We start from the raw sequence: 54,748 nt of genomic DNA, 5'->3' as shown, positions 1-54,748 counted from the left end.
TGTGCACGCCGAGCGCGTCGCCGGCCTCGCCGCACGTCATCTCCCCGCACTCGGACAGGCGGATGACGATTTCGAGGCGGACGGGGTCGGACAGCGCCCGCAGGACCTCCGTGAGCTGGATGTCCTCCGTGGCGGGGTGCGGTAGCAGGCGCATGGTTGAACCCTACCTCCGTCTTATTGTTTGACAACGATCCAACTATAGGTCAGTTTGATGGGCATCCAACTTTTCTGCTGGAGGCTTTCCATGAGTTCGCGGCTCTATCCGCTCGCCGCCGGAAATTTCGCCATAGGCACCGGCATGTTCGTGACGGCCGGGCTGCTGCCCCCCATCTCCGCCGACCTGGGGATCTCCGTGTCGGCGGCGGGGCAACTGATGACGGTCTTCGCTTTGGCGTACGCGGTGCTGTCGCCGTTGCTGGCCGCCCTGACCGCGCGGTTGTCCCGTAAGACGCTGTTGTTGCTGGCCTTGGGCGTGTTCGTGGCGGGGAACGTGCTGACCGCGCTGGCTCCGACGTACCCGCTGGTCCTGGCCACGCGGGTGGTCGCGGCGGCGGGGGCGGCCATGTTCACGCCCACGGCGTCGGGCGTGGCCAACGCGTTGACCGCCCCGGAGCGGCGCGGACGGGCGCTGGCGCTGGTGATGGGCGGGCTGACCGTCTCGTCGGCGATCGGCGTGCCGCTGGGCACCTGGCTGGGGTCGGCCGCGAGTTGGCGGGCCACGCTGTGGATGGTGGCGGTGCTCGGCGTGGCCGGGTTCATCGGGGTGGCCGCCGTGGTGCCCCGGGTCACGATCGCCACGTCGGGGCGGTTGCGGGAGCGGTTCGCGCCGCTGGGGGACCGGCGGGTGCTGGCGGTGCTGGGGTCGCAGTTGCTGCTGTTCGGGGCGGCGTTCAGCGCCTATACCTACATCGGGTCGCTGTTCGACCTGCCGCTGGCGGCCGTGCTGTGGGCGTGGGGGGTCGGCGGCATCGTGGGCAACCAGCTCGGCGGGCGGTTCACGGACACGTACGGGCCGCGCAAGGTGGTGCTGATCAGCATGGCGGCGGGCACGGTGTTCATCGCCCTCATCCCCGTCGCGAACCTGGGGCTGCCGATCGCGCTGGTGTGGGGCTTCCTGTGGGGCGCGCTCGGCTGGCTGGCGGGTCCGGCCCAGCAGTTCAGGACCGTCGCGGCGGTGCCCGGCAACGTGCCGATCGGGCTGGGGCTGCTGTCGTCGGCCCAGTACGTCGGGCTGTTCCTGGCCGGGATCGCCGGAGGGGCGGCGCTGGACGCGTACGGGAGGACGGGGGTGGTGGTGCTGTCGGCCGGGACCGGGCTGGTGGCGCTGTTGTTCACCCTGGTCACCTATCGGGAGTCGGCCGTCTCCGCCAAGGTCAGCGTGCCGGTCAGATAGCGCTGCAGCGCGGGCGCGACGGCGGCCGCGACCAGGTGGGCCGGCGTCGAGGCCAGCGGCTCCACCTTGAGGACGTAGCGCATCATCGCCAGGCCGATCATGTGCGAGGCCGCCAGCAGGGTCCGCAGCTCGGCGTGGTCCTGTGACAGGTTCCGCATGAGCGGGCCGAGCAGCTCCGTGCGCATCAGGTCCTTGAGCAGGTCGGCGGCCGCCGGGGTGGCGGCGGCCGCCTGCAGCACGGCCTTGAGCGTGGGGCCGTGCGCCGGGTCCTCCCACAGGCTCAGGTAGCGCGCGGCCAGCCGCTCGGCGATGTGCGCCTCGTCGCCGTCGATGGCCTCGACCATCAGCGTGACCGGCATGCTCTCCTTGATCGCGGCGGCGAACAGGCCGTCCTTGCTGCCGAAGAAGTGCATCACCAGCGCCGGATCGACGCCCGCCGCACGGGCCACGGCCCTGATCGTGGTGCCGCCGTAGCCGTGGGCCACGAACGACTCGATCGCCGCCGTCAGGATCTGCTCCTTGGTCCGCGGGTTGCCCGGACGCCTGCCACGCTCTTCGGCCATGAATCTATTCAACCATGTGGAATTCGGCTGCCCGGGTGGCGGCCTCGTGGCGGCCTGCCGCTCGATCCGCGGGGGCGGCGCTTCGGTGTGCCCGTCCTCGGCGTCCGTCGGCCAGAATGGCGGGCGTGCCAGACGACCGCGACCCGATCGACGAGCCCGTTCCCGGCGCCGAACCGGAGCCCGTCCCGCCGACCGGCGATCCCCGTGCCGAGCCGGCTCCCTTCGGGCTCGTCGTCCTGCTGACGGTGGGCTCGGCGGTGGCGGTCATGGTGCTGGCCGCGCTGCTGTCCCACCCGCCGGGGCTGACGTTCCTGCTGTTCGGGCCGATCGCACTCGTGGTGTTCGAGGTGGTGGCGTACGACGTGTGGTGGCGGCGGTGGTGGGGCGCGGTCCCGGGGGCGGTGGCGGGGCTGGCGGTCTACTTCGAGGGCCGCACGGCGCTGGCCGACGTCGTCGGCGACACCTGGGCCCACCCGGTCGCGTACGTCACCGCCTGGACCCTGTTCGCCGTCGTCTTCGCCCTGTGCAGCCGCTACCCCCGGACGGTGTGACTCCGGGGCGGCGTCCCGATCTTCTCCTCCCGGCAGGGGACGGGCGGTCGCCCCGCAGGCGGACGACGGGCGGCGGGCCGGACACCTACCGTCGGCGCCATGTTGAACAACCAGGTGACCTTCCGGCGGGTCGCGGCCGGAGTCCTGCTCATCGCGGCGCCGCTGCTCCAGGCCGTCGCCGTCGTCGTCGACCCCGGCACCTGGGGCGACGACCGGGAGGCGGTCAGCTTCGGGGAGAACCCCGCCCTCGCCCAGACCCAGTCCGTGCTCTACCACTGGAGCTGGATGCTCATGGCCGTGGCCGTGCTCGGCCTGACGCACCTCACCAGGCGCAAGGCCGTCCGGCTCGGCCACGTGACCGGGGCGCTCACGATGATCGGCTATCTGCAGCTCTCCGGGCTGCTGCTGAGCGACCCCGTGGAGTGGTGGCTGGGTCAGCGCTACTCGCCCGAGGAGGCCCAGCGCATCATGGACGAGATGCTGGGCCTGCCCGGCGTGATCTTCGGCTTCCAGATGCCGTGGATGTTCTTCGGCTTCATCGGCCTGCCGGTGCTGGTCGCGGCTGTGTGGCGGGCCGGGTTCGTGGGCTGGTGGGCGCCCGTGGTCGTGGCCGCCGGCTATCTGGGGTCGTTCGCGGTCCCGTACGGCCCGGCGACCGTGCCCTTCTGGGTCGCGCCCGTCGCCGCCCTGGGCTGGATCGGGCTGAAGATCCTGCGCATGGGCGACGAGGCGTGGGCGGCGTACTACCCGGCGGCGCTCCCGGCCACCGGGCGCCTCAGCCCTGAGCCGGAATCCAGCCCGCGGTGACCGCGAGGATCACGAAGAAGCCGAGGATGATCCGGTAGATGACGAAGCCGGTGAAGCGGTGGGTGCTGATGTAGCGCAGGAACCAGGCCACGGCCGCGTAGCCGACGATGAACGAGATGACCGTGGCCAGGATCGTGGGCCCCCACGCGGGGGCCTGGCCCTCCCCGATCTCGGTCAGCTCCAGCGCCCCCGACGCCAGCACCGCCGGGATGGCCAGCAGGAACGAGTATTTGGCCGCGTCTTCACGCCGGTAGTCGAGCAGCAGGCCCGCGGTCACGGTGCCGCCCGAGCGGGACACGCCGGGGATCAGGGCCAGCGCCTGGGCGAAGCCGTAGACGATGGCGTGGGGGAAGCTGAGGTGCTTCTCCAGCGTGAGCTTGTTGCGGGCGGTGCGGTCGGCGAACCACAGGATGAGCGCGAAGACGATCAGCGTGGTGCCCACCAGGCGCAGGTCGCGGAAGACGGTCTCGATCTGGTCTTTCAGCAGCAGGCCGAGTATGGCGATGGGCAGGGTGCCGACGATGACGTACCAGCCCATGCGGGCCGCCCAGTGGCCGCGCAGGTCCTTGTTGAACAGGGAGCGCGTCCAGGTCGAGATGATCTCCCAGATCTCCTTGCGGAAGTAGATCAGCACGGCCGTCTCGGTGCCGAGCTGGATGACCGCCGTGAACGCCGCCCCCGGGTCCTGCCAGCCGGCGAAAGCGGAGACCACACGGATGTGGGCACTGGAGGAGATCGGCAGGAACTCCGTCAGCCCCTGGACCAACCCCAGAACCACCGCTTCTAGCCAGCCGATCACGACGACACCTCTCAGAACGCGGGACGCTCAGAGGATCGTAGTGGCTCCATGGCGGGCGAACTCCGTGGACGCCGGAGGGGTGAGTGACGAACGCGGCAATTCAGCTGATGTTCATCTGCTGGTCGGGCGGGGGCCGATGAGCTGCTCTCGTAAGGCGCTGAGCTGATGGGAGTGCTCGACGGAACGGGACTCGTCGAGCGAGTCGAGCGCCAGCAGCAGCGCGTCGGCCACGATGATGCCGGTCAGCGGCTCGGCCGTGATGCCCGTGGGGGTGTGCGGGGCCGCCAGGACGGCGTCGACGCGGTCGGCGAGCGGGCCGACGAGCTCGTCGGAGATCAGCACGATGCCGGCCCCCACCGCGTGCGCCCGGTCGATCAGCACGGTGATCTCCTTGAGCCTGCGGGCCGGTTGGAAGATCACCAGCACCTCGCCGTGCGCGAGCGAGAGCAGGTCGTCGGCCAGGGAGAAGCCCGTCGCCGACACGGCGCGCGCCCGGTGGCCGCGCCGGTTGAGCTTGAGCGCCAGGTGACGGGCGGCCGGCTCTGAGGCGCCCGCGCCGTAGACGAACACGCCGGGCGCGTTGACCAGCAGCTCGACTGCCTTCTTGAACGTCTGCGGGTCGAGCAGCCTGCTGCAGTGCTCGACGCGCTCGCGGGCCTCGTCGAAGACCCGCTCCCAGATGCCCGACAGGTCCTGGCCGACGTGGCTGATGCGCTGTTTGAGCCGGACGTCGGGGGCCACCGCCGAGGTGAACTCGGCCGCCAGCGCCCGCTTGAGCCCCGGCAGGCCGCCGAAGCCGAGGCGCTGCATCGTGCGCACCACGGTGGCGTTGCTGGTGCCCGTCGCGCTGCCCAGCTCCTGCGCGCTGGCGAACAGGATCTGCTCGGGCGAGGCGGAGATCAAGTAGTGGCACACCGCCCGCTCGGCCGGCGACAGCTCGTCCCAGAGCTGCCTGACCTGCGCCCTGAGCTGCTCGACTGGGCTGTGTGTATTTTCCATTACAGCTCTTGACTCCCGTGTAGCGCTCATTACTCTTGGCCTTGGAAACGACCGCTACAGACTCGCCGCCCCCTGAAATGAACGTTACAGGGTCCCGGCCGGCCGGTCCAAGGAGCACCATTGAGCCTCACTTCCCTGCCCCTCGTCGAGATCTCGGGCGCTCCACGTGAGCGCGGGCGGCAATACGGCGAGCAGGCGCGCGTGCGCATCGAGCGGGCGCTGACCTACTACGCGGAGGCGTTCGCGCACTCCAGCGGCCTGTCGTGGGGGCAGGTCCTCGAGCGGGCGGCGCGCTGGGCCGAGCCGAGCAGGGCCTTCGCCCCCGAACTGGTCGAGGAGATGGAGGGCATCGCCGAGGGCGCCGGGATCGGCTTCCTCGACGTGCTCGCGCTCAACGCCCGCGGCGAGATCATCTACGACACCACCTTCAGCTCCATGGAGCCCGACGGGTGCACGTCGTTCGCGATGATGGGCGAGGCGTCCGGCGACGGCCACGTCTACGCCGGCCAGAACTGGGACTGGCGCCACGGCGTGCGCGACACGCTGATGGTGCTCAGGGTGGTCCAGCCCGGCAGGCCCACGGTGATCATGCATGTCGAGGCGGGGCAGGTCGGGCGGCAGGGGGCCAACTCGGCGGGCATCGCGCTCAACGCCAACGGGCTCGGCGGGCGCTTCGACGACTCGGTGGGCGTGCCGCAGACGCTGATCAGGCGGCGGGTGCTCGACAGCGGCGACCTCAACGCCGCGCTGGAGGCGCTGACCAAGTCGCGGGCCCACATCGCCAGCAACGCGCTGGTCACGCATCGCGACGGGTTCGCGATCGACCTGGAGACCACGCCGGGCGCGGTCGGCTGGATGTATCCGACCGACGGGCTGCTCGTGCACGGCAACCACTACCAGGCGTTCGTGCCACCCCAGCTCGCCGCCTCCTACCGGCCCGGCTCGGCCGACTCGCTGTTCCGGGTGCCGAGGGCCGAGGGCGGGCTGCGGGCCGTACGCGAGGCGTCCGGCACCGACGAGGCCCGCAAGCGGATCAGGCTCGCCATGTCCGACCACCTGGGCTACCCCGAGTCCCTCTGCACCCACCCCGACGAGACCCAGCCCGCCGTCAAGCGGTGGGCGACCCTGCTGTCGAGCTGCGTCGACCTCACCACGGGCGACTACTTGATCGCGGCCGGCACGCCCTGCGACCACGAGTACGAGCGCGTGCCCTGGAACCTCTACGACGGACCGCCTGGAGAAGTGACCCCGTGAAGAGACTCATCCCCCTGGTCGCCGTTGCCGGCCTGGTCGCGGCGTGCGGCGGCCCCGCCGCCACGACCAAGGCACCCGACCCCGCCAAGCTCACCCTCGTCGAGCGCACGGCCAAGGCCGCGGGCCCGCTCGAGAACGCCGTGTGGCTGCTCGACGAGGAGCCCGGCACCCTCGACCTCGACGCCGACGGCGGCACCCCCAACCGCACGGTCATGGCCAACGTCTGCGAGCGTCTCATGCAGACCCAGCCCGACATGACGGTCAAGCCCTGGCTGGCGGAGAAGGCCGAGCAGCCCGACCCGAAGACCATGGTGCTCACGCTGCGCCAGGACGCCACGTTCCACGACGGCTCGCCGGTCACGGCCGACGACGTGGTGTGGAGCCTGAAGCGGCACTCGGGCGAGGGCATGGACGAATCCGACGAGTTCGACGACGTCGCGTCCGTCACCAAGACCGGCGAGCACGAGGTCACGATCGCCTTCAAGAAGCCCAACGCGCTGTTCGTCCAGGCCATCGCGGGCGGGGCGGGCATCGTGCTCAACAAAAAGGTCGTCGACCGGCTCGGCAAGGACTATGGCACCCCCGGGCACGACGACGCCTGCAGTGGGCCCTACCGGCTCAAGGAGTGGGTGTCGGGGTCGAAGATGACGATCGAGCGCTACGACGCCTACTGGAACAAGGACGTCAAGCCGCTCACCAAGAGCGTCACGTTCCAGTGGGCCGACGACACGGCGCTGGTCAACAGCCTGGTGACGGGGGCCGCGCAGGGGGCCTACCTGTCCGACACCGGGCCCGCGGTGGCGCTGCAGAGCAACCAGGCGGTCAGCGTGGCCTATGGCGCGACCACGCGGGTGTTCGTGCTGCTGCCCACCGATCGCGGCGTGATGAAGGACCCGAAGATCCGCCGGGCGCTGTCGCTGGCCGTCGACCGGGCGGGCATCGCCAGGTCCGGGTTCGCGGGGCTGGCCAGGCCGTGGAAGGTGCCGGTCGGGGCGGGGGCGTGGTCCTACGAGAAGGAGGCGTTCCAGGCGGCCTACGACCAGCTCCAGGGCGCGCCCGACTCGCCGCGGCTCGAGGAGGCCAAGAAGCTGGTCCAGGAGGCCGGGTCGCCGAAGGAGCCGATCATCGTGGCGACCGACGGCGAGCAGTCGCGCACGGTCATCGCCAACGCCGTCGTCGACGCGGCCAAGAAGATCGGCCTGAACGTGCAGATCAAGTCCGTCCCGGCGTCCGAGTTCGGCAGCTTCTACACCGACAAGTCACTGCGGGCCCAGGTCGACCTCGTCCCCGACGACTGGTACATCACCAAGTCCGACCCCATCGGCTTCTACGACAACGGCCTGAGCGGCTCGGCCAACAACTGGGTCGGGTTCAGCTCGCCCGGCTACGACGAGCTCGTGGCCAAGGCGCTGGAGACCACCGACGACGCGGCCCGCGCCAAGGACGTCATCGAGTTGCAGCGGCTCTTCACCGCCGACATGGTGTGGATCTCGCTGGTCGAGGTGCCCAACGCGGTCGTGCTCGGCGGCAAGGTGAGCGGCCCGCCCGCCTCCCAGGTCCACATGGGCTACCCGTGGGCGGTCGACCTCGGGGCCAAGGGCTGAGCCAGTGGTCCGCAAGCTGGCCGGGCTGGTCGCCACGCTGCTCGCCACCTCGTTCGTGATCTTCGGGGCGTCCTACGCGGCGCCCGGAGATCCGGTGACGTTCCTGGCGGGCGGCAAGGAGAACCTGAGCCCCGAATACCTGGCGGCCATCCGCGCCCAATACCACCTCGACGACCCGTTCCTGGTGCAATACGGGCGCTGGCTCGGCGACGCGGTGACCGGCGACCTCGGGCGCTCCACGCAGTACAACGACCAGGTCTTCGACCTGCTGCTGGCCCGGCTGCCGAGCACGCTGGGGCTGGTGGCGTACGCGGCGGTGCTGTTCGTGGTGTTCGGGGTCGCGCTCGGGGTGCTGGCGGCGGTGCGCGGCGGCCGGACCGACTCGGCCGTCGTCGCGGGCACCACGTTCGCCACGTCCGTGCCGTCGTTCGTCATCGCCACGGCGCTGATCTCGCTGTTCGGCGTGCAGCTCGGCTGGTTCCCGGTCATGGGCGGCGGCTCGCTGTGGCACCTGACGCTGCCCGCCGTGACGCTGGCGCTCGGCGCGCTGGCCATCATCAGCCGCGTGACCAGGCAGTCCATGATCGAGCAGCGCGAGCTCGACCACGTGAGCGTGGCCCGCGCCTCGGGGCTGTCCGAGCGGCTGATCGTCGTCCGGCACGTGTTCAGGGGCGCGCTCGGGCCCATCGTGACCATGTGCGGCCTGGTCACCGCCGGGATGCTGGCCGGGACGGTGACCGTGGAGACCGCGTTCGGCCTCAACGGCATCGGCTCGCTGCTGGTGCACGCGATCAACACCCACGACTTCCCCGTGACACAGGCCGTGCTGCTGCTCATGGTCACCGCCTACATCGCGGTGACCACGCTGGTCGAGCTGGCGCAGCCGCTGATCGACCCCAGAGTGAGGAGGCGGGCATGACGGTCGCCACGCTGTCCATCCGGCCCGCGCGGCCCGTCGGCTACTGGCTGGCCACCGCCTTCCTCGGGCTGGTCGTGGTGGCGGCGGCGCTGGCGCCGCTGGTGGCCCCCTACGAGCCGGACGCGGTCGACTTCGCCGCCACGCTCGCGCCGATGGGCCCCGGCCACCTGCTCGGCGCCGACCAGTCGGGCCGCGACCTGCTCACCAGGGTCCTCTACGGCGCCCGCACCTCCCTGATCGGCCCCCTGGCGCTGCTGGCCATCGCCTCGGTCCTCGGCGTCGCCCTCGGCACGCTGGCCGCCTGGCACCGGGGCTGGGTCGACACCGTGGTGTCCCGGCTGACCGACGTCATGTACGCCTTTCCCGGGCTGCTGTTCGTGGTGCTGATCGTGGCCGTGTTCGGCAACGGGATGACGACGGCGGTGGTCGCGCTCGGGCTGGCGTACACGCCGACGATCGCCAAATACACCAGGAGCGTCGCGCTGGCCGAGTGCGGCAAGCCGTACATCGACGCCTACCGGGTGCAGGGCATGGGCGGGTTCACGATCTGCGTGCGGCATCTGGTGCCCAACATGGCGCGCTCGATCGTCGGCTACCTGGTCGTGCTGTTCGGCGAGGGGCTGATGAGCCTGGCCACGCTGAGCTTCCTCGGGTTCGGGGCGCAGCCGCCGTCCTCCGACTGGGGGCTGATGGTCAAGGAGGGGCAGCCGGCGATCGTGCAGGGGGCGTTCCTGCCGGTGCTGGTGCCGGGCGCGGCCATCGCTCTGGTGGTCGTGTCGTTCAACGTGATCGGCGTGCGCGTGGCCGACCGCATGGGCGTGAGGGGGACGTGATGCTGCTCTCCGTGGAAGGGCTGACGATCGAGGCGGGCGGCCGGCGGCCGATCCTGCGCGAGGTGTCGCTCACGGTCGGCAAGGGCGAGATCGTGGGCCTGGTGGGCGAGTCCGGCTCGGGCAAGTCCACGATCGCCCGCTCGGTGCTGCGCCTGCTGCCCTCCGGCGCACGCGTGTCCGGCCGGGTGACGGTGTCGGGCGACGACGTGCTGACCATGTCCCCGGCCGCGCTGCGCGACCTGCGGGCCGCGCAGGTGTCGATGATCTACCAGGATCCGCGCTCGTCGCTCAACCCGGTCCGCCGGATCGGCGACTTCCTGACCGAACGCATGGTCCACACGCTGGGCCGCCCCAAGGCCGAGGCCCAGGCGCGGGCCCTGGAGCTGCTGGCGGCGGTCGGGATGCGCGATCCGGAGCTGCGCCTGCGGCAATATCCGCACGAGCTCTCCGGCGGCATGCTGCAGCGCGTGGTCATCGCCGCCGCGCTGGCCGCCGACCCGGCGCTGCTGCTGGCCGACGAGGCGACGAGCGCGCTCGACGTCACCACCCAGGCCGAGACGCTCGCGCTGCTGCGCCGGGTCCAGGCGGAGCGGTCGCTCGGCATGCTGTTCATCACACACGACCTGCAGCTCGCCGCCGCGTTCTGCGATCGGGTGCACGTGCTCTACGCGGGGACGGTGGTGGAGTCGCGGCCGGCCAAGGAGCTGTTCGAGGACCCCCGCCATCCCTACACCGCGGGGCTGCTGGCCTGCACGCCGGAGCTGGGCGACCCCCGCCCCATCCGGCCCATCCCCGGCCGCCCGCCCTCGTTGGACGACGCGTTCACCGGCTGCCCCTTCGCCCCCCGGTGCCCGCACGCCGCCGACGCGTGCGCGCAGTGGCGGCCCGAGCCCGTGACCGTATCCGGCGGCTCCGCCGCCTGCCGCCTCGTGGAGGCCTGATGCTCGCCGTACGCGACCTGTGCAAGACCTACGGCGCCACGGCCGCCGCCGACGCGGTCTCGTTCGACCTGGCCGCCGGCGGCTCGCTCGGCCTGGTGGGCGAGTCGGGCTCGGGCAAGACCACCATCGCCCGCATGCTCGTCGGCCTGGCCACCCCCGACTCTGGCACGATCACCGTCGGCGGGCGGGAGCGCCGGGCGAAGGAGCGCGGCAAGGCCGCCAGGCTGCGCAGGGCCCGGGAGATCCAGATGGTGTTCCAGGACCCGTACATCTCGCTCGACCCCCGGCTGACGGCCGCCGAGTGCCTGCACACGGCGCTCAAGCTGCACGACAGGCCGCGGTCACGTGCCGCCGAGCTGCTCGAGCAGGTGGGGCTCGGCAGCCGGGAGGCGGGGGCGCGGCCGCACCGGCTCAGCGGCGGCCAGCGCCAGCGCCTGGCGATCGCCAGGGCGCTGGCGGTGGAGCCGTCGGTGCTGGTGCTCGACGAGGCCGTGGCCGCGCTCGACGTGTCCATCCAGGCGCAGATCCTGGAGCTGCTGGCCCGGGTGCGGCGGGAGGCGGGGGTCGCGCTGCTGTTCGTCAGCCATGACCTGGCCGTCGTGCGGCACCTGTGCGAGGAGACGCTGGTGCTGCATCGGGGGGTGGTGGTGGAACGGGGTCCGGTGGAGCGGGTGCTGGCCGAGCCGGAGCACCCGTACACCCGGCTGCTGCTCGACTCCGTGCCGCGGCCCGGCTGGGACCCGGCACGGGTGGTGCGGTCCTAGGACTTCCATACGTGGGCGTTGGCCCTGGCGTAGTCGGCGAAGTCGCGGGCCGGGCGGCCGAGGGCCTCGCGCACGCCGTCGGTCAGGCCGGCGTTGCGGCCGTCGAGGATCTCCGTGAACAGCGCGGCCAGGCCGTGGGCCTCGTCCTCGGTCGCGCCGTTGGCCATGGCCGTGGCCACATACTCCTCCGGTGACACCCGGACGAACGAGACCGGCCGCCCGATCGCCTTGGCGAGTTCGTCGCTCACCTCGGCGAACGTCAGCAGCCTCGGTCCCGTCAGCTCGTACAGCCTGCCGGTGTGGCCCTCCTCGGTGAAGGCCGCGACGGCCACGTCCACGATGTCCTCGACGTCCACGAACGGCTCGGGGATGTCGGCGGCGGGCAGGGCGATGACGCCGCCGAGGACGGAGCCGGTGAGGAAGTCCTCGCTGAAGTTCTGCATGAACCAGCTACAGCGGAGCACCGTCCACTCGGCGCCCGACTCCCGCACGGTCTGCTCGCTCGCCTGCGCCTCCGCCTCGCCGCGGCCGGACAGCAGCACCAGCCTCCGTACGCCGCTGCGCACGGCCAGCTCCGTGAACGCCTTGACGTCGTTGTACGCACCGGGGAAGGCCAGGTCGGGATAGTAGGAGACATAGGCGGCCGTGACGCCGTCGAGTGCGCCCCGCCAGGTGGAGCGGTCCTGCCAGTCGAAGGCCGGCGTGGCCGAGCGGGAGCCGATCCGTACGGGCAGGCCGAGCGCGGTGAGCCTGTCAGCGATGCGGCGGCCGGTCTTGCCGGTCCCGCCGAGTACCAGGATTGTCATAAGTCCAGTAAGTCACCATGCTGTTAAGACGCTCCATAGTTGAGAAGCGCAATCCCATATGCGATCGTCTAGCTCATGGATCAGCTCGCCGCGCTACTGGACGGGCCGAGGGCACGCGGCGCCTTCCTCCTCCGCTCGATCCTGGATCCGCCCTGGTCACTGCGCATTCAGGACGAGGCTCCGCTGTCGGTGACGGCGCTGGTGCGCGGGCAGGCGTGGGTCATCCTCGACGGCGACGAGCCCGTACGCCTGCGGCCCGGCGAGGTCGCGATCAACCGGGGGCCGGAGCCGTACACGGTGGCCGACGATCCCGGCACCGAGCCGCAGATCGTCATCCACCCCGGCCAGCGCTGCACCACGCTCGACGGCGAGTCGCTCTACGAGGCCATGGACCTGGGCATCCGGTCGTGGGGCAACAACCCCGACGGCGAGACCGTGCTGCTCACCGGCACCTACTCCATGGAGGGCGAGGTCAGCAGGCGGCTGCTCGAAGCGCTGCCCCCGCTGATCGTCCGGCCGGGCGACCCGATCATCTCGCTGCTCGGCGCCGAGATCGTCAAGGACGAGCCGGGGCAGGAGGCCGTCCTCGACCGGCTGCTCGACCTGCTGCTCATCGCGGTGCTGCGGGGCCACTTCGCCACGAACGAGGCGCCCGCCTGGTACCGCGCCATGAGCGACCCCATCGTGGGCAAGGCCATGCGCATGCTGCACAACAACCCCGCCCACCCGTGGACGGTCGCCACCCTGGCCGCCGAGGTGGGCGTGTCGAGGGCCTCGCTGGCCAGGCGGTTCACCGAGCTGGTCGGGGAGCCGCCGATGTCCTTCCTCACCGACTGGCGCCTGGCCCTGGCCGCCGACCTGCTGCGCGAGCCGGACGCGACGATCGGCTCGGTCGCCAGGAAGGTCGGCTACGGCAGCCCGTTCGCGCTCAGCGCGGCCTTCAAACGCGTACGCGGCGTCAGCCCCCAGGAACACCGGGCCGGAGCCGTTAAGTGAAACCTCTGCTCCTGCTCGACGTGGACGGCGTGCTCAACCCGATGGCCCGGCCCACCCCCGACTTCCGCCGCTACCGCTGCACGATCGGCACGAACGTCTACACCGTCCACCTCAACCCCCGGCACGGCCGCCGCCTGCTCGACCTGGCCCTGGCCACCCGCTCCGAGCTGGTCTGGGCGACCACGTGGGAGCAGCACGCCAACGACTGGATCGCTCCCAGGATCGGCCTGCCCTCGCTCCCGGTCATCCCCATGAGCCCCGACGTGCCCAGCGAACACGGGGAGATGTTCAAGACCCGTCACGTGGCCGAATACACGGGCGGCCGTCCGTTCGTCTGGTTCGACGACCAGGTGTGGGCGGAGGACGAGGAATACCTCAGGGTGCATCAGGGTCTGGATGATTTCCTCCTCATCCACGTGGACCCCAGGCATGGACTGACCAGCCGACATCTGGGCATGGCACATGAATGGCTGACCCTTACAGGGTTTTCTCAGGGTTCGTGACGGGAGTCCTGCGGCTCGGCCGTCCGTTCTTCAGGTAGGTCACAAACCACACGGAGGAACAGCATGTACCGCTCAAGAGAGCACAGGATCCTGGCCGGCGTCTGCGGCGGTCTCGCCGACAAGATGGGCCTGCCGCCCACCCTCGTCCGGATCCTCTGGCTGCTGCTGTCGCTCATTCCGGGGCCGCTCTGGGTGGTCTACGTCGTGATGTGGATCCTCGTCCCGGAAGAGCCGAAGGGCTACCGGGCAGCGTAGTTGTGCGGGTGGGCCGCCGGCGCCCACCGCGACAGGGCTTCGCCGAGAGGCGCTCAGCGCCTCCGGCGCCCCGCAGGCGTTCAGCGCGAGGGAGCGAGCCGGGCCACGCGTTCGAGGACGACGTCGTCCACGTTGCCCCGCAGCGGCCCGTCGCTCACCGAAGGCCGGCAGTCCGCCTTGGACACGATCGGTTCGCTCCTTCTCTGGAAATCAGGTGGTCCGGGATTTACGAGACGATTCCGAGGGCTTTGATGATCAGATAGATGTCGGTTGAAGGGTCGCGCAGGAGTGCGCGGGGCCGAGTCGCCACCGGGTGCTCCACGCTTGGACATCAGGTGGGCGCCTCCGTTCGGTGTTCGGCGAGAGTCTCGGCGATCTCGCCGATGGTCAGCGTCGGTACGCCGCCATAAGCGCCTGCCAAGTAGTTCCGGTCGAGTGCCTCGGTCTTGCGGGGACGGGCATCGGTCAGCGGGTAGATCTCGGAGGCGCCATCCGGATTCTTGACGGTGATCCGGACCTGGTCGCGTTCCAAAGGCTGGGAGATGTGCGCACGCCCCAAGAAGCCCGCGTCGTGCAGCGTGCACATGAGCTGGGCGTTGTTCGGGTTGGCCGCCGGATCCCGGAAAAGCCGGAGGACATCGGCGGCGAACAGGGGGTGCAAGCTGGTGTCGAGTTCGTCGACGAGGAGAACCGCCCCTCGGTCGAGCGCGGTGAGAAGAGGGCCGATGAAAGCGAACCAGGACCGCGTCCCCATGGATTCCTGCTGTTCGTAGCTCAACGGCACAGGACCGGAGGGGCCTTGGTGAAGAAGCCGGAGTTCACCGGTCAAGCCGTCGACCTCGGTCCCGACGACACCCAGATCGGCGATCTTGAGCAGCCGGACGATGCGATCCCGCTGCCGTGGGTCGTCGAGCATCTTGCGGGTGAAGCTCTGGCGCTCCTCGAAGTCGCGGCCAGGGCTGATCCACCACAGGTTGAAGCGGAACCAGTCATGGATCGGCTTGAGATGAGGCTGGTTGAAGGCCGCGGCGACCGTGAGGAACAAGGCATTGGGACGTGTCTGGGAGACAAGGCTCTCCTTCGGCCCCTTCAGCCCCTCGCCGGGAAAGGCGAGCAGATCATCGGAATCCGCGTCGCGTTCGAACCAGACCTGCCGACGAGCCCGCCCGCCTGGGTAGACGTGCAGCCATTCGGTCTCGACCTGTTCGTCGGACACCTCGAAGCCGTAGACGTAACGATCACCGTTGAGAACGATGTCCACCTCGAAGAGGGAGGCGCCGGCACGGGCCGCCGGGTCGAGTTCGTACGGCTCACGGGGCACACCGTCGAGGCTGGACCAGCCGTGGACGGAGTTCAGCACCGCCTGACGCATCCAGCGGATGGCGGACAGGACATTGGATTTGCCTGACGCGTTGGACCCATAGATGGCGGTGGTCGGCAGGTAGGCCAGGTCGGGGTCTTCGGCCAGTCCGGCGGGACGGCGTGCTCCCTGGTTGAACTTGCTGGCGGCCAGCCAGATGTCGAACTCGTCGCGAAATGACCGGTGGTTGGCCCCTCTGAAGCGAAGCAACACCACAGACTCCCTGATCGCCTCTTGGATCCATCTTAAGCCTCTTCCTGCAGATTATCTGCGCGGATTCGGATCTCATCGGAGGGACATCCTGCGGTAACGTGCACATCCGGGTGGTACGACGGGACGCACGACCGGATGCGGGCCCAGTTCATGGCAAGACCCGGCATATCCTCGAAACATGAGGGCAAGGCCGCTGACGCTCGTTCAGGATGAGCTCGTCGATTACGACCAGGCGATGGAGCGCATGACCGACCTCGTCGGCCGGCGCCAACGGGACGAGCGGCCGGACACGCTCTGGCTGCTGAGCCACCCCTCCGTCTACACGATCGGGCGCCGTACGCCGATCACCCACCTGCCCGACCCCACGCGCGGCATCCCCGTCCTCGAGACCGGGCGCGGAGGGCAGCTCACCTATCACGGGCCCGGGCAACTCGTCGGCTACCTCATCGTCAAGCTCGACGAGGGTGAGGGCATCGTCGACTACGTGCGTGAGGTGGAGCTGCGGCTGGTCGAGGCGCTGGGCAAGCTGGGGCTGGCCGCCGAGCGGCGGGACACGCCGCCCGGGTCGGAGCTGCTGACCGGGGTGTGGACCACCGAGACCGGGCGGAAGATCATCTCGATCGGGATGCGGCAGAGCCGGGGCGTCACCAGCCACGGGTTCGCGCTCAACGTCGACGGCGATCTGACGCCGTGGGACTGGGCGATCGCCTGCGGGATGCCCGACGTGGACATGACCTCCCTCAAGCGTGAGCTGGGCTCCGCCGCCATGGACGAGGTGCGGGCGGCCGTCGCCACCGCCTTCGAGGCAGGCTGAATTTCGGGCCGATTCGTGCTCACTGAGTGAGACGGGTCTGTTACCTCCTGTTTTACAGCGGCGTAGGTCCGCTGTGAGAAAAATTTTGAATTCGGCTCCATCAGCGTCGCTGACCAGGCATGATCGCACGTGGCCGAGCGCGCCCCAAAGGTGGGCGTACCGACCGATGATTGGAGCTGTATGCAAATACGGACGTCATTGGTCGCCACTGCCTTCGTGGCACTGGCGACACTTTTACCTGTTTCCACGGCCAGCGCGGAACCCAAGCGGGCCGTCACGGAGACCCCCAAGCCGACCGCGACGGCGACCCCCAAGCCGACCACCACGGCCACCTCCAAGACGGGCACCATCACCTGGGCGCCCTGTGAGGAGGAGCCCGCCGCCGAGTGCGGCAAGCTGGCCGTGCCGATCGACTGGTCCAAGCCGGGTGGTCAGAAGGTCGACATCGCCGTCGCGCGGCGTAAGGCCACCGACCCGGCGGCTCGGGTCGGCTCGCTGGTGATCAACCCGGGTGGTCCGGGTGGATCGGGCGTCGAGGCCGCGTACGGTGCTCCCGGGTTCTTCACCGAGGAGTTGCAGAAGCGGTTCGACATCGTTGGTTTCGACCCTCGGGGCGTGGGCCGGAGCAACCCGGTGATCTGCTCGGCGTCGGTGTACAACAAGATGCCGGCGACCGTCATGAAGAGCCAGCGCGACTTCAACGCCTGGAACCACTTCACCAAGCAGTTGCACAAGGACTGCCGCGAGCGCACCGGTCCGCTCTACGACCACGTCGACTCGGTGGACGTCGCGCGTGACCTGGACGCCCTGCGTGCGGCCCTCGGTGAGGAGAAGCTCACCTACTACGGCATCTCGTACGGGACGCTGATCGGCCAGATGTACGCCGAGCTGTTCCCGGGCAGGATCCGGGCGCTGGCCCTCGACAGCAACATGGACCACAGCCTGGGCGTCAGGGCCTTCTTCGACACCGAGGCGCTGGCCATCGAGGACTCCTTCGACCAGACCGTCGGGTGGTGCGAGCAGGACACGAGCTGCGTTCTGCACGGCAAGGACATCCGGGCGATCTGGAAGGACCTGCTGACCAAGGCGCGGGCCGGGAAGCTGATCTACCCGGGCACCGACCGCCGGATGACGGAGCTGCAGGTCATCTACAACGCCGCGCTGGGCACCGAGGGACCCGACTGGCGGTTGTTCACCGAGGTGATCAACTGGCTGAACGGCGGGGCCGAGCCGAGCTGGGTGCCGCCGCTGCCGGGCCGGGGGCCCGTCGAGGGTGACACCGCCTGGATGCCGACCGCGATCCTGTGCCAGGACTACAACCTGCGGGTGCGCAACTACCGGGAATACGCGGCGATCATGCGGAGCTCGAACCGTCTCGCCCCGGACACGCGGTACCACCCGTACCCGACCGATGACATGCCGATCTGCATGAACTACCCGACGACCAACCCGCCGCACAAGCTGCGGTACACGGGTGACACGCCGATCCTGCTCGGTAGTTCGATTCACGACCCTGCCACCCCGTTGAACTGGTCGCAGAACGTGGCCAGGCAGATGGGTCCGAAGGCGGTGCTGCTCACGTACGAGGGCTGGGGGCACCGTATTTACGGCAAGGACAAGTGTCAGACGGACATCATCGACGAGTACCTGATCGCGCAGAAGGTGCCGCCGCACGGCACGCGTTGCGCCGTCGGCACGCTCAAGAACGCGCTCAAGCAGCAGAAGAGCCAGGGTCAGACCTGGTCGAAGGACAAGCTCCACTGGGGCGGCTCCTTCCCGACCACGTCCCGTCCGTAGCCTGGGCGGGCCCTCGCCGGCAGGCGGGGTGCTGAGTCAGCGGCCATGAAGTGGGCGCCACCGCGGTCTGGTGGCGCCCACTTTCCGTGCTCAGCCGGGCTTCGCCGCTCTCACTTGACTCCGATCTCGTCGATCGTGCGGCGGGGACCCGTGAACCAGCGCTTGGCCGACAGCGTCCACCACAGCGCGATCCCGATCAGCACCACCCCGACCGCGATCGGCGCGTAGTTGACCGACGTCCAGGTGAACTCAGGATTGCCCGGGATGCCCTTGGGGGACAGCGGCATGATGAAGTAGATCGACACGATGACGATCTCCACGCAGGCGATCCAGCACAGGACCTTGTACTTCCTGCCGAGCGTCCACGGGCCGGGCGTGAAGGCGTCGCCCATGCGCAGCCGGAGCCAGATCGGGATGAGGAAGGCCAGGTAGAGCCCGATGACCGCGATCGACACGACGGCGAGGAACGCGACCGGCGTGGTCGATCCGGGAGGCGCGTAGAGGGCGGGCAGGGTGATCAGCGCGGCCGCGACGCAGCCGGCGATGATCGCGTTGACGGGGGTGCGGTTGCGGTCGACCCGGGACCACAGGCGCCAGCCGGGCACCGCGCCGTCGCGCGAGAACGCGTACGTCATCCGCGACATCGACGTCACGCAGCTCATCCCGCAGAAGAACTGGCCGATCGTGGAGATCGCGAAGACCGCCGTGGCCAGCGGGGACGAGAGCGCGGTCTCGAAGATGACCCCGACGAAGCCGCCTCCCTTGTTGAGCGCCTCCACGTCCGTGGCGGCGAACAGGAATGCCAGCAGCAGGACCCAGCCGCCGATGGCCGAGTAGAAGATGGACTGCCACAGGCCGCGGGCCGCGCTCTTGGCCGCGCCCTGCGTCTCCTCCGACACGTGGGCACAGGCGTCGAACCCGGTGATCGTGTACTGGGTGAGCAGGAAGCCGAGCGGCAGGATGTAGAGCCAGAACGGCAGGCCGTCGGTGGCGAAGTCGAACTCGGTGTTCTGGTTCGTGCCGCCGAAGACGAAGCCGGCCGACTGGTGGTTCTCCGGTGCGAAGACCAGGATGGCCACCACGACCGCGGCGCCGACGACGTGCCACCAGACCGAGACGTTCTGCAGCACCGAGATGAGCCGGTGGCTGTAGATGTTGATCAGCGCGTGCAGCGCGAGGACGATCACGAACAGCAGGAACGCGTTCGGGAGCGAGGCTTCCCACCCGCCGCCGGTCAGCCGGTTGATGGTGATGTTGAGGAACGTCGCGCAGCCGTAGTCGACCGACGCGGTGACGGCGATGAGGCCGATGAGGTTGAGCCAGCCGGTGAACCAGCCGTGGATCGGCTTGCCCAGCTTGGCGGCCCACCAGTAGATGCCGCCGGCCGTCGGGTACGCCGACACCAGCTCCGACATGCAGAACCCGATGATCAGGATGAACACGGAGATCAGCGGCCAGCCCCAGGAGATCGCGATGGGGCCGCCGTTGTTCCACGCCTGCCCGAAGGTCGTGAAGCAGCCGGCAAGGATGGAGATGATCGAGAAGGAGATGGCGAAGTTGGAGAAACCGCTCCAAGTGCGGGCCAGCTCCTGCTTGTAGCCGAGCTCGGCGAGTCGTCTGGAATCCTCTTCAGTGGTCATTGAGGTCTCCCTGGGGGGCGCGGAGGACGCTCCATTTGGTCTACATCTAGACCATTTCTCTCCTGGGGACAAGGCGTTACAGACGGGTTTCGATCTCGTCAGGGGCCCGTTTGCATTTAATATGCAGACCGGTCTATTTTGGTGCGCGTGGCGGAACGGAAAGGGCGCAAGGGCGCCGAGACGCGGGTGCGGTTGCTGGACGCGACGCAGGAACTGCTGGAGAGCGGCGGCTACTTCGGGGCGGGGCTGAACCAGGTCATCGCGGCGGGCAACGCGCCGCGCGGCTCGCTGTACTTCCATTTCCCCGGCGGCAAGGACCAGCTCGTCGCCGAGTCCGTACGCCGGGCCGGCACCGCGATCGGCACGGCGCTCGCCGACCTCGCCGATTCGGCCCCCACGGCCGAGGCCATGGTCGAGAGCGTGCTGACCTTTCTCGGCGAGCGGCTGGAGTCCTCGGGATGGCGCAAGGGCTGCCCGGTGGCCACGGTCGCGCTGGAGATGGCCGCCGACAACGACGCGCTGCAGGAGGCGTGCGCGGAGGTGTACGCGTCCTGGGAGGCCGCGCTGCGGGCCAGGCTGGACGGCCGGCCCGGCGCCGACGATCTGGCGGTGACGATCCTGGCCATGGTGGAAGGGGCGTTGGTGCTGGCCAGGGCGCGCCGGAGCAGGGAGCCGCTCGAACGGGTGGGGCGGCAGGCGAAGGCGCTGCTCGCCCGCACCTGAGCGCGGCTTTGCCGTGCCCTAAAAATATGTAGATCGGTCTACTGATAAGGAGAAGCGTGTGGATGCGATCGTGTTCGGAGGCGGAGGGTTCATCGGGCGCTCGCTCGTGGCCGAGTTGCTCGGGCGCGGGCAGAGCGTGGCGGCGACCGTACGGGCGGGGCGGGCCGACCGGCTCACCGGCTGGCTGGCGGGCGAGGGCGTGGACACCGGGCGGCTGACGGTCGTCACCGCGGACGTGTCCGAGCCCCTGACCGGGCTGCCCGAGGCGCGTGACGTGTACAACGCGGCGGCCCGCTACGCCTTCGGGCTGGACCCGGCGCAGGCGCGGGCGGCCAACGTGACGGGCGCGCTCCACGTCGTCGAGTGGGCCGCCACGGTGCCGGGGCTGCGGTGCCTCGTCCACATCGGCGGTTACCGGATCGCCCGGGGGCAGGGGCCGCGGGAGGGCGGGGGTGGCGCGTACGAGGAGTCGAAGCGCGAGGCCGACCAGGCCGTCCGCGTACGCGCCGGGGAGCTGGGCGTGCCCCTGACCATGGCGCATCCGTCCACCGTGATCGGCCCCGGCCAGTACATCGGCCTGGCGTCCGTGCTGGGCGACCTGTGGCGGGGCCGGCTGCCCGCGCTGCCCGGCGGGCGCGACGTGTTCGTGCCCGTGGTCACCATCGGGTACGTCGCCCGCTTCCTGGCCGAACTGCCCGCCGCGCCCCCTGGGCAGGACCACTGGGTGCTCGACGACGACACGCCGCTCCTGCCCGAGCTGGTCGGGCTGGTGGCCCGCCACGTGGGCGTGCCCGCGCCCCGCCGTCATGTGCCGATCGGGCTGGTCAAACGGCTGCCGCGCGCGCTGACCGGCGCCGATCCGGAGTCGCTGCCGTTCCTGTCCACCGACCGCTACCCGACGGCCTCCGCCCGCGAACTCGCCGCCGCGGCCGGGCTGAGGATGCCGCCGGTACGTGCGGAGCTGCGCCGCTGGGCCGACCACCTGGTCGCCGGCCGGTTCGGCGCATCGGAGCCCTGGCCCGGGGAGCAGGGGTTCCAGGACGTCGGCGGGGCCAGAACCTGGGTGATCGGTGACCGGAAGCGGCCCTCCTACGTGCTGCTGCCCGGGTTGCCGATGAACGCCGACATGTGGGCCCCGCTCGCCACCCACCTCGACGGCCCGGTGCTCACCGCCGACCTACCGGGCCTCGGCCGCTCCTCCACCCCGAAGACGCCGCCCACCGCCGCGACGGTGGGGCGGTCCTCTGGGGAGGTGCTTCGTCCGGTCCAGGCGGGGGTGGAGTCCGCTGCGGCGGTGGGGCGGGCCGGTCGGGCCGTGGGCGGGTTGTTCTCGGCTGGGGTGCTCGATCGCTGGCTGGAGGAGTTGCTCGCGCCCGCCGAGACGCGGCCGGTGCTGGTCGGTCACTCGTTCGCGTGCGGTCCCGCGCTGCGGTTCGCCGCCCGCCACCCCGAGCGGATCGCGGGGCTCGTCCTCGTCGCCCCGGCCTTCCTGCAGCCCGTCGGGCCGGCCCGATTGCGCTCGGCCCTGACGGCCGCGTGGCTGCGCAGAGCCCCGGCGGCCAAGGTGGCCGCGCTGCTCGGCCTGCCCCCGGAGGCCCCGGCGGTGACCGGCGCGCTCGCCGACCTCGAACGTCCCGGCGTGGCGCGCCGGGTGGTCGCGGCGTTGCGCGCCGCCGCGGATCCGGCCACCCGCACGGAGGCACGACGCCTGCTCGCCACGGTGACGGTACCCGTGACGATCATCACCGGCACCGCCGACTCACCTCTCGCCGGTCTCCCAGGAGACGGTGTCCGAGGAGACGGCCGGGCAAGTGGGCTGGAGGTGGCCCGGGTGCTGGAGGCGGGGCACTACCCCCAGCTCACCCACCCGGATCAGGTCGCCGGGCTGATCGCGGCGATCGGGACGCGGCCCCGCCCCGTCACGGGGTGAAGGGCGGGCGCCGCAAGAGGGTCACTTCCCGAACGCGTCGATGGCCGCCTGGCAGAACGCCTTGAGGTCGTCCGGCTTGCGGCTGCTCACCAGGGTGTTCGGCCCTTCCGTGCAGACCATGACCTCCTTGTCGACCCAGCTCGCCCCGGCGTTGCGCAGGTCGGTCGTGAGGCTGGGCCAGGAGGTGACCGTCCGGCCGCGTACCACGTCGGCCTCGATGAGGGTCCAGGGCGCGTGGCAGATGGAGGCGACCGGCTTGCCCGAGTCGAAGAAGGCGCGGGCGAACTGTACGGCCCTGGGCACCGTACGCAGGAAGTCCGGGTTCGCGACGCCCCCGGGCAGGACGAGGCCGTCGAAGGACCCCGCGTCCACGTCGTCCACCGTGTCGTCCACGGCGAACGTGTCGGCCTTGTCCAGGTGGTTGAACGCCTGGATCTGGCCGCGCCGGGTGGAGACGAGCCGGGGCGTGCCGCCCGCCTGCTTGACCGCCTTCCACGGCTCGGTCAGCTCTACCTGCTCCACTCCTTCCGGAGCGACCAGGAACGCGATGGTCTTGCCGTTCAACATGTGAACTCCTCCTTGTGCTCCGTGTTTCCAGCCCCCTAACCGATGGGGGCGGATGTATGCGCCTTTACCCCATGGGGGTATATAGTGCCGACCAAGGAGTCGAGAGTGAGGAGCGATCATGACTGTCACGACATACCAGGTTGAGGGCATGACCTGCGGGCACTGTGTCAGCGCCGTGACCGCCGAGGTGGGCAAGGTCGCCGGGGTGAGCGGGGTCGAGGTCGATCTGGCGGCCAAGGCGGTCACGGTGACGAGCCAGGCGCCGCTCGACGTCGCGTTGATCGACGCGGCCGTGGTCGAGGCCGGCTATGAGCTGGCGGGCAAGGTCGAGCTGCTGCCGCAGGCCGGCGGGTCGTGCTGCGGCTCGGGCGGCTGCCACTGAGAGATCAGGTCAAGGGGATGAGGGCGCGGGCCGCCTGAGCCACAGCGCGTGGGCGGCCCAGCAGACAGCGGCGCCCACGGCGTACCAGAGCAGGTCGGGCGGGTTGAACGTGCTGCCCAGCACCGGCCGCAGCGGCTCCGGGATCTTCCAGAGCTGGGCGAACTCGATCGCCCAGCTCAGCCCGGCCGATATCGCCGCGGCCACCCACGGTCGCACCTTCGGCAGGGCGAACACCGCGAATGCGTAGATCATGGCCGTGTAGAGCGCGTCGCCCGCGTATTTCGGCACCGGGCCGTCCCACAGAGCCCGGATGGCCAGCCCGCAGGCCACGACCACCAATATGGTGAGGGCGGACAGAGGACGGGGCACCAGCTCACGGTAGTGCCAAGAGCACTGAAAATTTACACCGCCGAAGGAAACGAGAGTGAAACAATTTTCCGCCACTCGTTGACACGCGGTCTCCGTATGGTGTGCCTTTCTCTACACAGGAACCCCCCGCCTGAAGGTGAGGCACTTATGAGGAAATGGTTCGCGCGCCTGGCTGTGCTGGGCGTCGCGCTATTAGTGGCTGGTCAGGGCGCTACGGCGGCCCTTGCCCAGGACCCGGCGGCGGGGAAGAAGACCGTACGTATCGGCGCCACGCAGTCGATGGACTCGATGAACCCGTTCCTCGCGGTCCGGCTGGTCTCGACGTCGATCCATCGCTGGATGTACGGCTACCTCACGGTCCCCGACTCCAAGACCCTGCAGCCCAGCCCCGACCTGGCCGAATCGTGGACCACGTCGGAAGACGGGCTGACCTGGACGTTCAAGATCCGCGCGGCCAAGTGGTCGGACGGCAAGCCGGTCACGGCCGACGACGCGGCCTGGACGTTCAACAAGATGATGACCGACGAGGCCGCCAAGACGGCCAACGGCCCGGCGGTGGAGAACTTCGAGAGCGTCACGGCCAGCGGCCAGGACTTGACGATCAAGCTCAAGTCCCCGCAGGCCAGCATGCTGGAGAACCCGGTCCCGATCATGCCCAAGCATGTCTGGGAGTCGGTCACCGACATCGCGAACTACGACTCCGAGAAGTACCCGTCGGTGAGCAGCGGCCCGTACATCGCGGTCGAGCACAAGAAGGACCAGTACGTCAAACTGCAGGCCAACCCGAACTACTGGCGCGGCGCACCGAAGGTCAACGAGCTCCAGGTCATCTTCTATGACAACCCGCAGGCCGCCATCGCCGGTCTGAAGAAGGGCGACATCGACCTGCTCGGCCGGATGACCCCGCAGGAGTTCGAGGCCATCCAGGGCGACACCAACATCGAGGCGTGGAACACGCAGGGCCGCCGCGCGGCATACCTGCAGATCAACCACGGCGCGACCACGACCGACGACAAGGCGGTCGGCGACGGCCACCCGGCTCTGAAGGACGTCAAGGTCCGCCAGGCGCTGCACTACGCGATCGACAAGCAGAAGCTGGTCGACGAGGTCCAGAACGGCCTGGCCAAGCCCGCCGACGGCTCGATCGTCCCGCCGATGTACAAGGACTTCTTCTGGGAGGCGACCGGCGACGAGAAGGTCTCGTACGACGCCGCCAAGGCCAACCAGATCCTCGACGACGCCGGCTACAAGAAGGGCTCCGACGGAGTCCGTACGATGCCCGACGGCAAGCGCAAGCTGGAGTTCCGTTTCACCATCCACACGGAAACCCCGATCGAGGACAAGCTCGCCGAATACCTGACGGCCTTCCTCAAGGAGGTCGGCATCACGCTGACCACGGTGAAGCTCGACTCCAGCAAGTTCACCGAGGAGACCGGCGTCACCGGCACCTTCGACATCGCGATCAGCGGCTGGTCGGTCAACCCCGACCCCGAAGAGGTCATGGCCACGCACCTGTGCAGCCGCCGGCCGGCTCCGGGCGGCGAGGGCGGCGGCACCGAGTCGTTCTTCTGCGACGACACCTTCGAGAAGCTCTACCAGGACCAGCTCAAGGAGCTGGACCGGCCCAAGCGCGCCGAGCTTCTCAAGCAGATGCAGGAGCGGCTCTACACCCAGGCCCCGGTCATCGCGATCTACTACCCGAACGACCTCGAGGGCTACCGCAAGGACCGGATCACCAGCATCACCCCCATCCCTGAGGACAAGGGCATCCTGTACGGCGGCAGCGGCTACTGGCCGTTCTACACCGTGGACGTCAAGGCCACGGCGACGGGCGGCGCGAGCGGCGACGGCGGCTCCAACACCGGCCTCATCGTCGGCATCGCCGGTGGTGTGGTGGTCATCGGACTGGCGGCCTTCCTCCTGAGCAGGCGTCGTAAGAGCGTCGCCGACGAACGCGAATGACCACTCCGCTAGAAGCAGCAGAGCCCGCCGCCGTCCAGGCGGCGGGTCCTGGTGACGAACGCCCCTCCGGCCGAGGCTTGCTGCGCTACGCGCTGTCGAAGGCCGGTGGGGCGCTGTTCAGCATCGCCATGGTGCTGGTCGGCACGTTCTTCGTGTTCCGGCTGCTGCCCGGCGACCCCGTGCGCAACCTGGCGCAGGGCCGCAACATGACGCCCGCCCAGCTCGATCTGGAGCGTCGCCGGCTCGGCCTGGACAAGCCGCTGCTCGACCAGTTCATCGACTTCGTCGGCGACACGCTCAGGCTGGACCTCGGCACCTCCTACGAGTACAAGCGGCCCGTCCTCGACCTGATCGGCGAGCGGCTGGGGCCGACGCTGCTGCTGGCCGGCACGGGTCTGGTGATCGCGGTCAGCCTCGGCATCTGGCAGGGGACGCGGGCCGGGTGGCAGCACGGCAGCAGGTTCGACCGTTTCTCCACGGGCACGTCCCTGCTGCTGTGGTCGGTGCCGACGTTCTGGCTCGGGCTGCTGCTCATGATGGTGTTCGGCGTCGGCATCGGGCCGATCCCGGGCATCTTCCCGTTCCGGGGCATCGAGAGCGTGGACGCGCCCGACGGGTTCGCGTACGTGCTGGACGTGGCCTCGCACATGGTGCTGCCGTGCCTGACGCTGGTGGCCGTGGTCTACGCCCAGTACCTCCTGGTCATGCGGTCGTCGCTGGTGGAGGAGGTCAGCCAGGACTATGTCACCGTCGCGCGGGCCAAGGGACTGCGCGACGACGAGGTACGCCGCCGCCACGCGGTGCCGAACGCCCTGCTGCCCACGGTGACCCTGGTGTTCATGCGCGTCGGCTTCGTGGTCGGCGGCGCGGTCACCGTCGAGACGATCTACACCTGGCCCGGTCTCGGGCAGTTGTTCTACGAGGCGATCAACGTGCCTGACTTCACGCTCATGCAGGGGACGTTCATGCTGATCACGGTGGCCGTGATCGTCATGAACACACTGGCCGACGTGGTCTACCACATACTCGACCCGAGGGTGAGGTCGGCGTGACGAGTGTCGCCGCGGCCCGCAGGCGGCTGGCGCTGAGCCGGTTCTGGACCGAATACCGCCACCATCGCGGCGGCATGATCGGCCTGGTGGTCCTCGTCGCCGCCGTGCTGCTCGCGCTGATCGCGCCGCTGTTCATCAGCGAGGACGTGACCAGCGTCATCAAGGGCGTCGGGGAGAAGTGGGCGCCGCCGAGTCTGGGCGAGCCGTTCGGCACCGACGAGTCCGGCCGCTCGATCCTGCTGATGGTGTGGTGGGGCTCGCGCACGTCGCTGCTCGTCGGCTTCCTCGCCGCGCTGCTCAGCATCGTCATCGGCCTGGTGGTCGGCGTGGCCGCCGGGCACTTCCGCGGCTGGCCGGGCGGCGCCCTCATGCGGGTGACCGACTGGTTCCTGGTGCTCCCGTCGCTGGTCACGGCCCTGGTGCTGGCGGCCATCCTGGGCGGCAGCACGTTCACGATCATCATGGCCATCGGCATCACCACGTGGCCGTCCACCGCCCGCCTGATCCGCGCCCAGACGCTCGCCGTGGAGGCCAGGCCCTACATCGAGCGCTCGAAGGCCCTCGGCGGCGGTCACTGGCACATCACCACCCGGCACGTGCTGCCGAACGTGGCCCCGCTGCTGCTGGCCAGCACCACGCTGGAGGTGGCCAGCGCCATCGTCACCGAGTCCACGCTCGCCTTCCTCGGCGCCACCTCCAACAAGACCTCCTGGGGCACCATGCTGCGGGCCTCCTACGACTTCGGCGCGGCCACCGAGGGCGCGTGGTGGTACATCCTCATCCCCGGTCTGGCCATCCTCGTCGTCGTGATGGCGTTCACCCTGGTGGGCCGGGCACTCGAGGCCGTGCTCAACCCCCGGCTCAGGAGGAACGCGTGAGCTTGCTCGAACTTGACGACGTGACGGTGACGTACCGCATCGCCGCGGGCGAGGTGCCCGCCGTGCGCGGTGTGTCGCTGTCCCTCGACTCCGGGGCGGCACTCGGAGTCGCCGGCGAGTCGGGATCCGGCAAGTCGACCCTGGCCATGGCGCTGCTCCGGCTCCTGCCCCGGGACGCGCGCGTCGGCGGCCGGATCCTGCTCGGCGGCGAGGACGTGCTCACCATGAAGTGGGGCCGCATGCGGGCCGTACGGTGGGCCGAGGCCTCGATCGTCTTCCAGGGCGCCCAGCACGGGCTCAACCCCGTCCGCAAGATCGGCGACCAGATCGCCGAGCCGCTGATCGTGCACGGCCTGGCCAAGCCGGACGCCTCCCGCAAGCGGGTGAGCGAGCTGCTCGACCAGGTCGGCCTGCCCGCCTGGCGGGCCCGCAGCTACCCGCACGAGCTGTCCGGCGGGCAGCGGCAGCGCGTGATGATCGCGATGGCGCTGGCCTGCTCACCCCGGCTGATCATCGCCGACGAGCCGACCACCGCGCTCGACGTGATGGTCCAGGCCCAGGTCCTGACCCTGATCAAGGAGCTGGTCGCCGAGCAGGGCATCTCGCTGATCATGATCTCGCACGACCTGTCGGTCCTCGCCGACGTGTGCGACCAGCTCGCCGTCATGTACGCCGGCCGCGTCGTCGAGCACGGCCCCTCCGGCGAGGTGTTCCACGACGCCCGGCACCCCTACAGCCGGGCGCTGGCGGCGGCGTTCCCCACCGTGGGCGACCCGCTCTCGCGGATGGCGCCCAAGGGCCTGGGCGGCGACCCGCCCGACCCGATGCAGCTTCCGGGCGGCTGCTCGTTCCACCCGCGCTGCCCGGTCGCGCTGGACGAATGCGCGACCCTCGACGTGGACCTGTGGCCGGCGGGCGAGCGCCGTACGGCCGCCTGTGTGCACGTCAGGGCGAAGGAGGAGGCCTCATGACCGAGACGCGGACCACCGCCGAGGCGGTCGCGACGACCCGGCCGACCCTGCTGGAGGCCCGCGACCTGCACGTCGAGTTCTCCTCACGGGGTCGCCGCGCCCGCGCCGTGGACGGCGTGAACCTGTCCATCGGCGAGGGCGAGATCGTGGCCCTGGTGGGCGAGTCGGGCTGCGGCAAGACCACGCTCGCCCGCACCCTGCTCGGCCTCGAACGGCCCACCTCCGGTGAGGTCCGCTACGGCGGCGCCGCGCTGGAGTACGGCTCGAAGGCGCTCAAGGCCTACCGGCGGCAGGTGCAGCTCGTCCTCCAGGACCCGATGGGCTCGCTCAACCCCCGGCAGACCGTGTACGAGGCCGTCGCCGAGGGCCCGCGCATCCACGGCCTGGCGGACGAGAACGAGGTCGTGTCCAGAGCCCTGTCCAGGGCGGGGCTGCGGCCACCCGACCGGTTCTTCCTGCGCTACCCGCACGAGCTGTCCGGCGGGCAGCGGCAGCGCGTGGTCATCGCCGGGGCGCTGGCGCTCGACCCGAAGGTGCTGGTCGCCGACGAGCCGGTGGCCTCACTGGACGCCTCCGTACGCGGCGAGATCCTGGCCCTGCTGCTCAAGCTGCGCGCCGACCTGGGGCTGTCGGCGCTGGTCGTCACCCATGACCTGGGCCTGGCCTGGAACATCGCCGACCGCGTGGCCGTGATGTACCTGGGCAGGATCGTCGAGTCCGGGCCGGTGGACCAGGTGCTGACCACGCCGCGGCATCCGTACACGCAGGCGCTGATGTCGGTGCTGCCGGAGTCGCCCGAGCGGGTGGTGCTGACCGGCGAGCCGCCGGACCCGACCCGGATCCCCGGCGGGTGCCGCTTCCACGCCCGCTGCCAGGTGCTGGCCTCGGGCAAGGCGGCCGAGGCGGGGGTGGACGGCCGGTGCCGGTCCGAGCCGCTGAACGTCCTGCCCGCCGTGTCCGAGGCGCAGACGGCCTGCTACTACGCGAAGACCGTCTCCTAGCCGGGCTCAACCCAGGTCGGCGTCGTGCACCAGGATGGCGGCCTGGACCCGGTTGGCCAGGCCGAGCTTGGCCAGCACGCGGCTGACGTGCGCCTTCACCGTGGCCTCCGTCAGGTGCAGCTCGCGGCCGACCTCGGCGTTGGACAGGCCGCGGGCCAGGGCCCTGATCACGTCCTCCTCCCGGCCGGTGAGTGCGGCGAGCTGCCTGCGGGCGGTCTCGGCGCGGGAGGGGGCGCGGTCGGCGTACGAGGCCAGCAGGCGTTTGGTGACCGACGGGGAGAGCATGGCCTGGCCGTCGGCCACCGTGCGCACGGCGGCGGCCAGCTCTCTGGGCGGGGTGTCCTTGAGCAGGAACCCGACCGCGCCCAGCCGCAGGGCCTCGTGGACGTACTCGTCGAGGCCGAACGTGGTGAGCATGATCAGCTTGGGCGGATCCGGCTCCCCGAGCAGGCGGGCGGCGGCGGTCAGGCCGTCCATGACGGGCATGCGCACATCCATCAGCACGACCTCGGGCCGCAGCCGCCGTACGGCCGACAGGGCCTCGGTGCCGTCGCGGGCCTCACCGGCGATCGCGATGTCGCCGGCCGCCTCCAGGATCAGCCGCAGCCCGGACCGTACGAGCTCCTCGTCGTCCACGACGAGCACTCTGATCACCCGGCACCCCCGGCACCCACCGGAAAGCCCTCGCTCACGCCGGGACGCGCGCTCACCGGCAACCCGCCGCTCATGCCGGGATCCGGGCGCTCACGAGGAAGCCGCCGCCGTCCTGGGCGCAGGTGCGCAGGGTGCCGCCGAGCAGTTCGACGCGCTCCCGCAGCCCCACCAGGCCCCAGCCCGCCCCGGGCAACTCCTCGCCCGGCGCGCCGGACGCCGCGTTGCGCACCTCCACCTCCAGCTCGCCGGCCCCGTAGCGGATGCGCACGTCCGTGCTCGCGTCCCCCGCGTGCTTGTGCACGTTGGTGAGCGCCTCCTGAACCACCCGGTACGCCGTCCGCTCCACCGCCGCGCCCACCGCCCGCGGATCGCCCTCGTCGTGCCTGGTCACCGCGATGCCCAGGGCACGTGACTGGTCGAGCAGCCGGTCGAGGTCGCCGAGCGTGGGCGGCGGCCGATAGGCGGCCTCGTCGCGTGGAGACGCCGGCGGCGCCCCGGTCGCGGCCCCGCCTGTGGGCCCGCCGTCGGGCACGGCGTCGCGTGGAGGCGAGCGCAGCACGCCGAGGACGTCGCGCAGGTTGGACAGGGCTTCCCGGCCGATCCCGCCGATCATGGCCGCGGCCCGCGCCGTCTCGTCGTCGGCCGTCCGCACCTCGAGAGCCCCGGCGTGCAGCACGATCAGCGAGACCCGGTGGGCCACGACGTCGTGCATCTCCCTGGCGATCCTGGCCCGCTCCTGGGCCCGGGCCTGCTCGGCCCGCATGACCTGCTCGCGTTCGAGCCGCGCGGCCCGCTCCGCGGCGGTTTCCCGCCTGGCCCGCGTCCACAGCCCCAGGACCAGCGGCAGCCCGATCGCGCCCGCCGCCATGAACAGCGCGTTGCCCAGGGTCGCGGTCATCAGCTCCGGCAGGCCGCCGCGCCACGCGCCCACCAGCGCCGAGGTCACGCACACCACGAGGCTGCCGGCGAGGTAGGCGGCGATGCCGCGGCTCCGGTCGAGACGGAGGCCCGCGTAGTAGGAGGCGACGATCACCGGCGGCCACAGCACCAGCCCGGCGTAGGCGACGGCCGCGACTGCGGCCAGTGGCCACCAGGACCGGTGCGCGTACCAGGCGGCCACGCCCGCGATCGCGGCGATCGGGACCAGCGCCGGGAACGGCAGGCCCGACGGCACCCCGGCCTGCCCGGTCAGGGTGACCAGCGAGAGCCCGGACACACCCGCGCCGAGGAGAACGAACCGCATGGCCACAGCGTATGCGGCGGCCCGGGAAGGGCTTTACGACGAAAGTAGTAAGAGCCGATCGACGATCGGGGCGGACGCCCGGAGGCCCACGACGCCCAGGGTGGTGCCCATGAAGAGAATCCTGGCCGTCACGGCCACGTCGTTGCTCGTCCTGGGCGCCGCACCGCAAGCGCAGGCGGACACGCTCGCCCTGCCGGAGCCGACCGGGTCGAAGCCCGTCGGCACGACCACCCTCCACCTGGTCGACAAGAGCCGCCCCGACCCGTGGAACCCCGAGGCGGACGAGCGGGAGCTGCTGGTCACGCTCTGGTACCCGGCGCGGAAGGCCGTGGACAAGCGCAGGCCGTACATGACGCCGCAGGAGTCGGCCGCGGTCCTGCAGCCCTACAAGAACGTCCCCCCGGACGCGCTCACCAAGGTCAGGACGTACGCCGGGGTGGACGCCCCGGTGCGCGGAGGGCGGCTGCCGCTCGTCGTCATGTCACCCGGGTTCACCTTCCCGCGCGCCACCCTGACCTCGCTGGGGGAGGACCTCGCCAGCAGGGGATACCTGGTCGCGGCCGTGGAGCACACGTACGAGTCGGCCGCCACCACGTTCCCCGACGGCCGGACCACCTCCTGCCTGGCCTGCGTGAAGGGCCAGGACGGCGCCAAGGTCGCCGCGAGCCGGGTGAAGGACGTGGGGTTCGTGCTCGACGAGCTGGCCGGGAGCCGGTGGGGCAAGGTGATCGACCGGTCCAGGATCGCCATGGCCGGCCACTCCATGGGCGGCAACAGCTCCGCCCAGGCGCTGCTCGGCGACCGGCGGGTGAAGGCCGGCGTCAACCTGGACGGCACGTTCGATCCGATCGTGGCGCCGCTCAAGCGGCCCTTCCTGCTGATCGGCGCGCCGGCGTCGCACACGCCCGGTGGCACCGACGAATCCTGGCCGCGGTCCTGGGCCAACCTGAGCGGCCCGAAGCGCTGGATCACGGTGGCGGGGACCGACCACGCGGCGTTCGTGGACTACGCCGTGCTCAGGAAGCCGCTCGGCATCCCCGCCCAGGAGCTCGACGGCGCGCGGGCGCTGGAGATCACCCGCGCCCACCTCGCGAGCTTCCTCGACCGGCACCTGCTCGGTAAGCGCACCCCGGTCAAGGACTATCCCGAGGTCACCGATCACTCGCGGAAGGCGTCGGCGTTCTCCGACGCCCACTGAGCGAAGGAGCGCGCGTCCCGGCCGGTCACCTCGCGGACGGTCGGGACCACCGTGTAGCCGATCTCCGGGGTGTCGCCGAGCGCGCTGACGAGGAACTCGATGGTCTGCTCGCCCATCCCGTCGGCGGCCCACTTGGCCCGCGCCTGCGCCACGGTCAGCTCCACGAACGGCACCTCCGTGCCGATCGCCGTGCCCAGGATCGCCACCTTCTCGCGCAGCGTGATCGCCTCAGGCCCGGTCAGCGTGTACTCCCGCCCGCCATGGCCGCCCTCGACCAGCACGGTCGCGGCCACGGCGGCGATGTCGCGCTCGTGCACCAGCGCGCTCAGCCGGTCGCCGAACGGCTCCTTGATGACGCCTTCCGTCCTGATGGTGTGCGCCCACCAGCGCAGCGTGTTGGACATGAACTCGACGGGGTGGAGCAGCGTCCACTCCAGGTCGGTGGCGGCCAGGGCCTGCTCGAGCGGGCCGTCCGCGCGCCCGCCGAGCACCGTGACCCGCCGCACGCCGGCCTCGGCGGCCAGCTCGACGAGCCGGGCGCCGTCCGGCAGGGGCGCGTAGTCGTCGCCCGCGAAGTTGATGAGGTGCGCTCCGACGACGCCCTCGAAGGCGGCGGCCACGGAGCCGGGGTCGGCGAGGTCTCCGGCGACCACCTCGACGCCCTCGGGAAGCGCGGCCTTGGCGGGGTTCCTGGACAGGGCCCGGACCCGCTGCCCGGCCTCGAGGAGCTCCTCGACGACGAGACGGCCGACGGTCCCGGTGGCACCGGTGACGAGGAAGGTCATGACGAACCCCTTTACTGTACGGAACGGAACGTTCTGCTCTTACGATATCAGAACGGAACGCTTTATTCCATATAGTTCTTGAGCGAGATGGCGTTCGCCGCGCGGTGGATGGGCCCGGTCACCCGCTCGATCATCCGATCCCGGCCGGGTAAGCGCGGCAGCAGCCTCATGAGCTTGAGCTGGATCCACAGCGCGGCCTTGGAGTCGATGACCATGCCCTTGACGTTGGCCGGCCCGAGCGCCTGGTTGGCCTCGACGAACGGCCGCAGCTCGCGTTCGTAGCCCTCCGCGCCGCCGCCCGTGGCCAGCTCGCCCGCCAGCACGTACGCCCCCACGATCGCCAGGCTCGTGCCCTGCCCCGAGGCCGGGGAGGCGCAGTAGCCCGCGTCGCCCACGAGCAGGACCCGCCCCTTCGACCAGTGGTCCATGTGGATCTGGCTGACCGAGTCGAAGTAGAAGTCCTTGGCGCCGCGCACGGACTCCAGCAGCTCGGGCACCTCCCATCCGGCCCCGGCCATGGCCTGCGTCAGCAGCGCCTTCTGACCGGCGACGTCGCGGTGGTCGTAGGCCAGCGGCGGCGACGACCACATGAACAGGGCCTTGGCGCCGGTGTCCTGCCGGGTGCTGTAGACGTTCGCGGTCCGGCCGACGGACGCGTGCACGGCCTCCTCGCGGTCGAGGCCAAGAGTGTTGGGCACGGTGCAGATCGAGATGTAGTAGCCGAGGTCGCGGACGAAACGGGACTCCTCGCCGAAGGCGATCCGCCTGGTCGTGGAGTGGGCCCCGTCGGCTCCCACGATGAAGTCGAACCTGCGCTGCGGCGAGCGCTCGAACGTCACCGTGCCGTCCTCGGCGATGGCGGTGACGGAGTCGTCGAAGAGGTATTCGACGTCGTCGCGGGTCAGGTCGTACAGGAGCTCGTTGAGGTCGCCGCGCATGATCTCGAGGTCGTCGCCCGTGCGCCCGCCGAACAGCGCCGCGTCCAGGGTGGCGACCGGGCGGCCCTGGGCGTCGTAGTGGGTGGCGACGCGCATGTCCGTGCTCCGGGCGCGGACCGCCTCCAGCAGCCCCATGCGCTCGATGACCTGGAGGGCCGCGCCGCGCACGTCCACCTTGTAGCCGCCCTCGCGGATCGCGGGGGCCCGTTCGACCACGGTCACCGTGAAGCCGTGCCGCCGCAGCCAGTAGGCGGTCGTGGTGCCGGCGATGCTCGCGCCTGAGATGAGAATGTTCGTCATGTCCCTGACGGTACATCTGTCTGAGACGCTTGTCTAGGACGATTGTGCTAATCTCTGGATATGGGAAACAGGGAAGATCTGCTGGCGGGGGCGAAACGGTGCCTGATCGAGAAGGGCTACACGCGCACGACGGCGCGTGACATAGCCACCGCGTCCGGCGTGAGCCTGGCGGGCATCGGCTACCACTTCAAGTCGAAGGAGGCGCTGATGAACGAGGCGCTCTTCGCGGCGATGCAGGAGTGGGGCGACGAGCTGGGGGCGACCCTGGCGGCCGACATCCGGCCGGACGCCACGCCGCTGGAGCGGTTCGAGGCGGCGTGGGATCGGGTGGTGGAGTCGTTCACCCGGCTGCGGCCGCTGTGGGTGACGCAGTTCGAGCTGCTCGGGCAGATCGATCACGTGCCGGAGGTGCGCGAGCAGCTCGTGCGCGGCATCAAGGAGGCGCGGCTGGGGCTGGCGGAGTTGTTCGAGGGGGCCGTGCTGGGCGGCGATCCCGAGCGGGAGCGCCTCACCGGGACCGTCTACCAGGCCATGCTGACGGGCTTCCTGTCACAGTGGCTGCTCGACCCGGACAGCGCGCTCTCGGGCCGCGAGGTCGTCACGGCCCTGCGCATGATCGCCGGTTAGGCCCCCTCACCGCCCGCGACGCTCCGCCGATCACGGTGAGGGCGGTGAGAGAAGGGCTGCTCAGAAGGCGCTGATCGTCGCCGGCGCCCGCTCGGTGCGGCTCAGCGTGCGGATCACCGCCGTGGCCCCGTGGCGGTGCACGGCCAGCCGGGCCAGCAGCTCCACCACCGGGTCGATCACGGACGTGGGCAGCTCAGGGGTCTCCAGCCCCACGCTGGCCGCCAGGTCGTCGGAGTGCACGACCAGCTCCACCAGCCGGGTGAGCAGGAAGTCGTCGAGCCGCAGCGACCACCCGGCCCACGGCAGGTGCACGACCCGGTCGGCCGGCTCCGCGCGCAGCGCGGCGCTCTGCAGCTCCAGCATCGCCTGCGCCCGCTCCGTCAGCACCCCGGGCCCGGCCGCCGCGGCCGCCTCACCGCCGCGCCTGACGCTCAGGTTGCTCTCGTGGTCGAGCCCCGCCTGCACCCACGGCGAGCGCGAGAAGTGCTCGATGAGGGAGATCGGCTCCTGCGCCTCCCCGTTGGGCGCCAGCACGTCGCCGACCCTGACGAGCTGGTGAGCCACGTGCCCGGCCAGCCCCGCGACGCTGAACTCCATGAGCGCGCTCGGCTTGTCCCATGCCGCCGCCACGGCCGGCTCACGCAGGAGCGACACCGCCGACGCCGCGGCCGTCAGATAGGACTGCCTGCTTTCCCCCATTTGCCGCCCTCTCCCCAGGTTCACGTGGGTACCTCGCGCACACCACTATGCAGGAGACAACCGACAATCAGGCCAGGGTCTTCCTGATCGCGGACCTGACGAACGCGCGGGTGAGCCGGGCCCTCCTGAACCGGCTCAGCACCGGGGGCGGCGTGCCGTACCGGCGGGCGCGGATGTCGGCCACCACCTTCTCCGGCGCGCCCATCCCGGGCAGCAGGTCGAGGGCCTCGCGTTTGGTGATCATGCGGCCTTCGCGCAGGGTGACCGCGGCCCTGGCGACCGTCAGCGGGCCCAGGTCCACCCAGATGTCCTGCAGCCAGCGCCGCCGCCCCTTCGTCTTGGCCAGCCAGTAGTCGCGCAGATCCGCCCGTACGAACGCGGCCAGCTCCTCGTCGGACACCGGCGGCAGCAACTCCGCGGGCGGTGGCCCGTACAGCACCAGGGGGGCCTCGTGCAGCTCGCGCCGGGTCACCGCGGTGACCGGACGCCGGAAGATGCGTTCGTGGGCCCACGTCACGTGCTCGGCCGCGAGGTCGTCCATTTCCTGCCTGGCCACGTAGGAGCAGTGCACCAGGCTCGCCAGCGGCGGCTCGAGCGCTCGGTGCACGGCCTTGATCCGGCGCCACTGCTCCATCGTCACCGGGGAGTCCACCAGCGCGATCAGGTCGAGGTCGCTGCGTCCCGGCTGGTAGTCACCGGTCCCGAGCGAGCCGTGCGCCCAGAGCGCGACGAGGGGAACGGCCGGTTCGACACCCTCCAGAAAAAGCCTTAGCAGGCGTTCGGTCGCTGCGTGCATGATGGCAACTATGATCGATTCACGGCTGACTGGAAAGGTCGCCTTGATCACCGGCGCCAATCACGGCATCGGCGCGGCGACGGCGACGGCGCTGGCCGCCGAAGGCGTGGCGGTCTTCCTGACCTACAAGCGGCTCGCCCCCACGAACGAACCGGCCTATCCGCCCGACTACGACCGCGCGCGGTCGGGCGGCGCCGGCGAGGTGGTGCGGCGCATCCGCGAGGCCGGCGGCACGGCGGAGGCGGCCGAGGCCGACCTGGCCGATCCCGAGACCCCGAAAGCCCTCTTCGACCAGGCCGAGAAGTCCCTCGGGCCGGTCGAGATCCTGGTCAACAACGCCAGCGGCTGGCTCAGCGACACCTTCACGCCCACCGAGCGCGACGGCTTCGGCCGCCCCCTGCGCATGGTGGACGCCGAGACCCACGACCGGCAGTTCGCCGTCGACGTGCGCGCGCCCGCGCTGCTCATCGCCGAGTTCGCCCGGCGGCACCGCGAGCGCGGCGCGGACTGGGGCCGCATCATCGGCCTGACCTCCGGCGGCCCCGGCGGCTTCCCGACCGAGGTCTCCTACGGCGCGGCGAAGGCGGCGCAGGAGAACTACACCATGTCGGCCGCGCACGAGCTCGGCCAGTACGGCATCACGGCCAACATGGTTCACCCGCCCGTGACCGACACCGGCTGGGTCAACGAGGAAGTGGAGAAGATGGTCGCCGCCAGCGGGGTGCTGCGCGAGGTCGCCCAGCCTGAGGACGTCGCCGAGGTGATCACCTTCCTGGCCTCGCATCAGGGGCGCCGGGTCACGGGGCAACTCCTCAGGATGTACTGAACAGGGCGCTCACCGACTCGCCGTCGTGGATGCGGCGCATGGCCTCGGCCAGGGCGGGCGCGATCGACAGCACGGTGAGCTTGTCGCTGGGCTTGGGCGGCGGCACGGTGTTGGTGCAGACGATCTCCTCGACCTCCGGCAGCGCGCTCAGCCGCTCGATCGCGCCGCCCGCGAACAGGCCGTGCGTGCACGCCACCCGTACGGACCTGACCCGCTGCTCGCGCAGCCGGTCGAGCAGCTCGATGACCGTGCTGCCCTTGGCGATCTCGTCGTCGAGGATGATCACGTCCTTGCCGGTCACCTCGCCGATCACGGAGCTGATCACCACGCGGTCGTCGTTGAAGCGCTGTTTGGCGCCCATGGCGACCCCGGTGCCGAGCATGCGGGCGAAGTGGGCGGCCTCCTTGGCGTTGCCGAGGTCGGGGGAGACGACGACCGTGTTGGACAGGTCGTAGCCGCGGAAGTGGATGGCCAGCTCGCGCAGCGCGTGGAGATGGTCGACGGGGACACTGAAGAAGCCGTGCACCTGCGGAGAGTGCAGCGTCATCGCCAGCACCCGGCTGGCGCCCGCCGTCACCATCAGGTCGGCCACGAGCCGCGCGCCGATGGAGATGCGCGGCGCGTCCTTCTTGTCGGAGCGCGCGAACGCGTAGTGAGGCATCACCACCGTCGTCCTGGCCGCGGACGCGCCGCGGGCGGCGTCCAGCATGAGCAGCAGCTCGACCAGGTGCTCCTGTACGGGCGGCACGAGCGGTTGGATGAGGAACACGTCGCGCTCGCGGCAGTTGGCCTGCAACTGCACTTCGAGCACGTCGTTGGCGAAGCGTTGGACCTTGACGGGATGGAGTGGCGTGCCCAGGTGGGCGCAGATCTCCGCGGCCAGGTCGGGATGGGCGCTGCCGCTGAAAACCGTGATGTCTCGCACGATTCCGTAATCGTAGCCACCCCGGGCCGCGTTTTACGAGAGCGCCCCCGGAGTGAGCGCGCCGAGATCGGGCAGCACGCGCCAGGCCAGGGCCAGCGCGTCGGGCGCCGGCGGGTAGCGGGGGTGCGGGATGGCGATCACGCGCATGCCGGCCGCGTACGCCGAGCGCAGTCCGTTGCTGGAGTCCTCGACCGCCACGCACGCCCCCGGCTCCACCTCGATCCGGCGGGCCGCCTCCACATAGCCGTCGGGCGCCGGCTTGCCGCGCGGCACCTCCTCGGTGGAGACCGTGGCCGCGAAATACTCGGCCAGCCCGGCCGCGTCCAGCACGACGTCGATCAGCCGGCGCGGGGACGAGCTGGCCAGCCCCAGCGTGAGGCTCGCGGACAGCCGCCGCACCGCCTCCACTGCCCCGGGCATCAGCGGCACCCCGTCCCGGTAACGCGCGGCCATCTCCTCCACGACCCCGCGCGCGATCTCGTCAGGCTCCATCCGGACCCCGAGTTCGCGCAGGTAGGCCGCCCACTCGCCGGTGCTCATCCCCATGAGCCTGGACTGCGTGTCGGGCTGCCAGGCGCCACCGTGCTCGGCCACGAACGCGCGCCGCACCTCCTCCCACACGGGCTCGGAGTCCACCAGCACGCCATCGAGGTCGAACACGCACGCTTCCATGAGGATCAAGACAATCACATGGCTCAGCCAGTCTTCCGGCGGTCGCGTACTTACAGGAGATCCTGGGCGCGCCCGTCGTGCTGATGGGCTTCATGCTCCCCGACGACCGGGTCCACGCCCCGAACGAGCGCATGCGGCTGCCGGTGCTCTGGCGGGCCACGGAGACCTGCCTCTGGCTGCTGTCCATATTGCCCGAGATTCATCCTATTAGGGGTGTTCATTGAGCTACCGAGGCTGAATCCGGGGCATGCGCCTAGGCATGGCAGACCTTCCATTTCACGACAGGGCCGACTTCGAGGACGCCGACCGCGGATTCATCGCGAAGCTCAGCCCAGCCGTGATCACGGCGGCGGACGGCAGGGTCGTCTGGGACGGCGACTCCTACGACTTCCTCCAGGAGGACTGTCCCGATACGGCCCATCCCAGCCTCTGGCGCCAGGCCGGCCTCTGCGCCAGACAGGGCCTGTACGAGGTCGCCGACGGCGTCTACCAGGTACGCGGCCTGGACCTGTCGAACATGACGCTGGTCGAGGGCGAACACGGCGTCGTCGTGCTCGACCCGCTCGTCTCCACCGAGTGCGCCGCCGCCGCGCTGCGGCTCTACCGCTCCCACCGCGGCGACCGCCCGGTCACCGGCGTCCTCTACACGCACACCCGCCCCGACCACTTCGGCGGCGTACGCGGCGTGACCGGCGGCGACGTGCCGATCCTGGCCCCCGACGGGTTCATGGAGCACGCGGTCGCCGAGTACGTCTACACCGGCCCCGCCATGATCCGCCGTGCCGTCTACGTGTACGGCCCCGCCCTGTCCCGCTCGCCGGAGGGCCAGATCGGCGCCGGGCTCGGCATGACCGCCTCGACGGGCACCATGTCGCTCATTCCGCCCACCGCCGAGATCGCCCGTACCGGACAGGAGGAGACGATCGACGGCGTCCGGATGCTCTTCCAGCTCACCCCGGCCGCCGGGATGAACGTGCTCTTCCCCGGCCGCCGCGCCCTCTGCCTGGCCGAGAACGCCACCCACTCCCAGTACGACGTCATGCCCCTGCGCGGCGGCGCCGTCCGCGACGCCCGTGCCTGGGCGCGGCACCTGACCGAGACCATCGCCCTGTTCGCCCCCCACGCCGACGTGGCCTTCGCCAGCCACCACTGGCCCACCTGGGGCGGCGACCGCGTCCAACGCTTCCTCGCGCAGCAGCGCGACCTGTACGCCTACCTGCACGACCAGACGCTGCGCCTGCTCAACAAGGGCCTGACCGGCCCCGAGATCGCCGAGGTCCTGCACCTGCCGCCCGAGCTGGAGCAGGCCTGGCACACGCACGGCTACGCCGGCTCGGCCAGCCACAACGTCAAGGCCGTCTACCAGCGTTACCTGGGCTGGTTCGACGGCAACCCGGCTCACCTGTGGGAGCACCCGCCCCGCGAGAGCGCCCTCCGCTACGTCGAATGCCTCGGCGGCGGCGCGGGCGTGGTCGCGTTCGCCAGGCGCTACATCGACGAGAACGACCTGCGCTTCGCCGCCGAGCTGCTCAACCACGCCGTCTTCGCCGACGAGGGCAACAAGGAGGCCCGCGACCTGCTGGCCGAGGTCTACACGCGGCTCGGCCAGGGCGCCGAGAACGCCACCTGGCGCAACTGCTATCTCATGGGCGCCCTGGAGCTGGCCGACGGAATCGTGCCCGCCACCTCGGAGACCACCTCGCCCGACTTTTTCGCCGCGCTGACCGTGGAGCAGATCTTCGACTCGCTCGCCATCCGGGTGGACGGCCCGCGGGCCTGGCACGAGCGCCTGGCCATCGACTGGTACCTCACCGACCTGGGAGAGCGCCACCGTACGACGCTGTCCAACGGCGCGCTCATCCAGCAGGCGAACCCGCCGGACGAGACGGCCGACCTGACCCTGCGGCTGACCAAGGCCCAGCTCGCCGGCCTGCTGGCGGGCAAGGGCGTCGAGGCCGTGCACCGCGAGGGCGACACGACGGCGCTGAAGCGGCTGGTCGCGGTGCTGGACCGGCCGGTGCCCGACTTCGCCGTGGTGACCGCCTGACGGCCTACCGCTGCTCCATCTCGGCGCGCAGCGCCTTGCAGGCGAGCGCGAGCAGCGTCGTCACGACCGCCGCTAGGCCGGGCCCGAGCAGCAGCGGCAGGGTCAGCCCGCCCGCGTGCCAGGCCCCCGCGATGATCGCGGTCGACGTCAGCGCCGACACCCCGAACATCGCCCCCCACAGCGGCAGCACGTGCAGGTAGGCGAACAGCAGCGGGAACGCCAGCCACACGAACGGCGGCGCCGTCACGGCCAGCGTGAGCCACCCGGCGGTCACCAGCCCGAGCCACACCCGGGCGGGCAGGGGCCTGGGCTCGATCGCCGGACCGGCGGCGTAGAGGAGGGCGAGCAGCAGGCCGCCGGCGGCCTCGGCCACGCGGTCCTCGCGCAGCGCGGTGACCACGGCGATCGTCAGCACCCCGAAGGCGGTGACGTGCACCGCCCACCGCAGCAGCCGCAACGGAATGTCCATCATCAACTACCAAGCGTAACTGCTGCGTCACTCTCAGGCGCGACGTCTCCGCATGACGGCCGTGAGCGCGAAATACAGGAGCCCGGCCAGCACGAGCGCGATGACCACGCCGACATTGGCCCCGCCGAACGTGCCCGCCTTCATCTCGGCGCTCATCAGGAACCCGACGACCTTGGCGATGTTCTCGTCCTGCGAGGTGATGAGCCCGAGCCCGGCCACCGACGCCACGACCAGCGAGACCAGGCCGGCCCAGTTCAGGGCGGGCGCGCCGGGACGCAGCAGGCGCTCGTCGTAGGCCCGGCCAGCCGCGCGCAGCCGCCACATGTCCACCAGGAAGATCGCCGCCCAGGCGGCCATCACGACGCCGGCGATCGCCAGGAACGCCTGGAAGGTGTAGAGGAAGCTCGTCGAGACGAACAGCAGGTAGTAGCCGCCGAGCACCATGAGCAGCCCGTCGATCAGCACCGCGTAGTGCCGCCTGATCGGCACGCCCAGCGCCAGCATCGACAGCCCCGACGAGTAGATGTCCATGATCGCGCCGGCCAGGAAACCGCCGATGGCGGTCAGCAGGTACGGCAGCAGGAACCACGTCGGCAACGCCCCCGCCAGCGCCGCCACCGGGTCCGCGCCCGCCGCCTCGGCCAGCTTCGGGTCGCCGCCCGCCAGCAGCACGCCGAACACCAGCAGCACCATCGGCGGCAGCGCGCCTCCGAGCATCGTCCACAGCGCCACGGACCGGGGCCGGGAGTCCGACGGCAGGTAGCGGGAGTAGTCGGCGCCGCAGTTGACCCAGCCGAGCCCGAGCAGGGTCATGGCGAAGATGACCCCGCCCAGCCAGCCGCCGGGGCCCGCCGTGGTCTCCAGCGAGCCGCCGCCCAGCCGGGGCGCCATGAGGGCCATGTAGACGACCGTCAGGACGACGAACGCGTACGTCAGGTAGCGCTGCACCGCCATGATCATCGCGTGGCCGTACACGCCGACCGCGATCACCACCACGGCCGCGACGGCGAAGCACACGGCGGTGGCCGTGGCGGCGGGTATGCCGGGGGCCAGTCGCGCGAGGATCGCCGCGCCGCTCTGGGCGGAGAGCGTGACGAGCACGATCTCCCAGCCGACATTCGAGACGTACGAGAACAGGGCCGGCAGCTTGTTGCCCTGATACCCGAACGGCGCCCGCCCCAGCGTCATCGTCGGCACCCCGGACCGGGCGCCGCCGACGGCGACGAGGCCGACGAGGAGGAAGGAGAGGGCGTATCCGACGGCGCCGGTGATGATCGCGGGCACCACGCCCAGGCCGAGGCCGAGCCCGACGATGTAGACGCCGAACGCCACCCCGAACAGGGAGAGATTGGAGCCGGCCCAGGGCCAGAACAGGTCGCGGGGCCGACCATGGCGCTCGGCCTCGGGGACCGCGTTGATGCCGTTCTGCTCGACGGCCATCGTGTCCATGATCGGACGGTACCCACCGGGCCATCCCGCAGGCAAAGAAAAACTCGGCGGGCGATATTTAGTGATCTGGAGGGAATCATCAGGCCGATGCACATGGGGCTGCCGTGATGGGGGCATCCGGACTCGACACGCGAAGACGCGCACTGGGCGTGTGCCTGGTGGCGGCGTTCATGACTGGGCTGGACGTGAGCATCGTCAACGTGGCGCTGCCCTCGATCCGCGAGGGGCTGAGCGCCTCCGAGGACGGTCTCCAGTGGACCCTGTCCGGTTACGCGCTCACGTTCGGCCTCCTCCTGGTCCCGGCCGGGCGGCTGGGTGACGCCAGGAGCCGCCGCGCGCTCTTCATGGGGGGCGTGGTCCTGTTCACCCTCGCCAGCGCCGCCTGCGGCTTCGCCTGGAACATGCACGTGCTGATCGTGGCCCGCCTGATCCAGGGCATGGCGGCCGGAACGCTGAACCCGCAGGTCTCGGGCCTGATCCAGCAGATGTTCCAGGGCTACGAACGCGGCCGGGCCTTCGGCGCGCTCGGCGCCACCATCGGCGTGTCCACGGCCGCCGGGCCGCTCATCGGCGGGACGCTGGTCACGGTCTTCGGCCCCGAGCTCGGCTGGCGATGGGTGTTCCTGGTGAACGTCCCCATCGGGATGGTGCTGCTCCCGCTGGCCTGGCGGCTGCTGCCGCGACCGCACATCACGAAGGCCCGGCACGAGAGCATGGACCCGGTGGGCGTGCTGCTGCTGGGCGTCGGGGTGGCGGGGCTGCTGCTGCCGTTCATCCAGCGGCACCAGTGGGAGAGCGAGGCCAAGTGGCTGCTGGTCCCCGCCTCGCTCGCGGTGCTGGCCGGATTCGTGGTCTGGGAGCGGATCTATCCGCGAGAGCCGCTGGTGAACCTGTCGCTGTTCCGCAAACGCTCCTACAGCCTCGGTACGGCCATCGCGCTGTTCTACTTCGCCGGCTTCACCGGCATCTTCTTCATCTTCACCCTGTACCTGCAGAGCGGCCACCACTACAGCGCGCTGCTGGCGGGGCTGGCGATCACGCCGTTCGCGCTCGGCTCGGCCTCGGCCTCCGTGGTCGGTGGCCGGCTCGTCTCGCGGGCCGGGCGGCGGGTCGTGACGGTCGGGCTGACGATGGTCATCGCCGGGCTGCTCGCGACCATGGGCGCGACCGTGCTCGTGCCCGGCCAGGCGGTGGGCCTGGCGACCGCGCTGCCGCTGCTGGTGGCGGGCATGGGCAGCGGCCTGGTCATCTCGCCGAACCAGGCGATCACGCTGTCGGAGGTGCCGCCTGAGGGCGGGGGGAGCGCGGCCGGGGTGCTGCAGACGGGGCAGCGGCTGGGGTCGGCCATCGGGATCGCGGCGGCGGGCTCGACGTTCTTCGGCGCGCTGGGCGAGGGCTGGTCGACGGCCTTCCGGCACGGACTGGTCGTGGTGCTGGCGTCCGTCCTCATCGCCCTGTCGGCGGCCGTCTACGACCTCATCCGCACCCACCGCGAACGCGGGGAAGGCGGGGAACGCGGTGAGCGCGGCGAGGTCTCCGAGCCGGAGCGGTGAGGTCCTGGCTCAGAGCAGTGAGGCCTCCAGGGCCGGGTCGAGCCCCACGGCCGGCCGGTCGGGCCGCATGGGCGCCGTCCCCCCGATGCTCCGCAGCCACCTCCACGTGTCCGCCACCGTCTCCGCCATGGGCCGGAACCGCAGCCCCGCCGCCACCGCCTTCGACACCTCGGCCCCGTGCATGAAGTCGTGATCCTCGCCCGTCAGCCAGATCGGCAGGTCGAGCCACGGCCGCACCCCGGCCGCCAGCAGCCGGTCCGCGCCTGTCCACCGCAGGTCGGCATCGGAGCCGGTCACCTTCACGCACGTCTCGAGCAGCTCCCGCATCGTGGTGAACCCCGGCGGGCTCACCACGTTGAACGCCCCGCCGACCCCGCGCGCCCCCGCCTCCAGGCACCACACGGCCAGGTCGCGGGCGTCGATGTACTGCAGCCCGGTGTCCCCGGGCGCCGGCGCGACCACCGGCCCGCCACGCGCGACGCGGGTGAGCCACCACGGCAGCCGCCCGATGTTCTCGTAGGGCCCGAGGATCAGCCCGGCCCTGGCCAGCAGCGCCCGCTCCCCGAACGCGGCCACGGCCCCCAGCTCCGCCCCCGCCTTGTTACGGGCGTAGTCGCCGTCACCGTCGTCGGCCGAGGCCGCCACCACCGGCGCGCTCTCGTCGGCCCCGAACGGCACCGGATCGGCGTAGACCGACCGGCTGGACACGTAGACGTAGTGACCGGCCCGCCCGGCCAGCAGCGAGGCGGTGTCCCTGACCGCCGAGGGCGCCCATGACCAGGTGTCGACCACGACGTCCCACTCGCCGCTCTCCAGCGCGGCCAGCCCGCCGGGAGCCGACCGGTCGCCGCGCAACGCCGTCACCCCCGCGGCCGGCCCGTGGTTGCCCCGGTTGAACGTCGTCACCGCCCACCCCAGCGCCAGGGCCTCCTCGACGACCGCCCGACCCACGAACTCCGTGCCACCCAGCACCAGAACCTTCATGACACCCACCCTGGCGGCCGGAACGCCCGCGCGGAAGACGGGCACGCCCTCAGCGGAATCGCCAGCAGCGAACCCTGGCAAGCCGAATACGGTACGTGTTCACCACGTGCTCGCGAAAATCGCGTAATCCCAGATCGACGCCGTCCTATTGCGACCGCCCTCGGCGGGTAAATGTCACAGACAGTGACGTGTGGAGGTGGGATGGCGATACGGCGGTGCATTCCGCACTCGATCAGGGCACGCTTGACCACGATCGCGGTCCTGGTGGCCGCGGTGGTCTTCACCGGCACGTCCGCGCTCACGCTCGCCACCGTCCCCGAGAACCTGCACGGCGTCGTCTACGCCAGGGTCGAGCTGGCCGTCCGGCGGGTGGCCGGCGAGGCCCGTATGGAGCGGCTGCCCCGCGTGCTGGAGACCCCGGCGCGCGTCCAGCTCCTGCGGGTGGTCTCGACGGACGGCAAGGTGCTGGCGAGCAGCCACTCCTTCCCCGAGGACGAGCGCGTCACCATGTTCCGGCCGGCCAAGTACGGGACCATCTACACCACCGTGCTCAACCTGTCGCGCCGCCCGGACGAGTCCGAGACCAACTACCTGGTCATGGCCATGATGGTGCACACGCCGGATGGTCCCGTCATCGTCTACGGGGCCTCGTCGCTGGCCGACGTGGAGCGGGCGCTCAAATGGATCTACATCCTGGCCTTCCTCGGCCCGCCGCTCACCCTGCTGATCGTCGGGGCCATCACGTGGGCGGCGGTCGGGTCCGCCCTGCGCCCGGTCGAGCGCATCCGGGCCGAGCTGGCCGAGATCACCGGCCAGGACCTCAGCCGGCGCGTACCCGTACCCGACACGGGCGACGAGATCACCGGCCTGGCCATCACCACCAACCACACCCTCGACCGCCTCGAACGCTCCGCCGAGACCCAGCGCCGCTTCGTCGCCGACGCCTCGCACGAGCTGCGCAGCCCCATCTCCGCCCTGCGCGCCCAGCTCGAGGTGGCCAACGCCTACCCCGACGAGACGGACTGGCCGGCCACGGGCCGGCGGTCGCTGGCCGCCACCGACCGCCTCACCGGCATCATCGACGAGCTGCTGATGCTGGCCAAGCTCGACGCGGGCGCGCTCACGGAGCGGCGCGTGGTGGACCTGTGCCGCCTGGCCGAGGACCAGCTACGCCGCCGCGAGGGCGCCAGAGTGCCCATCCGCGTCGTCCGGTGCGAGGCGGCCCCCGTCTTCGGCTCGTCCATGCAGCTCGACCGCCTCCTGACGAACCTTCTCGACAACGCCACCCGGCACGCCGCCACCGTGATCGAGCTGGAGGTGGTCGTCGAAGGGGACCGGGTGGTGGTGACGGTGACCGACGACGGCGGCGGGATCCTGCCGGAGGACAGGGAGCGGGTCTTCGAACGCTTCACCCGCCTGGAGGACGCCAGGGCCAAGGACAAGGGCGGCAGCGGCCTCGGGCTGGCCCTCTCCAGAGAGATCGCCGTCGCCCACGGCGGCACCCTCACCATCGCCGACCACGAGCCGGGAGCGAGGTTCGTGCTCGTTCTGCCGTTGTACGGAGAAGCCTGAGCCGGCCTGCCTAGACTCGGCGGCATGGATCTGAGCCAGCTCTCTGACGAGGTCGAATCCATCTCCATCCGCTACGCGCAGAAAATGGGGATCGAACGTGATGACACCTGGTTCCTGCTCAAACTCCAGGAGGAGATCGGAGAGCTGACCCAGGCGTTCCTCATGCGCACCGGCCGGGCCAGGACCAAGGGCCGGACGGAGGAGGAACTCGACCTCAACTTCCGGGCGGAGCTGGCCGACGTGCTGTGCCAGGTGGTGCTCATGGCCCGCCACCACGGGGTGGACCTGCAGGCGGAGATCGACCGTAAGTGGATGATCTGGAAGCGGTAGGAGGGCGTACGGCAGGAGAAAGGGCCCGCTTCGGGGAAGCGGGCCCTTCGCGGGTCAGTCGGTCGCGGTGATGCGGTTGGTCGCGGGCGGGGCGATGGGGTTGTTCCTGCCGAGGTGGTCGACGAACGCGTCGATGTCCAGCGGCCCGCTCCACAGGCCGGTGCCGTCCCTGAAGGCCAGGAAGGCGTCGCCGCCGCCGACCAGGAAGTTGTTGGCGGCCACGCGGATCGGCTGCGTGTCCGTCACCGGCACTCCGTCGATCTTCATGTTCGACACCTTCGAGCCCCAGGCGGCGCCGCGGCTGTAGGTGTAGGTGAAGTTCGCCGAGGGCTGCAGGATCTTGGTGAACGCCTGGTTGTTCGGGCCGCCGGTGAACTGCTGCTCCAGCACCGTCTTGAGCTGGGCGCCGGTCAGCGTGACGACCTGCATCAGGTTGTTGAAGGGCTGCACGGTGAACGCCTCACCGTAGGTGACGACGCCGTTGCCCTCGTTCGCGGGCGAGGTCGCGTACGACAGCGAGGCCCGTACGCCGCCCGGGTTCATCAGCGCGATCTGGGCTTCGCCGCCCGTCTTCGTCGCGGCGAGCTGGGCGTCGGCGATGAGGTTGCCGAGGGCGGACTCGCCGGAGGGCACGGCCGCGTTGGTGATGTCGGCGGTGATCGTACCGACCGCCCTGTTGGCGACCGGGGCGACGCGGTCCTTCCACGTCTGTACGAACGCCGAAATTTCAGGATCCGCGGCTACGGTGCGGGTCACGACGTGGTTGTCCGCCACGACGGACGCACGGTCGACGTCCCGGGTCGCGCCGTTCACCTTGAAGTCGACCTGCGTGATGACGCGGCCGAACGAACCGCCCTGGGAGTAGACGCGGTCGTTGCCCGCCGGGTCCTTGACCTTGCACAGGTACGCCTGGTGCGAGTGACCGCTGAGAATGAGGTCGATCTCCGAGTCCACCTGCGTGGCGATGCGGTTGCCCGCCCCCGGGACGGCGCTGCAGGCGTCCGGCGACTGGCCGGCGTTCACCTGGTCGCCCTCGTGCACCAGGACGACCTGCGCCTTCACCCCGACCAGCTTGAGCAGCCTGGAGGCGACGTTCGCGGCCTTGACCTCGTCCACGAACTTGAGGTCCTTGATGCCCTCGCTCGTGACGATGCTCGGCGTGGTCTGCGTGACGAGGCCGATGAAGCCGACCGGCACGCCGTTCATCCACTTGATGCTGACCGGCGGCAGCGCGGGCACACCCCAGTCGGCCAGTTCCTGCTTGACCCTGCCCGAGTCGGCGCCGCCGAGCGCGGCGAGCGCGTCGGTCTCCGCGTTGGGGTCCTTGAACAGGACGTTCGCGCCCACGTAGTCGAACTTGGCGCCCTTCCACTCACCGGCGGGCGAGCAGCCGTCCACCGGGTGACAGCCGCCCTTCATGATCCGGCGCAGCTCGGTGTAGCCCTCGTCGAACTCGTGGTTGCCCACCGCGGCCACCTTGAGCCCCAGTTTGTCCAGGAACTCGATCGACGGCTCGTCGTGGTAGGCCGCCGAGATCAGCGGCGTCGCCCCGATGAGGTCGCCCTGGGCCACGGCGATGGTGTTCTCGTCGGCCAGGGCCTTCATGTGCGTGGCGACGTAGGCCGCGCCGCCGGCGTCGACCGTGTTGCCGTGCTCGTCGACCATGCGGCCGGAGGACCCGGTCGGTGGCTCGAGGTTGCCGTGGAAGTCGTTGAGCGCGAGCAGCCGGACGGGGAGCATCCTGGGGGCTGCCTTGCTCGCGTCCGCCGGGAGGGTGGCGAGCAGGACCGCCCCCGAGGCGACCGCTCCGGCCAGCGCCAGCCGGAGGAAGGAACGAGACGTCATGGCCACAGACGTTACGGCGGGAATCTATGCAGCCAATGTCGCAAAGGTAACGATTTGCCGGGCTGTCACATGGCGTTATTTGCCAGTCGGACGCCTAGAGTTCGTTCCGTGAGCGCAAAAGTGGATGTCAGGGGACGACTCGATGACGGAGAGATCGCCGAGGTGCTCGGCCTGGTGGAGGCGGCGACGGAGGCCGACGGCGTCCGCCCGCTGAACGAGCACGTGATGCTGCACCTCCGCTACGGCGGTGATCCGCAGGCCCGTTCCCTGCTGATCCACGCGGGCGACACCCTGGTCGGCTACGCCCACGTCGACCCCACCGACGAGGTCGAGGGCCCGAGCGTCGAGCTGGTCATCCACCCGGCCCACCGCCTGCACGGACACGGCACCCGCCTGCTGAGCGCGATCATGGACCTGACGGGCGGCCGGCCACGCCTGTGGGCCCACGGCGACCACCCGGGCGCCGAAGCCCTCGCGACCGCGTTCGGCTTCGCCCGGGTCCGCTCCTTGTGGCAGATGCGCCGCTCCCTCTTCGCTCCCCTGTCGGTCCACGCGCTGCCCGACGGGGTGAGCCTGCGCACGTTCGTACCCGGTCAGGACGAGGAGGCCTGGCTCAAGGTCAACGCCGCGGCCTTCGCCCACCACCCCGAGCAGGGCGCGTGGACGATGGACGACCTGCTGCGGCGCGAGCAGGAGCCCTGGTTCGACCCCGACGGCTTCTTCCTGGCCTTCCGGGGCGACCGGCTCGTCGGCTTCCACTGGACGAAGATCCACGGCTCCTCCGACCACGGCCACGAACCCCTCGGAGAGGTCTACGTCGTCGGCGTCGACCCCACCCAGCAGGGCACCGGCCTGGGCAAGTCGCTCACCCTGGCCGGCCTGACCCACCTGCGCTCGCGTGGTCTCGCCCAGGCGATGCTGTACGTGGACGAGACCAACACGGCGGCCATCAGACTGTACGAGTCCCTCGGCTTCAACCGCTGGGACGCGGACGTCATGTACGCCCCCGGCGAATGAGCCGTCCGGCGGCTATTCGACGATGGCGTGCAGGATGAAATAGGAGACGGCCGCCACCAGTGCGGCGGCCGGGATGGTCAGGATCCAGGCGGTGATGATGTTCCCCGCCACGCCCCACCGCACGGCGCTGAGCCGCTTGGTGGCGCCCACGCCCATGATCGCCGAGGTGATCGTGTGCGTGGTGGAGATGGGGGCGCCGAACCCGATGGCCGCCCCGTACAGCACGGTCGCGGCCGCCGACTCCGCGGCGAAGCCCTGGGGCGGGTCGAGCGCGATGATGCGCCGTCCGAGCGTACGCATGATGCGCCACCCGCCCGCGTACGTCCCCAGCGAGATCGCCCCCGCCGCGGCGAGGATGACCCACTGCGGGATCGGATCCGTCGGCTGCGCGAAGCCGCCGACGGTGAGTGACAGGAAGATCACACCCATCGTCTTCTGCGCGTCCTGCAGCCCGTGCCCGAGCGCCATGGCGGCGGCCGAGACGGTCTGCGCGTAGCGGAAGCCGCGGTTGGTCTTGCCCGGCTGGCTGTTGCGGAAGATCCAATATATTGCGATCATGATCGCTGCGGCGAGGCTGAACCCGATCAGCGGCGACAGGATCATCGGGATGACGACCTTCTCCACGACGCCGTCCCAGTGCACCACGCTGGCCGAGGCCAGCGCGGAGCCCACCAGGCCGCCGATGAGCGCATGACTGGAGGAGGAAGGCAGGCCGAAATACCAGGTGATCAGGTTCCAGGTGATCGCGCCGATGAGGCCCGCGGCCACGATCACCAGGCCGTGTGATCCGTTCGGGGCGTCGATGATGCCCTTGCCGACCGTCTGGGCGACCTGGGTGCCCAGGTGGGCGCCGATGAAGTTCATGGCCGCGGCCATGAACAACGCGGCCCTGGGGGTCAGGGCCCGGGTCGAGACGGAGGTGGCGATGGCGTTCGCCGCGTCGTGGAAGCCATTGGTGTAGTCGAAGATCAGGGCGATGACGACCACGCCGATGACGAGGCCGAGCGTGAGGTCCACCGGAGCCTAGCTTTCCTTGACCGCGATCGACTCGACGGTGTTGGCCACGTGCTCGAAGGCGTCGGCCGCCTCTTCGAGGGCGTCGACGACCTCCTTCATCTTCATGACGGTGAGGGCGTCGTACTCACCGCTGAACAGCTTGGCCAGCAGCCTCCTGTAGACCTGGTCGCCCTGGTTCTCGAGGCGGTTGACCTCGATCCAGTACTCGTTGAGGTTCTTCATGGAGCGCAGCCGCGGCATGGCCTCGGCGGTCAGCTCGGCCGCCCGCTCCAGCACCTCGACCTGCCGGACGACATCCTTGGGGAGGTGGTCGATCTGGTACAGGACGATGAGGTCGGAGGCCGCCTCCATGGCGTCCATCACGTCGTCGAGGTTGGAGGCGAGGCGGTAGATGTCCTCGCGGTCGAAGGGAGTGATGAAGCTCTCATTGAGCCGGTTCATGATCGCATGGGTGCGTTCGTCCCCGGCGTGCTCGCAGGCGCGCATCTTCTCGGCCAGGGCCTCCCTGTCCGATCCGTCACTAATGATCTCAACCAGCAAACGGGATGCCGTGACCAGGTTGTTCGCCGAGTCGGCGAACAGGTCGTAGTAGCTGTCCTCACGTGGCGTGAGACGCAGGCGCACGTCGTTCTCCAGATGTGCGGGGATGGTCCGTGGAAGAGGGTATGGCCTACCAGGCGAAATGCGAACTTCATGTTCCCTTCGCCTACTGGCTACCCGGCGTATGTTGTGCGACACCGGAGTTGCGTGTAGTTTCAGCGGCTTTTTTCCGGCTCGCCCTGCTTTTACGCAGCTCGCACCATCTCCGAGCCCCCTCCCCGACTCTGGCGGACGCGGGGCGCCGAGGCCATGTTCACCCGTCAGTTCGCCCCAAGTTCACCTGATGTTCATCTAAGTCACATCTTCGTTCGGTGGAAATTCCGGAACGACCGCGACGGCGTGGGGCCCCGCTGGCCCTGGTAGCGCGAGCCGTACTTGTCGGAGCCGTACGGGTGCTCGGCCGGCGAACTCAGCCTGAACACGCACAACTGCCCGATCTTCATCCCCGGCCACAGCTTGATCGGCAACGTGGCCACGTTGGACAACTCCAGCGTGACATGCCCACTGAACCCCGGATCGATGAACCCGGCCGTCGAGTGCGTCAGCAACCCGAGCCGCCCCAGCGAACTCTTCCCCTCCAGCCGCGAGGCCAGATCGTCGGGCAGCGTGACGACCTCGTACGTGGAGGCCAGCACGAACTCGCCGGGATGCAGAATGAACGGATCGTCCCCATCCGGCTCGACCATCCGCGTGAGATCCGGCTGCTCCTCACTGGGGTCGATGTGCGGGTAGCGATGGTTCTCGAACACCCGAAAGAACCGGTCGAGCCGTACGTCGATGCTGGAGGGCTGGATCATCTCCGGATGAAAGGGCTCAAGCCCGAGCCGGCCGGCGTCGATCTCGGCAAGGATGTCACGGTCGGATAGCAGCACGGTGAGCAACCTACCGTCCGGGGGAGGCTCGGGGGGAAAGTGTGCGGCGCTGAGATTGCTGAAGTGGGCCAAGTTTCCGCTACAGTGGGGGACGCGACTTCGGGTCGTGCGCGGGTGTAGTTCAATGGCAGAACATCAGCTTCCCAAGCTGACAGCGCGGGTTCGATTCCCGTCACCCGCTCCAGCGTTCGTGTAACAGTGTTCAGTCCCATCGCTCAGCGGTGATCACTGAGGGCTTGCGTCTTTAAGGAGTTCGGTCTCGACGACGCCATCAAGCGCCCGGTGGAGTTTTGCGTCGGTGGTCAGCAGCGGAACCTCTCGATCGCGAGCAAGCTGTGCGAAGACAGCGTCATACATGCGCAACGTCAACCGCACCGCCAGGGCGGCGGCCCGCTCCAACCGGTCGGCGTCCACGGGATAGACCCGGACACCGAGCTCGTCAATGATCCGAACGGCCGCAATGAACTCATCTGCGGACAGCCGACCCGCGAGCAGACCCTTCTTTCGCAGCACTCCGGCAACCTCAATCCGCGCGAAGTCCGCTGTCTCCAATTTTACCCGGCCGTGCAGGAAGTCGTCCCGGATCTGGCGGGCGTGCTCATAGCCAGGTTGATCGACGAACCACCGTAGGAACACACCGGTGTCCACGACGTACGCGTCAGCCACGCGCGCCTTCCCGGAGACGGTCCAGTTCCTCGTCGACACCCGTCACACCGCGCATCCGCTCCTGAACCCGCTCCATAATGGCCAGCGCTCGCTCACGCCGACCAGCCGTCTCAAGGTTCTCGCGGACAAGTGCGAGAACCGGCTGGACACGGTCATCCGGGAGCCGATCGACCAGAGCATGCAACTCTTCACGCATCGCGCTCATGCTCGCAGTCTACGCCTCGCCAGGCTCGCCTCCCGGGCCATTTGTGCAGAGCGAGGCAGACCGGTGGCCGTGCCCGTTGTGTGCCCGTTCGCAGAGCGATCTACGGAGGCTAAGGGGGACTCACGGTCACTTGACCGGCATACGCCCAGGTCAGTGTTTCCCCAGCTCAGCCTGAGTAATCTTGAAAGAGTTCCCAAGCTGACAGCGCGGGTTCGATTCCTGTCACCCGCTCCAACTGCGAAGGTTCAGGTCGGGGCTGGCACGGTCAAGGCGCTGAACCATTTGGCTGTGAGACTATTTGGCTGCGAGTCGGCGCGCCCTACTCAGGCAACTTTCCAGGTTCGGTCACCCAGCGTAGCTACGAGATCCAAGTGACCCCCGAGCGCGGCGATGTACTCTCGTACGACGTCGATGCCGGACACTTCGCCATGCTCGATCTTGGAGATGCGAGCTTGGCTGACTCCCAAGGTGTGGGCGAGTTCAGCCTGGGTGACGCCGGCGGCCTGACGGATCTCGGCGAGCTGGAATCCGCGGACGTACGCTTCGCGGCGTTCACGCGCAACGGCTTCCCCAGCAGCGCGTTCCGTCTCGTCTCGCGGGTCGAGGGCTGCCGCCTTGGCCTTGACATCCGACCACTTGCTGTACCGAGTGCTCATCGCTCCTCCTGCTCTTCTTGCTTGAGCGTGATCAAGTGCTGGGCAAATCGTTCATCAGCCAGTGGGCTAATTCCATCCTGAAATCGCAGGTCATGCCCCTTGTCTGAGTTTGTTTGGCGGTGTTCGGGTAGGTGGTGACGCCTGATCATGGTGGGTG

General features: G+C 70.2%; 57 protein-coding genes and 1 tRNA gene (1 of these 58 cut by a window edge). 31 read left to right on the top strand and 27 right to left on the bottom strand.

Features of this window, described 5'->3' with window-relative positions; genetic code table 11:
* Positions 1 to 154, bottom strand: the 5' portion of a protein-coding gene (locus tag AB0I15_RS39940) for a helix-turn-helix transcriptional regulator (RefSeq protein ID WP_358107900.1). 200 nt of this gene lie to the left of the window's left edge; only the first 154 of its 354 coding nucleotides appear in the window; the start codon lies at positions 152 to 154; the stop codon falls past the left edge of the window.
* 90 nt (positions 155 to 244) lie between these two features.
* Between AB0I15_RS39940 and AB0I15_RS39935 the strand changes: the two genes are divergently transcribed.
* Positions 245 to 1,393, top strand: a complete 1,149-nt coding sequence (locus AB0I15_RS39935) for an MFS transporter (RefSeq protein ID WP_358107897.1) — start codon at positions 245 to 247, stop codon at positions 1,391 to 1,393.
* Here AB0I15_RS39935 and AB0I15_RS39930 read toward each other — a convergent pair.
* A complete protein-coding gene (locus tag AB0I15_RS39930) occupies positions 1,345 to 1,956 on the bottom strand; it encodes a TetR family transcriptional regulator (RefSeq protein ID WP_358107894.1) in 612 nt (203 codons plus the stop codon). The two genes, AB0I15_RS39935 and AB0I15_RS39930, sit on opposite strands and share 49 nt — an antisense overlap.
* Before the next feature lie 125 nt (positions 1,957 to 2,081).
* Here AB0I15_RS39930 and AB0I15_RS39925 point away from each other — a divergent pair, with 125 nt between their 5' ends.
* Positions 2,082 to 2,507, top strand: a complete 426-nt coding sequence (locus tag AB0I15_RS39925) for a hypothetical protein (RefSeq protein ID WP_358107892.1) — start codon at positions 2,082 to 2,084, stop codon at positions 2,505 to 2,507.
* A gap of 99 nt (positions 2,508 to 2,606) precedes the next feature.
* Entirely contained in the window at positions 2,607 to 3,314 is a 708-nt protein-coding gene (locus AB0I15_RS39920; protein ID WP_358107889.1) for a hypothetical protein, read from the top strand.
* Here AB0I15_RS39920 and AB0I15_RS39915 read toward each other — a convergent pair.
* Positions 3,283 to 4,113: an undecaprenyl-diphosphate phosphatase gene (locus AB0I15_RS39915; RefSeq protein ID WP_358107886.1), complete on the bottom strand. Its 831-nt coding sequence runs from the start codon at positions 4,111 to 4,113 to the stop codon at positions 3,283 to 3,285. The two genes, AB0I15_RS39920 and AB0I15_RS39915, sit on opposite strands and share 32 nt — an antisense overlap.
* A gap of 111 nt (positions 4,114 to 4,224) precedes the next feature.
* The gene (locus AB0I15_RS39910; protein ID WP_358107883.1) at positions 4,225 to 5,112 is read right to left on the bottom strand and encodes a MurR/RpiR family transcriptional regulator; all 888 of its coding nucleotides are present in this window, start codon (positions 5,110 to 5,112) and stop codon (positions 4,225 to 4,227) included.
* Positions 5,113 to 5,232: 120 nt separating this feature from the next.
* Here AB0I15_RS39910 and AB0I15_RS39905 point away from each other — a divergent pair, with 120 nt between their 5' ends.
* Genes AB0I15_RS39905 through AB0I15_RS39880 form a run of 6 tightly spaced genes read left to right on the top strand, consistent with a single transcriptional unit; the run spans position 5,233 to position 11,427 of the window.
* Complete coding sequence (locus AB0I15_RS39905) at positions 5,233 to 6,366, top strand: C45 family peptidase (protein WP_358107880.1); 1,134 nt, start codon at positions 5,233 to 5,235, stop codon at positions 6,364 to 6,366.
* Entirely contained in the window at positions 6,363 to 7,970 is a 1,608-nt protein-coding gene (locus AB0I15_RS39900; protein WP_358107877.1) for an ABC transporter substrate-binding protein, read from the top strand. Before AB0I15_RS39905 ends, AB0I15_RS39900 begins: the two co-directional genes overlap by 4 nt.
* Positions 7,971 to 7,974: 4 nt before the next feature.
* Positions 7,975 to 8,889 carry an ABC transporter permease gene (locus AB0I15_RS39895; protein ID WP_358107874.1) on the top strand — a complete coding sequence of 305 codons (915 nt, stop codon included), beginning with the start codon at positions 7,975 to 7,977 and terminating at the stop codon, positions 8,887 to 8,889.
* Positions 8,886 to 9,722, top strand: a complete 837-nt coding sequence (locus AB0I15_RS39890; RefSeq protein ID WP_358107871.1) for an ABC transporter permease — start codon at positions 8,886 to 8,888, stop codon at positions 9,720 to 9,722. The genes AB0I15_RS39895 and AB0I15_RS39890 overlap by 4 nt, the downstream gene beginning before the upstream one ends.
* Positions 9,722 to 10,663, top strand: a complete 942-nt coding sequence (locus AB0I15_RS39885) for an ABC transporter ATP-binding protein (protein ID WP_358107868.1) — start codon at positions 9,722 to 9,724, stop codon at positions 10,661 to 10,663. The genes AB0I15_RS39890 and AB0I15_RS39885 overlap by 1 nt, the downstream gene beginning before the upstream one ends.
* Positions 10,663 to 11,427 carry an ABC transporter ATP-binding protein gene (locus AB0I15_RS39880; RefSeq protein WP_358107865.1) on the top strand — a complete coding sequence of 255 codons (765 nt, stop codon included), beginning with the start codon at positions 10,663 to 10,665 and terminating at the stop codon, positions 11,425 to 11,427. The genes AB0I15_RS39885 and AB0I15_RS39880 overlap by 1 nt, the downstream gene beginning before the upstream one ends.
* Here the strand turns inward: AB0I15_RS39880 and AB0I15_RS39875 are convergent.
* The gene (locus AB0I15_RS39875) at positions 11,424 to 12,233 is read right to left on the bottom strand and encodes an NmrA family transcriptional regulator (protein ID WP_358107862.1); all 810 of its coding nucleotides are present in this window, start codon (positions 12,231 to 12,233) and stop codon (positions 11,424 to 11,426) included. The genes AB0I15_RS39880 and AB0I15_RS39875 overlap by 4 nt on opposite strands.
* Before the next feature lie 75 nt (positions 12,234 to 12,308).
* Between AB0I15_RS39875 and AB0I15_RS39870 the strand changes: the two genes are divergently transcribed.
* The 3 genes from AB0I15_RS39870 (at position 12,309) to AB0I15_RS39860 (ending at position 13,987) form a co-directional block, all read left to right on the top strand.
* Positions 12,309 to 13,229: an AraC family transcriptional regulator gene (locus tag AB0I15_RS39870; RefSeq protein WP_358107859.1), complete on the top strand. Its 921-nt coding sequence runs from the start codon at positions 12,309 to 12,311 to the stop codon at positions 13,227 to 13,229.
* A complete protein-coding gene (locus tag AB0I15_RS39865) occupies positions 13,226 to 13,732 on the top strand; it encodes an HAD domain-containing protein (protein ID WP_358107856.1) in 507 nt (168 codons plus the stop codon). The genes AB0I15_RS39870 and AB0I15_RS39865 overlap by 4 nt, the downstream gene beginning before the upstream one ends.
* Positions 13,733 to 13,795: 63 nt before the next feature.
* Positions 13,796 to 13,987: a PspC domain-containing protein gene (locus tag AB0I15_RS39860; RefSeq protein ID WP_358107853.1), complete on the top strand. Its 192-nt coding sequence runs from the start codon at positions 13,796 to 13,798 to the stop codon at positions 13,985 to 13,987.
* A 331-nt stretch (positions 13,988 to 14,318) separates the two neighbouring features.
* On the opposite strand, the gene AB0I15_RS39855 is transcribed toward AB0I15_RS39860, so the two are convergent.
* Entirely contained in the window at positions 14,319 to 15,560 is a 1,242-nt protein-coding gene (locus tag AB0I15_RS39855; RefSeq protein ID WP_358107850.1) for an ATP-binding protein, read from the bottom strand.
* Between the two features lie 178 nt (positions 15,561 to 15,738).
* Between AB0I15_RS39855 and lipB the strand changes: the two genes are divergently transcribed.
* The gene (gene lipB, locus AB0I15_RS39850; RefSeq protein WP_358107846.1) at positions 15,739 to 16,374 is read left to right on the top strand and encodes a lipoyl(octanoyl) transferase LipB; all 636 of its coding nucleotides are present in this window, start codon (positions 15,739 to 15,741) and stop codon (positions 16,372 to 16,374) included.
* Positions 16,375 to 16,590: 216 nt separating this feature from the next.
* Positions 16,591 to 18,171: an alpha/beta fold hydrolase gene (locus tag AB0I15_RS39845; protein ID WP_358107843.1), complete on the top strand. Its 1,581-nt coding sequence runs from the start codon at positions 16,591 to 16,593 to the stop codon at positions 18,169 to 18,171.
* A 110-nt stretch (positions 18,172 to 18,281) separates the two neighbouring features.
* On the opposite strand, the gene AB0I15_RS39840 is transcribed toward AB0I15_RS39845, so the two are convergent.
* Positions 18,282 to 19,811 carry an amino acid permease gene (locus tag AB0I15_RS39840; protein ID WP_358107840.1) on the bottom strand — a complete coding sequence of 510 codons (1,530 nt, stop codon included), beginning with the start codon at positions 19,809 to 19,811 and terminating at the stop codon, positions 18,282 to 18,284.
* A gap of 147 nt (positions 19,812 to 19,958) precedes the next feature.
* Between AB0I15_RS39840 and AB0I15_RS39835 the strand changes: the two genes are divergently transcribed.
* Positions 19,959 to 20,534 (top strand): TetR/AcrR family transcriptional regulator, encoded by a 576-nt coding sequence (locus AB0I15_RS39835; protein WP_358107837.1) that lies wholly within the window; start codon positions 19,959 to 19,961, stop codon positions 20,532 to 20,534.
* A 58-nt stretch (positions 20,535 to 20,592) separates the two neighbouring features.
* A complete protein-coding gene (locus tag AB0I15_RS39830) occupies positions 20,593 to 22,464 on the top strand; it encodes an alpha/beta fold hydrolase (protein WP_358107834.1) in 1,872 nt (623 codons plus the stop codon).
* A 21-nt stretch (positions 22,465 to 22,485) separates the two neighbouring features.
* Here the strand turns inward: AB0I15_RS39830 and AB0I15_RS39825 are convergent, their stop codons facing one another.
* Positions 22,486 to 23,031: a type 1 glutamine amidotransferase domain-containing protein gene (locus tag AB0I15_RS39825; RefSeq protein WP_358107831.1), complete on the bottom strand. Its 546-nt coding sequence runs from the start codon at positions 23,029 to 23,031 to the stop codon at positions 22,486 to 22,488.
* A gap of 118 nt (positions 23,032 to 23,149) precedes the next feature.
* Between AB0I15_RS39825 and AB0I15_RS39820 the strand changes: the two genes are divergently transcribed.
* Complete coding sequence (locus AB0I15_RS39820) at positions 23,150 to 23,413, top strand: copper ion binding protein (RefSeq protein ID WP_358107828.1); 264 nt, start codon at positions 23,150 to 23,152, stop codon at positions 23,411 to 23,413.
* A gap of 9 nt (positions 23,414 to 23,422) precedes the next feature.
* Here the strand turns inward: AB0I15_RS39820 and AB0I15_RS39815 are convergent, their stop codons facing one another.
* Positions 23,423 to 23,782 carry a DUF2809 domain-containing protein gene (locus AB0I15_RS39815; protein ID WP_358107825.1) on the bottom strand — a complete coding sequence of 120 codons (360 nt, stop codon included), beginning with the start codon at positions 23,780 to 23,782 and terminating at the stop codon, positions 23,423 to 23,425.
* A 288-nt stretch (positions 23,783 to 24,070) separates the two neighbouring features.
* On the opposite strand from AB0I15_RS39815, the gene AB0I15_RS39810 reads away from it, so the two are divergent.
* Genes AB0I15_RS39810 through AB0I15_RS39790 form a run of 5 tightly spaced genes read left to right on the top strand, consistent with a single transcriptional unit; the run spans position 24,071 to position 29,646 of the window.
* Positions 24,071 to 25,744, top strand: coding sequence for an ABC transporter substrate-binding protein (locus AB0I15_RS39810; protein WP_358107822.1), 1,674 nt, complete (start codon positions 24,071 to 24,073; stop codon positions 25,742 to 25,744).
* Positions 25,741 to 26,796, top strand: coding sequence for an ABC transporter permease (locus AB0I15_RS39805; RefSeq protein ID WP_358107819.1), 1,056 nt, complete (start codon positions 25,741 to 25,743; stop codon positions 26,794 to 26,796). The genes AB0I15_RS39810 and AB0I15_RS39805 overlap by 4 nt, the downstream gene beginning before the upstream one ends.
* Positions 26,793 to 27,674, top strand: coding sequence for an ABC transporter permease (locus AB0I15_RS39800; RefSeq protein WP_358107816.1), 882 nt, complete (start codon positions 26,793 to 26,795; stop codon positions 27,672 to 27,674). The genes AB0I15_RS39805 and AB0I15_RS39800 overlap by 4 nt, the downstream gene beginning before the upstream one ends.
* A complete protein-coding gene (locus AB0I15_RS39795) occupies positions 27,671 to 28,645 on the top strand; it encodes an ABC transporter ATP-binding protein (protein WP_358107813.1) in 975 nt (324 codons plus the stop codon). The genes AB0I15_RS39800 and AB0I15_RS39795 overlap by 4 nt, the downstream gene beginning before the upstream one ends.
* The gene (locus tag AB0I15_RS39790; protein WP_358107810.1) at positions 28,642 to 29,646 is read left to right on the top strand and encodes an ABC transporter ATP-binding protein; all 1,005 of its coding nucleotides are present in this window, start codon (positions 28,642 to 28,644) and stop codon (positions 29,644 to 29,646) included. Before AB0I15_RS39795 ends, AB0I15_RS39790 begins: the two co-directional genes overlap by 4 nt.
* Positions 29,647 to 29,652: 6 nt before the next feature.
* Here the strand turns inward: AB0I15_RS39790 and AB0I15_RS39785 are convergent, their stop codons facing one another.
* Both AB0I15_RS39785 and AB0I15_RS39780 read right to left on the bottom strand, forming a co-directional pair.
* The gene (locus tag AB0I15_RS39785; protein ID WP_358107807.1) at positions 29,653 to 30,300 is read right to left on the bottom strand and encodes a response regulator transcription factor; all 648 of its coding nucleotides are present in this window, start codon (positions 30,298 to 30,300) and stop codon (positions 29,653 to 29,655) included.
* A 70-nt stretch (positions 30,301 to 30,370) separates the two neighbouring features.
* Positions 30,371 to 31,543, bottom strand: a complete 1,173-nt coding sequence (locus tag AB0I15_RS39780; protein WP_358107804.1) for a histidine kinase — start codon at positions 31,541 to 31,543, stop codon at positions 30,371 to 30,373.
* Between the two features lie 109 nt (positions 31,544 to 31,652).
* Here AB0I15_RS39780 and AB0I15_RS39775 point away from each other — a divergent pair, with 109 nt between their 5' ends.
* The gene (locus tag AB0I15_RS39775; protein ID WP_358107801.1) at positions 31,653 to 32,741 is read left to right on the top strand and encodes an alpha/beta hydrolase; all 1,089 of its coding nucleotides are present in this window, start codon (positions 31,653 to 31,655) and stop codon (positions 32,739 to 32,741) included.
* Here the strand turns inward: AB0I15_RS39775 and AB0I15_RS39770 are convergent.
* Both AB0I15_RS39770 and AB0I15_RS39765 read right to left on the bottom strand, forming a co-directional pair.
* Positions 32,702 to 33,526: an NAD(P)H-binding protein gene (locus AB0I15_RS39770; protein WP_358107798.1), complete on the bottom strand. Its 825-nt coding sequence runs from the start codon at positions 33,524 to 33,526 to the stop codon at positions 32,702 to 32,704. The genes AB0I15_RS39775 and AB0I15_RS39770 overlap by 40 nt on opposite strands.
* 62 nt (positions 33,527 to 33,588) lie before the next feature.
* On the bottom strand, positions 33,589 to 34,764 hold the full coding sequence (locus AB0I15_RS39765) for an FAD-dependent monooxygenase (protein ID WP_358107795.1): 1,176 nt from the start codon (positions 34,762 to 34,764) through the stop codon (positions 33,589 to 33,591).
* A 60-nt stretch (positions 34,765 to 34,824) separates the two neighbouring features.
* Between AB0I15_RS39765 and AB0I15_RS39760 the strand changes: the two genes are divergently transcribed.
* Complete coding sequence (locus AB0I15_RS39760) at positions 34,825 to 35,391, top strand: TetR/AcrR family transcriptional regulator (RefSeq protein ID WP_358107792.1); 567 nt, start codon at positions 34,825 to 34,827, stop codon at positions 35,389 to 35,391.
* A 60-nt stretch (positions 35,392 to 35,451) separates the two neighbouring features.
* Here the strand turns inward: AB0I15_RS39760 and AB0I15_RS39755 are convergent, their stop codons facing one another.
* Entirely contained in the window at positions 35,452 to 36,090 is a 639-nt protein-coding gene (locus tag AB0I15_RS39755) for a maleylpyruvate isomerase N-terminal domain-containing protein (protein WP_358107789.1), read from the bottom strand.
* Between the two features lie 67 nt (positions 36,091 to 36,157).
* Positions 36,158 to 36,886, bottom strand: a complete 729-nt coding sequence (locus AB0I15_RS39750; protein ID WP_358107786.1) for a nucleotidyltransferase domain-containing protein — start codon at positions 36,884 to 36,886, stop codon at positions 36,158 to 36,160.
* Positions 36,887 to 36,896: 10 nt separating this feature from the next.
* On the opposite strand from AB0I15_RS39750, the gene AB0I15_RS39745 reads away from it, so the two are divergent.
* Positions 36,897 to 37,712, top strand: coding sequence for an SDR family oxidoreductase (locus tag AB0I15_RS39745; protein ID WP_358107783.1), 816 nt, complete (start codon positions 36,897 to 36,899; stop codon positions 37,710 to 37,712).
* Here the strand turns inward: AB0I15_RS39745 and AB0I15_RS39740 are convergent.
* Together AB0I15_RS39740 and AB0I15_RS39735 are read right to left on the bottom strand one after the other, a co-directional pair.
* Positions 37,699 to 38,637, bottom strand: a complete 939-nt coding sequence (locus tag AB0I15_RS39740; protein ID WP_358107780.1) for a ribose-phosphate pyrophosphokinase — start codon at positions 38,635 to 38,637, stop codon at positions 37,699 to 37,701. The genes AB0I15_RS39745 and AB0I15_RS39740 overlap by 14 nt on opposite strands.
* 33 nt (positions 38,638 to 38,670) lie before the next feature.
* Entirely contained in the window at positions 38,671 to 39,297 is a 627-nt protein-coding gene (locus AB0I15_RS39735; protein ID WP_358107777.1) for an HAD family phosphatase, read from the bottom strand.
* Positions 39,298 to 39,568: 271 nt separating this feature from the next.
* On the opposite strand from AB0I15_RS39735, the gene AB0I15_RS39730 reads away from it, so the two are divergent.
* Positions 39,569 to 41,356, top strand: coding sequence for an alkyl sulfatase dimerization domain-containing protein (locus tag AB0I15_RS39730; protein ID WP_358107774.1), 1,788 nt, complete (start codon positions 39,569 to 39,571; stop codon positions 41,354 to 41,356).
* 4 nt (positions 41,357 to 41,360) lie between these two features.
* On the opposite strand, the gene AB0I15_RS39725 is transcribed toward AB0I15_RS39730, so the two are convergent.
* Positions 41,361 to 41,831 carry a hypothetical protein gene (locus AB0I15_RS39725; protein WP_358107771.1) on the bottom strand — a complete coding sequence of 157 codons (471 nt, stop codon included), beginning with the start codon at positions 41,829 to 41,831 and terminating at the stop codon, positions 41,361 to 41,363.
* 27 nt (positions 41,832 to 41,858) lie between these two features.
* Positions 41,859 to 43,274 (bottom strand): cytosine permease, encoded by a 1,416-nt coding sequence (locus AB0I15_RS39720; RefSeq protein ID WP_358107768.1) that lies wholly within the window; start codon positions 43,272 to 43,274, stop codon positions 41,859 to 41,861.
* A gap of 107 nt (positions 43,275 to 43,381) precedes the next feature.
* Here AB0I15_RS39720 and AB0I15_RS39715 point away from each other — a divergent pair, with 107 nt between their 5' ends.
* A complete protein-coding gene (locus tag AB0I15_RS39715; protein WP_358107765.1) occupies positions 43,382 to 44,827 on the top strand; it encodes an MFS transporter in 1,446 nt (481 codons plus the stop codon).
* A gap of 9 nt (positions 44,828 to 44,836) precedes the next feature.
* On the opposite strand, the gene AB0I15_RS39710 is transcribed toward AB0I15_RS39715, so the two are convergent.
* Positions 44,837 to 45,811: an NAD-dependent epimerase/dehydratase family protein gene (locus AB0I15_RS39710; protein ID WP_358107762.1), complete on the bottom strand. Its 975-nt coding sequence runs from the start codon at positions 45,809 to 45,811 to the stop codon at positions 44,837 to 44,839.
* 243 nt (positions 45,812 to 46,054) lie between these two features.
* On the opposite strand from AB0I15_RS39710, the gene AB0I15_RS39705 reads away from it, so the two are divergent.
* Positions 46,055 to 47,383, top strand: a complete 1,329-nt coding sequence (locus AB0I15_RS39705; protein ID WP_358107759.1) for an ATP-binding protein — start codon at positions 46,055 to 46,057, stop codon at positions 47,381 to 47,383.
* A gap of 24 nt (positions 47,384 to 47,407) precedes the next feature.
* The gene (locus AB0I15_RS39700) at positions 47,408 to 47,713 is read left to right on the top strand and encodes a pyrophosphatase (RefSeq protein WP_358107756.1); all 306 of its coding nucleotides are present in this window, start codon (positions 47,408 to 47,410) and stop codon (positions 47,711 to 47,713) included.
* A gap of 54 nt (positions 47,714 to 47,767) precedes the next feature.
* On the opposite strand, the gene AB0I15_RS39695 is transcribed toward AB0I15_RS39700, so the two are convergent.
* Positions 47,768 to 49,558, bottom strand: coding sequence for a bifunctional metallophosphatase/5'-nucleotidase (locus AB0I15_RS39695; RefSeq protein ID WP_358107753.1), 1,791 nt, complete (start codon positions 49,556 to 49,558; stop codon positions 47,768 to 47,770).
* A 108-nt stretch (positions 49,559 to 49,666) separates the two neighbouring features.
* Between AB0I15_RS39695 and mshD the strand changes: the two genes are divergently transcribed.
* Positions 49,667 to 50,575, top strand: coding sequence for a mycothiol synthase (gene mshD / locus AB0I15_RS39690; RefSeq protein WP_358107750.1), 909 nt, complete (start codon positions 49,667 to 49,669; stop codon positions 50,573 to 50,575).
* Between the two features lie 12 nt (positions 50,576 to 50,587).
* Here the strand turns inward: mshD and AB0I15_RS39685 are convergent, their stop codons facing one another.
* The 3 genes from AB0I15_RS39685 to dcd all read right to left on the bottom strand — a co-directional run bounded on the left by AB0I15_RS39685 (position 50,588) and on the right by dcd (position 53,064).
* Positions 50,588 to 51,592 (bottom strand): inorganic phosphate transporter, encoded by a 1,005-nt coding sequence (locus AB0I15_RS39685; protein ID WP_358107748.1) that lies wholly within the window; start codon positions 51,590 to 51,592, stop codon positions 50,588 to 50,590.
* Positions 51,593 to 51,598: 6 nt separating this feature from the next.
* Positions 51,599 to 52,216 carry a DUF47 family protein gene (locus tag AB0I15_RS39680; protein ID WP_106243913.1) on the bottom strand — a complete coding sequence of 206 codons (618 nt, stop codon included), beginning with the start codon at positions 52,214 to 52,216 and terminating at the stop codon, positions 51,599 to 51,601.
* A gap of 272 nt (positions 52,217 to 52,488) precedes the next feature.
* Complete coding sequence (gene dcd / locus AB0I15_RS39675) at positions 52,489 to 53,064, bottom strand: dCTP deaminase (protein ID WP_358107745.1); 576 nt, start codon at positions 53,062 to 53,064, stop codon at positions 52,489 to 52,491.
* A gap of 110 nt (positions 53,065 to 53,174) precedes the next feature.
* On the opposite strand from dcd, the gene AB0I15_RS39670 reads away from it, so the two are divergent.
* Positions 53,175 to 53,248, top strand: a tRNA-Gly gene (locus AB0I15_RS39670).
* Between the two features lie 41 nt (positions 53,249 to 53,289).
* Here AB0I15_RS39670 and AB0I15_RS39665 read toward each other — a convergent pair.
* From AB0I15_RS39665 to AB0I15_RS39655, 3 genes are all read right to left on the bottom strand, one after another.
* On the bottom strand, positions 53,290 to 53,730 hold the full coding sequence (locus AB0I15_RS39665) for a type II toxin-antitoxin system VapC family toxin (RefSeq protein WP_358107741.1): 441 nt from the start codon (positions 53,728 to 53,730) through the stop codon (positions 53,290 to 53,292).
* Positions 53,723 to 53,935, bottom strand: a complete 213-nt coding sequence (locus AB0I15_RS39660) for a hypothetical protein (RefSeq protein ID WP_219529428.1) — start codon at positions 53,933 to 53,935, stop codon at positions 53,723 to 53,725. Before AB0I15_RS39660 ends, AB0I15_RS39665 begins: the two co-directional genes overlap by 8 nt.
* A gap of 323 nt (positions 53,936 to 54,258) precedes the next feature.
* Positions 54,259 to 54,591, bottom strand: coding sequence for a helix-turn-helix transcriptional regulator (locus tag AB0I15_RS39655; RefSeq protein ID WP_358107738.1), 333 nt, complete (start codon positions 54,589 to 54,591; stop codon positions 54,259 to 54,261).
* Positions 54,592 to 54,748 lie beyond the last annotated feature (157 nt).

It is taken from the genome of Nonomuraea sp. NPDC050643 (assembly GCF_040654715.1).
In the GTDB taxonomy this organism is placed as follows: domain Bacteria; phylum Actinomycetota; class Actinomycetes; order Streptosporangiales; family Streptosporangiaceae; genus Nonomuraea.
This window is presented reverse-complemented; position numbering and strand designations above follow the sequence as displayed.

Coding starts and splice junctions, on each gene's coding strand:
- AB0I15_RS39935 (WP_358107897.1), top strand. CDS start 245: ATGAGTTCGCGGCTCTATCCGCTCGCCGCCGGAAATTTCGCCATAGGC.
- AB0I15_RS39930 (WP_358107894.1), bottom strand. CDS start 1,956: ATGGCCGAAGAGCGTGGCAGGCGTCCGGGCAACCCGCGGACCAAGGAG.
- AB0I15_RS39920 (WP_358107889.1), top strand. CDS start 2,607: ATGTTGAACAACCAGGTGACCTTCCGGCGGGTCGCGGCCGGAGTCCTG.
- AB0I15_RS39910 (WP_358107883.1), bottom strand. CDS start 5,112: ATGGAAAATACACACAGCCCAGTCGAGCAGCTCAGGGCGCAGGTCAGG.
- AB0I15_RS39890 (WP_358107871.1), top strand. CDS start 8,886: ATGACGGTCGCCACGCTGTCCATCCGGCCCGCGCGGCCCGTCGGCTAC.
- AB0I15_RS39885 (WP_358107868.1), top strand. CDS start 9,722: ATGCTGCTCTCCGTGGAAGGGCTGACGATCGAGGCGGGCGGCCGGCGG.
- AB0I15_RS39880 (WP_358107865.1), top strand. CDS start 10,663: ATGCTCGCCGTACGCGACCTGTGCAAGACCTACGGCGCCACGGCCGCC.
- AB0I15_RS39875 (WP_358107862.1), bottom strand. CDS start 12,233: ATGACAATCCTGGTACTCGGCGGGACCGGCAAGACCGGCCGCCGCATC.
- AB0I15_RS39870 (WP_358107859.1), top strand. CDS start 12,309: ATGGATCAGCTCGCCGCGCTACTGGACGGGCCGAGGGCACGCGGCGCC.
- AB0I15_RS39860 (WP_358107853.1), top strand. CDS start 13,796: ATGTACCGCTCAAGAGAGCACAGGATCCTGGCCGGCGTCTGCGGCGGT.
- lipB (WP_358107846.1), top strand. CDS start 15,739: ATGAGGGCAAGGCCGCTGACGCTCGTTCAGGATGAGCTCGTCGATTAC.
- AB0I15_RS39840 (WP_358107840.1), bottom strand. CDS start 19,811: ATGACCACTGAAGAGGATTCCAGACGACTCGCCGAGCTCGGCTACAAG.
- AB0I15_RS39825 (WP_358107831.1), bottom strand. CDS start 23,031: ATGTTGAACGGCAAGACCATCGCGTTCCTGGTCGCTCCGGAAGGAGTG.
- AB0I15_RS39820 (WP_358107828.1), top strand. CDS start 23,150: ATGACTGTCACGACATACCAGGTTGAGGGCATGACCTGCGGGCACTGT.
- AB0I15_RS39810 (WP_358107822.1), top strand. CDS start 24,071: ATGAACCCGTTCCTCGCGGTCCGGCTGGTCTCGACGTCGATCCATCGC.
- AB0I15_RS39805 (WP_358107819.1), top strand. CDS start 25,741: ATGACCACTCCGCTAGAAGCAGCAGAGCCCGCCGCCGTCCAGGCGGCG.
- AB0I15_RS39790 (WP_358107810.1), top strand. CDS start 28,642: ATGACCGAGACGCGGACCACCGCCGAGGCGGTCGCGACGACCCGGCCG.
- AB0I15_RS39780 (WP_358107804.1), bottom strand. CDS start 31,543: ATGCGGTTCGTTCTCCTCGGCGCGGGTGTGTCCGGGCTCTCGCTGGTC.
- AB0I15_RS39775 (WP_358107801.1), top strand. CDS start 31,653: ATGAAGAGAATCCTGGCCGTCACGGCCACGTCGTTGCTCGTCCTGGGC.
- AB0I15_RS39770 (WP_358107798.1), bottom strand. CDS start 33,526: ATGACCTTCCTCGTCACCGGTGCCACCGGGACCGTCGGCCGTCTCGTC.
- AB0I15_RS39765 (WP_358107795.1), bottom strand. CDS start 34,764: ATGACGAACATTCTCATCTCAGGCGCGAGCATCGCCGGCACCACGACC.
- AB0I15_RS39760 (WP_358107792.1), top strand. CDS start 34,825: ATGGGAAACAGGGAAGATCTGCTGGCGGGGGCGAAACGGTGCCTGATC.
- AB0I15_RS39755 (WP_358107789.1), bottom strand. CDS start 36,090: ATGGGGGAAAGCAGGCAGTCCTATCTGACGGCCGCGGCGTCGGCGGTG.
- AB0I15_RS39750 (WP_358107786.1), bottom strand. CDS start 36,886: ATGCACGCAGCGACCGAACGCCTGCTAAGGCTTTTTCTGGAGGGTGTC.
- AB0I15_RS39745 (WP_358107783.1), top strand. CDS start 36,897: ATGATCGATTCACGGCTGACTGGAAAGGTCGCCTTGATCACCGGCGCC.
- AB0I15_RS39730 (WP_358107774.1), top strand. CDS start 39,569: ATGGCAGACCTTCCATTTCACGACAGGGCCGACTTCGAGGACGCCGAC.
- AB0I15_RS39720 (WP_358107768.1), bottom strand. CDS start 43,274: ATGGACACGATGGCCGTCGAGCAGAACGGCATCAACGCGGTCCCCGAG.
- AB0I15_RS39715 (WP_358107765.1), top strand. CDS start 43,382: ATGGGGGCATCCGGACTCGACACGCGAAGACGCGCACTGGGCGTGTGC.
- AB0I15_RS39710 (WP_358107762.1), bottom strand. CDS start 45,811: ATGAAGGTTCTGGTGCTGGGTGGCACGGAGTTCGTGGGTCGGGCGGTC.
- AB0I15_RS39700 (WP_358107756.1), top strand. CDS start 47,408: ATGGATCTGAGCCAGCTCTCTGACGAGGTCGAATCCATCTCCATCCGC.
- AB0I15_RS39695 (WP_358107753.1), bottom strand. CDS start 49,558: ATGACGTCTCGTTCCTTCCTCCGGCTGGCGCTGGCCGGAGCGGTCGCC.
- AB0I15_RS39660 (WP_219529428.1), bottom strand. CDS start 53,935: ATGAGCGCGATGCGTGAAGAGTTGCATGCTCTGGTCGATCGGCTCCCG.
- AB0I15_RS39655 (WP_358107738.1), bottom strand. CDS start 54,591: ATGAGCACTCGGTACAGCAAGTGGTCGGATGTCAAGGCCAAGGCGGCA.